General features: G+C 69.2%; 50 protein-coding genes (2 of these 50 cut by a window edge). 27 read left to right on the top strand and 23 right to left on the bottom strand.

Translation table 11 applies throughout. From position 1 onward, the window contains the following. The 4 genes from opgC to ASF25_RS12925 form a co-directional block, all read left to right on the top strand. Positions 1–956, top strand: partial view of an OpgC domain-containing protein gene (gene opgC, locus ASF25_RS12910; RefSeq protein WP_056175515.1) — the 3' portion only. 181 nt of this gene lie to the left of the window's left edge; the window shows 956 of its 1,137 coding nt (coding positions 182–1,137); the start codon falls outside the window, past its left edge; its stop codon occupies positions 954–956. A gap of 77 nt (positions 957–1,033) precedes the next feature. Beyond that, a complete protein-coding gene (locus ASF25_RS12915; protein WP_056305054.1) occupies positions 1,034–2,818 on the top strand; it encodes a PQQ-binding-like beta-propeller repeat protein in 1,785 nt (594 codons plus the stop codon). A 61-nt stretch (positions 2,819–2,879) separates the two neighbouring features. Further along, entirely contained in the window at positions 2,880–3,299 is a 420-nt protein-coding gene (locus ASF25_RS12920; protein ID WP_056175509.1) for an acyl-CoA thioesterase, read from the top strand. Further along, a complete protein-coding gene (locus ASF25_RS12925) occupies positions 3,299–4,426 on the top strand; it encodes an endo-1,4-beta-xylanase (RefSeq protein ID WP_056305056.1) in 1,128 nt (375 codons plus the stop codon). The genes ASF25_RS12920 and ASF25_RS12925 overlap by 1 nt, the downstream gene beginning before the upstream one ends. Before the next feature lie 16 nt (positions 4,427–4,442). Here ASF25_RS12925 and ASF25_RS12930 read toward each other — a convergent pair whose 3' ends face one another. Next, positions 4,443–5,351 (bottom strand): alpha/beta hydrolase, encoded by a 909-nt coding sequence (locus tag ASF25_RS12930; RefSeq protein ID WP_056305059.1) that lies wholly within the window; start codon positions 5,349–5,351, stop codon positions 4,443–4,445. 95 nt (positions 5,352–5,446) lie between these two features. Continuing rightward, the gene (locus ASF25_RS12935) at positions 5,447–6,343 is read right to left on the bottom strand and encodes a lytic transglycosylase domain-containing protein (RefSeq protein WP_056305061.1); all 897 of its coding nucleotides are present in this window, start codon (positions 6,341–6,343) and stop codon (positions 5,447–5,449) included. A gap of 200 nt (positions 6,344–6,543) precedes the next feature. Between ASF25_RS12935 and ASF25_RS12940 the strand changes: the two genes are divergently transcribed. The 10 genes from ASF25_RS12940 to ASF25_RS12980 all read left to right on the top strand — a co-directional run bounded on the left by ASF25_RS12940 (position 6,544) and on the right by ASF25_RS12980 (position 17,266). After that, complete coding sequence (locus ASF25_RS12940; protein ID WP_056305063.1) at positions 6,544–8,172, top strand: ABC transporter ATP-binding protein; 1,629 nt, start codon at positions 6,544–6,546, stop codon at positions 8,170–8,172. An 8-nt stretch (positions 8,173–8,180) separates the two neighbouring features. Further along, entirely contained in the window at positions 8,181–9,401 is a 1,221-nt protein-coding gene (locus tag ASF25_RS12945; protein ID WP_056305065.1) for a phosphopentomutase, read from the top strand. An 18-nt stretch (positions 9,402–9,419) separates the two neighbouring features. After that, entirely contained in the window at positions 9,420–9,611 is a 192-nt protein-coding gene (locus tag ASF25_RS12950) for a DUF1192 domain-containing protein (protein WP_056263102.1), read from the top strand. 174 nt (positions 9,612–9,785) lie between these two features. Continuing rightward, positions 9,786–10,424, top strand: coding sequence for a TetR/AcrR family transcriptional regulator (locus ASF25_RS12955; RefSeq protein WP_056175487.1), 639 nt, complete (start codon positions 9,786–9,788; stop codon positions 10,422–10,424). Positions 10,425–10,627: 203 nt separating this feature from the next. Further along, positions 10,628–11,104 carry a DUF2852 domain-containing protein gene (locus ASF25_RS12960; protein WP_056305067.1) on the top strand — a complete coding sequence of 159 codons (477 nt, stop codon included), beginning with the start codon at positions 10,628–10,630 and terminating at the stop codon, positions 11,102–11,104. Between the two features lie 152 nt (positions 11,105–11,256). After that, on the top strand, positions 11,257–11,892 hold the full coding sequence (gene upp / locus ASF25_RS12965; protein WP_056305069.1) for a uracil phosphoribosyltransferase: 636 nt from the start codon (positions 11,257–11,259) through the stop codon (positions 11,890–11,892). Between the two features lie 455 nt (positions 11,893–12,347). Then, positions 12,348–13,883: an AAA family ATPase gene (locus tag ASF25_RS21990; RefSeq protein WP_082502712.1), complete on the top strand. Its 1,536-nt coding sequence runs from the start codon at positions 12,348–12,350 to the stop codon at positions 13,881–13,883. 1,328 nt (positions 13,884–15,211) lie between these two features. Then, on the top strand, positions 15,212–16,222 hold the full coding sequence (locus tag ASF25_RS12970) for an NAD(P)H-quinone oxidoreductase (RefSeq protein WP_056305071.1): 1,011 nt from the start codon (positions 15,212–15,214) through the stop codon (positions 16,220–16,222). Between the two features lie 92 nt (positions 16,223–16,314). After that, complete coding sequence (locus ASF25_RS12975) at positions 16,315–16,599, top strand: hypothetical protein (protein ID WP_056305074.1); 285 nt, start codon at positions 16,315–16,317, stop codon at positions 16,597–16,599. Between the two features lie 85 nt (positions 16,600–16,684). Then, positions 16,685–17,266 (top strand): hypothetical protein, encoded by a 582-nt coding sequence (locus ASF25_RS12980; protein ID WP_056305076.1) that lies wholly within the window; start codon positions 16,685–16,687, stop codon positions 17,264–17,266. 19 nt (positions 17,267–17,285) lie between these two features. Here ASF25_RS12980 and ASF25_RS12985 read toward each other — a convergent pair whose 3' ends face one another. From ASF25_RS12985 to ASF25_RS13020, 8 genes are all read right to left on the bottom strand, one after another. Then, on the bottom strand, positions 17,286–17,678 hold the full coding sequence (locus ASF25_RS12985) for a hypothetical protein (RefSeq protein ID WP_082502677.1): 393 nt from the start codon (positions 17,676–17,678) through the stop codon (positions 17,286–17,288). Positions 17,679–17,691: 13 nt separating this feature from the next. Further along, positions 17,692–18,573, bottom strand: a complete 882-nt coding sequence (locus ASF25_RS12990; RefSeq protein WP_056175461.1) for a 3-hydroxybutyryl-CoA dehydrogenase — start codon at positions 18,571–18,573, stop codon at positions 17,692–17,694. A gap of 198 nt (positions 18,574–18,771) precedes the next feature. Next, the gene (locus ASF25_RS12995; RefSeq protein ID WP_056175458.1) at positions 18,772–19,725 is read right to left on the bottom strand and encodes an FAD-binding protein; all 954 of its coding nucleotides are present in this window, start codon (positions 19,723–19,725) and stop codon (positions 18,772–18,774) included. Positions 19,726–19,821: 96 nt separating this feature from the next. Further along, on the bottom strand, positions 19,822–20,571 hold the full coding sequence (locus ASF25_RS13000; RefSeq protein WP_056175455.1) for an electron transfer flavoprotein subunit beta/FixA family protein: 750 nt from the start codon (positions 20,569–20,571) through the stop codon (positions 19,822–19,824). 476 nt (positions 20,572–21,047) lie between these two features. Then, positions 21,048–21,620: a cob(I)yrinic acid a,c-diamide adenosyltransferase gene (locus tag ASF25_RS13005; protein ID WP_056175453.1), complete on the bottom strand. Its 573-nt coding sequence runs from the start codon at positions 21,618–21,620 to the stop codon at positions 21,048–21,050. A 128-nt stretch (positions 21,621–21,748) separates the two neighbouring features. Next, positions 21,749–22,363 (bottom strand): acyloxyacyl hydrolase, encoded by a 615-nt coding sequence (locus tag ASF25_RS13010; RefSeq protein ID WP_056305077.1) that lies wholly within the window; start codon positions 22,361–22,363, stop codon positions 21,749–21,751. A 151-nt stretch (positions 22,364–22,514) separates the two neighbouring features. After that, complete coding sequence (locus tag ASF25_RS13015; protein WP_056175447.1) at positions 22,515–22,700, bottom strand: twin transmembrane helix small protein; 186 nt, start codon at positions 22,698–22,700, stop codon at positions 22,515–22,517. 291 nt (positions 22,701–22,991) lie between these two features. Then, positions 22,992–25,733, bottom strand: a complete 2,742-nt coding sequence (locus ASF25_RS13020; RefSeq protein WP_056305079.1) for a TIGR02302 family protein — start codon at positions 25,731–25,733, stop codon at positions 22,992–22,994. Positions 25,734–25,911: 178 nt separating this feature from the next. On the opposite strand from ASF25_RS13020, the gene ASF25_RS13025 reads away from it, so the two are divergent. Beyond that, a complete protein-coding gene (locus tag ASF25_RS13025) occupies positions 25,912–26,532 on the top strand; it encodes a DUF533 domain-containing protein (protein ID WP_244473009.1) in 621 nt (206 codons plus the stop codon). A gap of 137 nt (positions 26,533–26,669) precedes the next feature. Here the strand turns inward: ASF25_RS13025 and lysA are convergent, their stop codons facing one another. The 6 genes from lysA to ASF25_RS13055 form a co-directional block, all read right to left on the bottom strand. Continuing rightward, entirely contained in the window at positions 26,670–27,947 is a 1,278-nt protein-coding gene (lysA, locus tag ASF25_RS13030; protein ID WP_056305081.1) for a diaminopimelate decarboxylase, read from the bottom strand. A 123-nt stretch (positions 27,948–28,070) separates the two neighbouring features. Next, positions 28,071–28,439: a lipoprotein gene (locus tag ASF25_RS13035; RefSeq protein WP_056261573.1), complete on the bottom strand. Its 369-nt coding sequence runs from the start codon at positions 28,437–28,439 to the stop codon at positions 28,071–28,073. 210 nt (positions 28,440–28,649) lie between these two features. Then, a complete protein-coding gene (locus ASF25_RS13040) occupies positions 28,650–28,922 on the bottom strand; it encodes a hypothetical protein (RefSeq protein ID WP_056175436.1) in 273 nt (90 codons plus the stop codon). A 172-nt stretch (positions 28,923–29,094) separates the two neighbouring features. Then, complete coding sequence (locus ASF25_RS13045; protein WP_056305083.1) at positions 29,095–29,829, bottom strand: hypothetical protein; 735 nt, start codon at positions 29,827–29,829, stop codon at positions 29,095–29,097. 194 nt (positions 29,830–30,023) lie between these two features. Beyond that, positions 30,024–30,662, bottom strand: a complete 639-nt coding sequence (locus ASF25_RS13050; protein WP_056175429.1) for a DUF1134 domain-containing protein — start codon at positions 30,660–30,662, stop codon at positions 30,024–30,026. A 189-nt stretch (positions 30,663–30,851) separates the two neighbouring features. After that, positions 30,852–31,712, bottom strand: a complete 861-nt coding sequence (locus tag ASF25_RS13055) for a 3'(2'),5'-bisphosphate nucleotidase CysQ (RefSeq protein WP_082479211.1) — start codon at positions 31,710–31,712, stop codon at positions 30,852–30,854. 225 nt (positions 31,713–31,937) lie between these two features. Between ASF25_RS13055 and ASF25_RS13060 the strand changes: the two genes are divergently transcribed. The 6 genes from ASF25_RS13060 to ASF25_RS13085 all read left to right on the top strand — a co-directional run bounded on the left by ASF25_RS13060 (position 31,938) and on the right by ASF25_RS13085 (position 38,808). Then, positions 31,938–32,663 carry a histidine phosphotransferase family protein gene (locus ASF25_RS13060; RefSeq protein WP_056261564.1) on the top strand — a complete coding sequence of 242 codons (726 nt, stop codon included), beginning with the start codon at positions 31,938–31,940 and terminating at the stop codon, positions 32,661–32,663. 237 nt (positions 32,664–32,900) lie between these two features. Next, complete coding sequence (locus ASF25_RS13065; RefSeq protein WP_056305084.1) at positions 32,901–35,663, top strand: hybrid sensor histidine kinase/response regulator; 2,763 nt, start codon at positions 32,901–32,903, stop codon at positions 35,661–35,663. A gap of 37 nt (positions 35,664–35,700) precedes the next feature. Beyond that, the gene (locus ASF25_RS13070; RefSeq protein ID WP_056175682.1) at positions 35,701–36,192 is read left to right on the top strand and encodes a chemotaxis protein CheW; all 492 of its coding nucleotides are present in this window, start codon (positions 35,701–35,703) and stop codon (positions 36,190–36,192) included. 48 nt (positions 36,193–36,240) lie between these two features. Further along, positions 36,241–36,642: a response regulator gene (locus ASF25_RS13075; RefSeq protein ID WP_056175413.1), complete on the top strand. Its 402-nt coding sequence runs from the start codon at positions 36,241–36,243 to the stop codon at positions 36,640–36,642. 175 nt (positions 36,643–36,817) lie between these two features. Continuing rightward, positions 36,818–37,912 carry a chemotaxis response regulator protein-glutamate methylesterase gene (locus ASF25_RS13080; RefSeq protein ID WP_056175680.1) on the top strand — a complete coding sequence of 365 codons (1,095 nt, stop codon included), beginning with the start codon at positions 36,818–36,820 and terminating at the stop codon, positions 37,910–37,912. Further along, positions 37,909–38,808 (top strand): protein-glutamate O-methyltransferase CheR, encoded by a 900-nt coding sequence (locus ASF25_RS13085; RefSeq protein WP_056175412.1) that lies wholly within the window; start codon positions 37,909–37,911, stop codon positions 38,806–38,808. The genes ASF25_RS13080 and ASF25_RS13085 overlap by 4 nt, the downstream gene beginning before the upstream one ends. A gap of 295 nt (positions 38,809–39,103) precedes the next feature. On the opposite strand, the gene ASF25_RS13090 is transcribed toward ASF25_RS13085, so the two are convergent. Further along, positions 39,104–39,805: a response regulator transcription factor CtrA gene (locus tag ASF25_RS13090; RefSeq protein ID WP_056175409.1), complete on the bottom strand. Its 702-nt coding sequence runs from the start codon at positions 39,803–39,805 to the stop codon at positions 39,104–39,106. A 425-nt stretch (positions 39,806–40,230) separates the two neighbouring features. Here ASF25_RS13090 and fliI point away from each other — a divergent pair, with 425 nt between their 5' ends. From fliI to ASF25_RS13105, 3 genes are all read left to right on the top strand, one after another. Then, a complete protein-coding gene (fliI, locus tag ASF25_RS13095) occupies positions 40,231–41,598 on the top strand; it encodes a flagellar protein export ATPase FliI (RefSeq protein ID WP_056175406.1) in 1,368 nt (455 codons plus the stop codon). An 87-nt stretch (positions 41,599–41,685) separates the two neighbouring features. After that, entirely contained in the window at positions 41,686–42,093 is a 408-nt protein-coding gene (gene fliJ, locus ASF25_RS13100) for a flagellar export protein FliJ (RefSeq protein ID WP_056175403.1), read from the top strand. A 154-nt stretch (positions 42,094–42,247) separates the two neighbouring features. Beyond that, on the top strand, positions 42,248–43,294 hold the full coding sequence (locus ASF25_RS13105) for a lysylphosphatidylglycerol synthase domain-containing protein (protein WP_056305262.1): 1,047 nt from the start codon (positions 42,248–42,250) through the stop codon (positions 43,292–43,294). A 332-nt stretch (positions 43,295–43,626) separates the two neighbouring features. Here the strand turns inward: ASF25_RS13105 and flhA are convergent, their stop codons facing one another. Beyond that, positions 43,627–45,744: a flagellar biosynthesis protein FlhA gene (gene flhA / locus ASF25_RS13110; protein ID WP_156368976.1), complete on the bottom strand. Its 2,118-nt coding sequence runs from the start codon at positions 45,742–45,744 to the stop codon at positions 43,627–43,629. 918 nt (positions 45,745–46,662) lie between these two features. Here flhA and ASF25_RS13115 point away from each other — a divergent pair. Together ASF25_RS13115 and ASF25_RS13120 are read left to right on the top strand one after the other, a co-directional pair. Next, entirely contained in the window at positions 46,663–47,196 is a 534-nt protein-coding gene (locus ASF25_RS13115; protein WP_056305089.1) for a MucR family transcriptional regulator, read from the top strand. A 277-nt stretch (positions 47,197–47,473) separates the two neighbouring features. After that, positions 47,474–48,658: an MFS transporter gene (locus tag ASF25_RS13120; protein ID WP_056305091.1), complete on the top strand. Its 1,185-nt coding sequence runs from the start codon at positions 47,474–47,476 to the stop codon at positions 48,656–48,658. A 172-nt stretch (positions 48,659–48,830) separates the two neighbouring features. On the opposite strand, the gene ASF25_RS13125 is transcribed toward ASF25_RS13120, so the two are convergent. The 5 genes from ASF25_RS13125 to ASF25_RS13145 all read right to left on the bottom strand — a co-directional run bounded on the left by ASF25_RS13125 (position 48,831) and on the right by ASF25_RS13145 (position 56,273). Next, positions 48,831–50,186, bottom strand: a complete 1,356-nt coding sequence (locus ASF25_RS13125; RefSeq protein WP_056261550.1) for an HlyD family type I secretion periplasmic adaptor subunit — start codon at positions 50,184–50,186, stop codon at positions 48,831–48,833. Between the two features lie 53 nt (positions 50,187–50,239). Then, positions 50,240–52,378 (bottom strand): type I secretion system permease/ATPase, encoded by a 2,139-nt coding sequence (locus ASF25_RS13130; RefSeq protein WP_082502678.1) that lies wholly within the window; start codon positions 52,376–52,378, stop codon positions 50,240–50,242. A gap of 120 nt (positions 52,379–52,498) precedes the next feature. Then, a complete protein-coding gene (locus tag ASF25_RS13135; protein WP_056305093.1) occupies positions 52,499–54,481 on the bottom strand; it encodes a hypothetical protein in 1,983 nt (660 codons plus the stop codon). 112 nt (positions 54,482–54,593) lie between these two features. Next, positions 54,594–55,451 (bottom strand): hypothetical protein, encoded by an 858-nt coding sequence (locus ASF25_RS13140; RefSeq protein WP_056305095.1) that lies wholly within the window; start codon positions 55,449–55,451, stop codon positions 54,594–54,596. Positions 55,452–55,790: 339 nt separating this feature from the next. Next, entirely contained in the window at positions 55,791–56,273 is a 483-nt protein-coding gene (locus tag ASF25_RS13145; protein ID WP_056305097.1) for a hypothetical protein, read from the bottom strand. A 272-nt stretch (positions 56,274–56,545) separates the two neighbouring features. On the opposite strand from ASF25_RS13145, the gene ASF25_RS13150 reads away from it, so the two are divergent. Beyond that, positions 56,546–57,029, top strand: partial view of a hypothetical protein gene (locus ASF25_RS13150; RefSeq protein WP_056305099.1) — the 5' portion only. It continues 119 nt past the right edge of the window; 484 of the gene's 603 nt are visible here — the first part of the coding sequence; it begins with the start codon at positions 56,546–56,548; its stop codon lies beyond the right edge, outside the window.

The following is a 57,029-nucleotide window of genomic DNA, read 5'->3' on the forward strand; positions in this document are numbered from 1 at the left end:
AGATCTTCGTTCTGCTGGCTGGCTACTCCGCGATGGTGGCCTATGGCGGCCTGTTCCGGCGCGCGGGCACCAGAGCCACGCTCACGCGCATCGGGTGGCGCTGCCTGAAGATCTACCTGTTCCAGGCGGGGCTGCTCCTGGCGACGCTGCTCATCGTGCGGGTCTGGATGGACCTCACCGGCCTCGTCCCGCGCTTCGGGGTGCGGGCGCTCCTCGACATGGGCCTGCTGCCGGGGGCCGTGCGCGGGCTGATGCTCAACGCTCTGCCGAACTACCTCGACATCCTGCCGCTCTACATCCTGCTGCTGGGGTTGTTTCCGCTGATCTATGCGGGCCTGCGACGCACTCTGTGGGGCACCCTCGGCCTCTCGGGCCTGATCTGGCTCGCCGCGAACGTCGACCACACGCTCAACCTCCCCAACGCGGCTGCCGTGGACGACGGATGGTACTTCAACCCGTTCGCGTGGCAGTTCCTGTTCGTGATCGGCGCCGCCCTCAGCGTCGCGGTCCAGGCGCGCGACGGACTCCTGCCTCGGCATTCGCTTCTCACCGCCGCGGCTTGGATCTACCTGCTGTGCGCCCTGCTGCAGGCGTTTCCCTGGGGGGATTGGGGCCTGCCCGACCTGCGGCCCCTCGCCATGAGCCCGCCGGACAAGAGCCGCGTCGCGCCCCTGCGCCTCCTCCACATCCTGGTCCTGACGAGCCTTGTCTTCGCCTCGCCGGCCGTCATGCGGCTCTCCGGGCTACGCTGGCTTCGACCGTTCGATGCCTGCGGCCGGAACTCCCTGGAAATCTTCGCGGCCGGCTGCATGGCGGCCCTCATCGGCCGGATCCTGTACCGGACCTTCGAACCGGTCTGGCCCCTTCAGATCGCAGTCAACCTCGGCGGTCTCGCGCTGATGCTCGGCCTCGGCCTTGCCCTCGACGCGAGGGCGCGCCGCCGTACATTGCGATAGGGATCGGACCGTTGCATCCGTGACGGGGCACGCGGGTGACGCAGTCGCCCTCAGGAATATGGGACGAGGAGAACGCCATGGTCCGCCGCACCACCCGCCGGCTGCTCGCCGTCCCGTTCGTCCTCGCGAGCCCCCTGATCGTCGCGGGCCTCGCCCCGTGTGTGGCCGAGGATTGGCCGATGTTCGGCGGCGACCACACCAACCGCCACTTCTCGGGCCTCACCGCCATCGACACCGGCAACGTCGGGCGCCTGCGCCCGGCCTGGATCTTCCAGACCGGCATCACCGGTTATTTCCAGGCCGAGCCCGTGATGGTGGACGGCACCCTCTATGTCTCGACGACGCAGAACCACGTCGCGGCCCTGGACGCGAAGACCGGCGCCGTGCGCTGGACCTACGTCCACAAGGCCCGCACGGAGAAAATTTTCGGGCCGCCCTCGAACCGTGGGGTCGCGGTCGCGGACGGCCTCGTGTTCGAGGCCACCATGGACGGGCGCGTGATCGCGCTGGATGCCAAGACCGGCAAAGTGGTGTGGGACCACGAGGCCGTGCGCCCGGAGGAGGGCGAGTCCGAGACCGCATCGGCCCTGGCGGGCACCCTGGGGGCCGGCACCGTCCAGGGATCGAGCCGGCTCGGCTTCAAGATGCCGCCCCTGGTGGCGAACGGCCTCGTCATCGTCGGCGTGGCCGGGGCCGGCTACGGCCTCCATGTCGAGGACGAGAAGGGCGGCCTCGACGGCGGCGCCGTCGTGGGCATCGAGGGCGGCTACGGCCGGCGCGGATGGCTCGCCGCCTACGACGCGAAGACCGGGGCGGAGCGCTGGCGCTGGTACGTCACCAAGGCCGACGGCTGGGAGGGCGGGTTCGTCGACAGGACCCCCGACGGGGTGCCGCTTCACCGCGACATCGCTGCCGAGAAGGCCGCCGCCCCGGCCCACCGGGATGCCTGGAAGGTCGGCGGCGGATCGCTGTGGATGACCCCGGCCTACGATGCCGACCTCGGCCTGATCTACGTCGGCACCGGCAACCCGGCGCCGCAGAATTTCGGCCTCTCGCGACCGGGCGACAACCTCTACACCATGAGCCTCGTCGCCCTCGACGCGGCCACCGGCCAGCTGCGCTGGTACTACCAGCAGGTGCCCCACGACGAGTGGGGCTACGATGTGGCGAGCCCGCCCTTCCTCCTCGACCACACCACCCCGACGGGCCCGGTGAAGGCCGTGGCGCAGGCGAGCAAGACCGGCTGGCTCTACGTCCACGACCGCGCGGACGGAAAGCTGCTGACCCGCTCAGCGCCCCTCGTCACCCAGAAGAACCTCTACGCCCCACCGACGCCCGCCGGTACGGTGGTGAGCCCGGGGCCGCTGGGCGCCATCTCCTGGCACCCCGTCGCCTACGACCCCTTGGCCGCCACCGCCTACGCCCAGGTCCGGCACGGGGCGACGACCTACGTGGTCCGGACGGTGCCGGCCTCGGGGAACCGCCCGGCCATCCGCTACACCGAGACCACGGAGGCCAAGGGCGAGCCCTCGTTCAGCACCCTCACGGCCGTGGATCTGGCCCGCGAAGGTGCGATCAAATGGTCGGTGAAAGCGGGGAGCCGCCTCTCCGGGGGGACCCTGGCAACCGCCGGCGGCTTGGTCTTCTCGGGCGAGGAAGACGGCCACCTCGACGCTCACGATGCGAAGACGGGGGCGATCCTGTGGCGCTTCCAGTGCGGCGCCGGCATCGGCGGCCCGCCGATTACCTACGCGTTGGACGGCCGGCAATACGTCGCCGTGGCGGCGGGGGGCGCGTCGTTCACCAAGGGGTCGGGTTTCGGCACCGGCGACGCCCTGGTGGTGTTCACCCTGCCGGAGTGATCGTACGGTCCGCGGCGCGCGGCTTGCGACGGGCTGCCTCCTTCGCCACCGGATCGACACCATGTCCCGCCGCGACCCCGCCCCCCATCCGACCCATCAGCCGACGGATCGGGGGCCACCGGTGATCCGAACCATCGCCATGCCGGCCGATACCAATCCGGCCGGCGACATCTTCGGCGGCTGGCTCATGGGCCAGATGGATCTCGCCGCCGGCAACGTCGCGGCCCGGCGCTCGCGGGGCCGTTGCGCCACCATCTCGGCCGAGGCGATGACCTTCCACAGCCCGGTCTTCGTCGGCGACGAAGTCAGCATCTACGCCTGGATTGTGAAGGTCGGGCGCACCTCCATGCGCATCCAGGCCGAGGTCTGGCGCCGCGAGCGCGAGGGCGAGGTGACCATGAAGGTCACCGAGGGGCTGTTCACCTTCGTGGCCATCGGACCAGACCGGCGCCCGCGCCCGATTCCACCGGAAGAGAACTGATGCCGAGCCGTCGCGATCTGCTGAGGGTCGGCGCCCTCGCTTTGGCGGCCGGGCCGGTCTCGGCGGCGGCCCGGGGGGCGTGGGCGGCCGATGGCCTCAACGCGGCGGCGGCACGCAAGGGCATCGCCTACGGTTCCGCCGTGAACATCACACCCCTGCGCCAGAATCCCGCCTACGGACGGGCGCTTGCCCGGGAATGCGGGGTCCTGGTGCCGGAGAACGCCATGAAGCTCGCCTATGCGTGGCGGGCGCCCGGCCCCATCGACTTCTCGTTCGCCGACGAGACCGTCGCGTTCGCACAGGGCAACGGTCAGTGCCTGCGCGGCCATACCCTCGTCTGGCACGAAGGCATCCCCGCCTGGGCGCAGGAGCGCATCGCCCGGGACGCGGAAGGCTTCCTGCGCGAATGGATCGGCGCCATGGCGGGGCGCTATCGCGGCCGGATCGAGGCCTGGGACGTGGTCAACGAGATCTGCGGGCCCGATTCCGGCCGCGCCGACGGGCTGCGGGCGAGCCCCTGGCTCGCAGCCCTCGGCTCGGGCTATGTCGACCGCGCCTTCACGATCCTGCACGAGGCCGACCCCGGTGCGGCCGGGGTCTGGAACGAGAACGACCTCGAACTCGACGCCGATTGGATCGCGCCGCGCCGCGCCATGGTGCTGAGGACCTTGGAAGTAATGGTTCGGCGCGGCGTGCCGATCCGGCGCCTCGGCCTGCAGGGCCACCTCTACGCCAGGCATCCCCTCGACCAGGACAAACTCCGCCGTTTCCTGCGCGACGTGGCCGGGCTCGGCCTCGCCATCGAGGTGACGGAGTTCGACGTCAACGACCGGGATTTCCCCGCCGATCTGCCGGCCCGGGACCGGGCCGTCTCGGACCTCGCCCGGCGCTTCCTCGACGTTGTGCTGGACGAGCCCGCGACCCTCAACGTACTGACCTGGGACATCACCAACGCCAACACTTGGCTCAACACCAACCCGCAGCGCCGCCGGGCCGACAGATTGACGCAGCGGGCCCTGCCCCTCGACGAGGCGTTCGCCCGTACGCCCCTGTGGTGGGCGATGCATCGGGCCTTCTCCGACGCGCCGGACCACAAGGCGGCGCGGGACAAACTGCGGCGGGGGTGATCCTCCGGCCGTGCCGTCAGCGGTTCACCGTCCGCGACGGGACGCGCTCGCCGCCGGCATGCTGGCGGAGGAAAGCGGCCATCTCGGCGAGCGCCGGGGCCTTGGAGCGGAACGTCACCGAGAGCGCCAGCAGGGTGTCGGAGTGATCGAGGCCGGCATAGACTCGCTCCTGCACGGGCACCCGGGCCTCGCGCAGACGGGCAGCTAGGTTGCGGGTGTTGCTCGGGCGCACGGTGGTGTCGCCGTCACCGGTGGCGAGGTAGGCCGGGGGCGAGTGCGGCCCGGCGAAGGTCACCGGCTGGGTCGCCGCCTTGTCGCGGGCCTCGCCGAAGACCTCGGTGGCGGTGCCGGCATCGAGGGGAAGGAAATCGTAGGGGCCGGACAGGCCGGCCACCGCCCGCACGATCTTCGGATCGACGCCGGCCCGACGCAGGTAGCGCGGATCGAGCCCCAGCATCACCGCGTTGTACGCGCCCGCCGAATGGCCGGCCAGCACGATCCGGCGCGGATCGCCGCCATACTGGGCGATGTTGTCGCGCACCCAAGCGATGGCGGCGGCCCCGTCGTCGAGGAAGTCGGGGAAGCGCACCTCTGGGTAGAGCCGATAGTCGGGCAGCACCGTCACGAAGCCCTGAGCCGCGAGCGCCTGACCGACGAAGGCGTAATCCTCCTTCGTGCCGTTCTTCCAGGAGCCGCCATAGAAGAACACCAGCACGGGAGCGCCGCCGGTGCCGGCCACGGGAGTGAACACATCGAGGCGCTGGCGCGGGTTGGGGCCGAAGGACGCGTTGCGGACGGTGAGGCGCCCGCCGTCGTCACGCGGGCCGATGGCGTCGAACAGCGCGAGGGGCGAACAGGCCGTCATCCCGAGGGAGAGCAGAGCGAGACCGATGAAGCCGGCAAGGACGGTGAATACCCGGGTCATGCATCTCTCTGAAGGCGGCGTTGCCTTCCTGTGACAGGGCGCACACGGCGGTTTCATGGCACCCATGCTGACAATCGGCATCGTGATCGCCGGAGTTACGTGCGCAGGACGAGGCAGGCGCCACCGACCCCACGAATCCGTCCGCATAATTTGTCTGCGGCCTCGCGGCTCTGGGCGGGAATTCGGATGCGGTAGAAGGCCCGGGTGCCGCGATTGCGCAGGCGTGTGCCGATGATCATCGGCCGAACCTCGCCGATCACACTTGTGTAGAGCTGGCGTGTCCGGGCGAAACTCTGGAGAGCCAAGGCCTTCGAGAAGTTGCCCGCGAGCTGGATGCCCCAGGGCGCCGCCGGCCCCTCGTTGCCGCCCAACGCGAAGCGATCGCCGCGCGACGGGACGCGCAGGGCCGCCGTCACCTGGAGGCAGCTCTTCTCGGCCTCGGGTTTCTTGGCCGCGTCGGCCTTCTCATCCTTGTTCTCGCTCGGCGGCATCTCGATGCCGGCGCCCGCGCGCCAATCCTCCGCCGGCGCCCCGGTGATCGCCAGAACGTAGTTGCGCGTCTCCGCAGGCAGGCCACCGGTGCCGGCGAGCCACGCCGAGACCCGGCCCGGGCCGCCGTTATAGGCCGCTGCCGCGAGGCCGAGATTGCCGAACTGCCGGTTGAGGTCGGCCAGCAGATGGGCCGCGTGCGGGATCGCCTGCTCGGGATCGAACGGATCGGCGAGGCCGCGCTCGCGCGCCGTGCCGGGCATGAACTGCGCGATGCCCTGCGCGCCGACGGGGCTGACGGCGCCCACGCGAAAAGCGCTCTCGCGCCAGATCAGGCGGGTCAGGAACGGGACGGGGAGGGCGCGCGTCTTCGCGGAGGATTCGATGAGGCGGCACAAGGCCTGCTCCACGGTCTCGCCTCCCTCCGATGGGGCCGCCGAGGCGGAGGCCGCGCCGGCGAGGAGGAGCACGAGGGCGGGGAGGGCGGAGCGCAGGGAGATCACCGGTGGTGTTGTAGCGTGCGCGGCGGTCCGATCAATCACGCATCGGCGTTCGCCCATCGCCATCGTGCGCGCTATAACCGCTTCGAGACCTCCCCAGCCCGGCTCGCTCCCATGACCTTTCCCCGGATCACCTCCCGCCGGATCACCTCCCCCCGGATCACCTCCCCCCGGATCACCTCCCCCCGGATCACCTGCGCCCGATGACCGACACGCTGCTCGAGGTTCAGGACCTGTCCGTGGCCTTCCGCTCCCGCGAGCGCGAGACCCGGGCGGTGGACGGCGTGAGCTTCGCCATCGCGCCCGGCGAGACCCTGGCGCTGGTGGGCGAATCCGGCTCCGGCAAGTCGGTCACCGCCCTGTCGATCCTGCGCCTCCTCGACGGCAGCGCCCACCACCCGGGCGGACGCATCCTGTTCCGGGGGCGGGACCTCCTGACGTTGCCCGAGCGTGAGTTGCGCAAGGTGCGCGGCGCGGACATCACCATGGTGTTCCAAGAGCCGATGACTTCCCTCAACCCGCTCCACAGCATCGAGCGGCAGATCGGCGAGGTGCTGGAGGTGCATCGCGGGCTCTCGGGCCGGAAAGCGCGGGCGCGAATCCTCGAACTCCTCGACCTGGTCGGCCTACGTGACGCCGAAAGGCGCCTCGCCGCCTATCCGCACGAGCTCTCCGGCGGCCAGCGCCAGCGGGTGATGATCGCCATGGCGCTCGCCTGCGAGCCCGACCTGCTGGTGGCCGACGAGCCGACGACGGCCCTCGACGTCACCGTGCAGGCACAGATCCTCACGCTGCTGGCCGACCTGCAGAAGCGCCTCGGCATGGCGATGCTGTTCATCACCCACGATCTCGGCATCGTGCAGCGCATCGCCACCTCCGTCTGCGTGATGCTGGAAGGGCGCATCGTCGAGGCGGGGGAAACGGCCGAGATTTTCGCCCGGCCGCAGCACCCCTACACGCAGCGGCTGCTGGCCGCCGAGCCGACGGGCCGCGCCAACCCGGTCGCGGAGGGCGCATCCGAGCTCCTCGCCGCCGGGCCCTTGAAGGTGTGGTTCCCCATCCGCCAGGGGCTTCTCCGGCGCACCACGAGCCACGTGAAGGCCGTGGATGGCGTGTCCCTCCGGGTCCGGGCCGGCGAGACCGTGGGGGTGGTCGGCGAATCGGGTTCCGGCAAGACCACCCTGGGCCTCGCGCTCCTCAGGCTGACGGGCTGCGAGGGGCCCATCGTCTTCCTCGGCCAGTCCATCGCCGGCCTGTCCCCGGCGGCCATGCGGCCGTTCCGCCGCGACATGCAGGTGGTGTTCCAGGACCCCTACGGCTCCCTCTCCCCGCGCATGACCGTGGGCGACATCATCGCCGAGGGGCTGGTGGTGCAGGGTGCCGTGAAGAGCCGGGCCGAACGCCAGGCGGTGGTGGCCGGCGCCCTCACCGATGTGGGCCTCGATCCGGCGACCATGGACCGCTACCCGCATGAATTCTCCGGCGGCCAGCGCCAGCGCATCGCCATCGCGCGCGCCATCGTGCTCAAGCCGAAATTCGTCGTCCTCGACGAGCCGACCTCGGCCCTCGACCGTTCGGTCCAGGCGCAGATCGTCACCCTTCTGCGCGACCTCCAGCGCGAGCGCGGCCTCGCCTACCTGTTCATCAGCCACGATCTCAAGGTGGTCCGCGCCTTGGCGAACCACGTTCTCGTCATGCAGAACGGCCGCGTGGTCGAAGAGGGGGCCGCCGAGGCGATCTTCTCCCATCCGCGCCACCCCTACACCCAGGCCCTGTTCGCCGCCGCCTTCGATCTGCGCAGCGAAACGGTCGCCGATCCGGTCCCGGCCTGAGACGCCCCATGCCGCGCGCCCTCCTCGTCGTCCTCGATTCCGTCGGCATCGGCAGCGCGCCCGACGCGGCCTCCTATGGGGATGCCGGCTCGGACACCCTCGGCCACATCGCGGAGGCCTGCGCCGCCGGGCACGGCGACCGGACCGGCCTGCGCGCCGGCCCCTTGCGCCTGCCGAACCTCACGGCGCTGGGCCTCGGCCTCGCGGCGGAAGGCGCCACAGGGCGCATCCCACCGAACCTCGCCCCCACCGACCCGGTCACGGGCGCCTACGGCCACGCCGCCGAGACGGCCGCCGGCAAGGACACGCCCTCGGGCCATTGGGAGATCGCGGGCGTGCCCGTCCTCGATCCGTGGGGCCACTTCCCCGACACGATTCCGGCCTTCCCCCGGGCCCTCGTAGAGGCCCTCGTCGCGCAGGCGAATCTGCCCGGCATCCTCGGCGATTGCCACGCCGCCGGCACGGCGATCCTCGAGCGCTACGGCGCCGAGCACATCCGGACCGGCAAGCCGATCTGCTACACCTCGGCCGACAGCGTGTTCCAGATCGCCGCCCACGAGACCCATTTCGGCCTGGAGCGCCTCGACGCCACCTGCGGCATCGCCCGCGACCTGTGCGACACGTACCGGGTCGCGCGCGTCATCGCCCGGCCCTTCGTGGGGTCGCCGGAGGCAGGGTTCCGCCGGACGGCCAACCGCAAGGATTACGCCGTCGAGCCACCGGGCGAGACCCTCCTCGACCGTCTGTCCGCGGCGGGTCGCAGCGTCGTCAGCGTCGGCAAGATCGGCGATATCTTCGCCCACCGCGCGACGGGCCGCGAGATCAAGCCCGCCGGCAACGCCGCCTGCCTGGATGCCGCCCTCCGGACTTTTCGCGATCTGCCGGACGGCGGCCTCGTGTTCCTCAACCTCGTGGATTTCGATACGGAGCACGGCCACCGCCGCGACGTGCCGGGCTACGCCGCCGAGCTTGAGGCCTTCGACGCGCGGGTGCCGGAGATCCACGCGGTCCTGGGCGCCGGGGATCTCTGCATCGTCACCGCCGACCACGGCAACGACCCGACCTGGGCGGGCACCGAGCACACCCGCGAGCAGGTGCCGATCCTGGCTTTCGGCCCCGGGATCGCGCCCGGCCCCCTCGGGGAACGCGCGACCTTCGCCGATATCGGCGCCACGGTGGCGCGCCACCTCGGTCTCGCGCCCCTCGGGGCGGGGCAGCCGTGGCGATGAAACGGAGAAGGACAGACCATGCGCGATGACGACGAGACCCGTCCGGAATCGAGCCCGGCCCACCGGGTGGGCGAGCCCCTCGACACCCTGTCGGTCGCCGATCTCGCCGAGCGCATCGCCCTCCTGCAGCGCGAGATCGCGCGCCTCGAAGCCGCCCGCGACGCCAAGAATGCGGCGCGCGACGCGGCGGGGTCCATCTTCCGGATCTAGAATCGCGCCCTGTTGCGCCCCTGCGTCGATAGCGTACGGTCTGTCTACTAATCGACAGAGATGGCTTAAAAATTCACGGTCGCGTGCTAGGGGAGGGCTCCGGTCTGCAACCCCACTTGCAACCACGAGGGCTCTCGCCCGTCATGATGGGGCGGACCCGATGAGGACAACAGCGTGCGACCCTGGCGCGAAGGCCCCGACGACCGGCGCAGCTACCACCACGGGAACCTCAAGGAGGCCCTGATCGAGGCGGCGCGCCGGTTCATCGCCGAGCGCGGCGTCGGCGGGTTCACCCTGGTCGACGCGGCCCGCCTGGTGGGCGTGACGCCGGCCGCCCTCTACCGCCATTTCCGCGGGCGCGAGGCCCTGCTGGAGGAGGTGGCGGGGCGCGGCTTCACCGACCTCGCCGAGCGCCTGGCGCGGTCCCTGGCGGCGAAGGGGACGCCGCTCGAGCGGTTCACCCGGATGGGCGAGGCGTACCTCGCCTTCGCCGAGGAGGAGCCGGGCTACTACGCGGCGATCTTCGAGACCCGGGGCCTGCCCGCGGGGGCGCCGAACCCGGAGGCCGGGCCCCGGCCGAGCCCGTTCGACCTGCTGGTGGACGCCCTGCAATCGACCTTCCCCGAGGGCTTCGGCGGGGTGGCGCCGCGCTTCGTCGCCCTCGAAGTCTGGGCCCTGTCCCACGGTCTGGCGACGCTGGCCGCCTCCGGGCACCTGCCGAAGGGGCCGGGCGTGCCGGACAAGTACGAGCTCCTGCGCGCCGGCGTCCTCGCCCTCGTGCACGGCGCCGGGCCCGCGCGCGCGCGCGACTGACGCACGACCGGCGCGCAACCGAACCACAACCTTCGCGCGCGCCCCAAGATGGAACGGCGCAGCCGGCCCACGGAACGGGGTTCGCCCGGATGAGGCGAGCATCGGGCGCGAACCGCGCACGAATCCGCGCCACGCCCCCCTTGAAAGCGCGCCGCCGCATCCGCAAGTAAATGTCGTTCACATTAACATCGGAGACGTGAGCCGTGAGTCAATCCTCGACCTCCCCCTGGGCCTCCGGCAAAGCCTGCCGCAGCGGCCCGTTTCCCAAAAAGTCCTTCGAGATCGGCGCCATCGTGGTGGGCTTCCTCTACTGGTGGCCGCTCGCCGCCGCCTACGTCGCCTGGAAGGTCGCGGGCTATCCAGCCTTGAGCGAGTTGCGGGGGCTCGCCAGCCGCGGCAGCGCCTGGGGCTCGGCCTGGCAGGCGGGCGGCACGCCGGGGCGCTCGCGCTTCGCCGCCGCCTACGAGGCGGCCAACGGCGTCGGCACCACGGGCAACCGCGCCTTCGACGATTACCGCAAGGCCGAGCTCGACCGGCTCGACGCCCAGCGCAAGGCGCTGGCCGAGGAGAGCCGCGCCTTTTCGGAGTACGTCGAGGGCCTGAAGCGGGCGAAAGATCGCGAAGAATTCGACGCCTACATGGCCCAGAAGCGCGCCGCCGATTCGACCCGCTCGGTCTGAACGACCCAAAGCGTCCCATCCACAGGGGGCTTCCGGCACCACGCCGGGAGCCCTTTTTGTTGCGGGCCCCGATGCGGGCGCGGCCCCGATCCGCTAAGGCTCGTCGCCTGGGGTCCGCGTTGCGCCGACCCGACCGGGGACGAGGGCGGGCGATGCCAAACGCGGCGGTTCGGGTGGTCGACCACCCCCTCGTTCAGCACAAGCTGACGCTCCTGCGCGACAAGGCGCGCTCCACCAAGGGGTTCCGCCAGATCCTCAACGAGATCGGCATGCTGCTGGCCTACGAGGTCACCCGCGACCTCCCGCTCGAATCCGTCACCATCGCGACGCCGATCCAGACCATGCAGGCGCCGCAGATCGCCGGCAAGAAGCTCGTCCTCGCGCCGATCCTGCGGGCCGGCACCGGCTTCCTCGACGGCATGCTGTCGCTGATGCCCTCGGCTCGGGTCGCCCATGTGGGGCTCTACCGCGATCCCGAGAGCCTGGAGGCGGTGGAATACTACTTCAAGGCCCCGTCGGATCTCGCCGACCGCACGGTCCTGGTCCTCGATCCGATGCTCGCCACGGGCAATTCGGCGGTGGCGGCCATCACCCTCCTGAAGGCGCGCGGCGCCCACGACCTCCGCTTCGTCTGCCTGCTCGCCGCCCCGGAGGGGATCGCCCACCTCCAGGCGGGCCACCCCGACGTGCCGATCTGGACCGCCGCCATCGACAGCCACCTCAACGACCACGGCTACATCGTTCCTGGGCTGGGGGATGCGGGGGATCGGATGTACGGCACGCGGTAGGTGTGGGGGTTTAGACTCGGTAGTTATCCCTAATGTTCGTAACGGGTGAACTTGAGGCGGTCCCTTTCCCGAAGGTAAGTTGTGGGAGCGGCCCTTCAGTGCAGAGACAACCATAGGCAGTTTCGCGCTATCAGCGGACATTCGGGCGAAACCGCTCGAATGTCTGCTTGGAGCCCGCCAGCTCCCGTTGAGATGGAATGGTCGGTCCGGCGGCCACGACATGCCTGCACCCTGACCTACGGACGTACTTTTTAAAGTGTCGCTTGGTCCACCTCCGACGCCGTTGGACTGGCAACATCGCGATCTCCGACGTGGACCGTCAGCGGACCAGCACAGTCGTCACGCTGCTCCGGAACGACGCGAAGCGCGCACTCCGTTAGGAGCGCAGGAAAGCAGAAGATTTCCTCTGGATCTAAGATATAGTCTGACCATAAGGACGCGAGAGGGAAACGCAGGTGAAATTCATCGTCATTCCACGATTTCAGCATTTTCCGTCCTCAGGAAACAATGAAGTATATTTGAAGATAGACCACTGGAATGACTATTCATTTTTTACGATGTTTGATGCATTGATCTTTGACGAGGGGGGTGCAGAGGTCGATCTTGGCGCAGTAAAGATTGGATTTGTTGGTCAAAAAACTATCGAGAAAACCTACGAGAATATAGAAAACGTATTTGAAGAGCTACCCGAAGGTTTTTTCTCGGTCGGTCAAGATGTAGATTATTATCATAAACTCTACTCAAGTGTATCCGAAAAATTCAGGAAAACTTTTCTAGCTAACATCAAAGACGTGGTTTACGATGAATTAAATCATCAAAACGCGTCCGGAGAAGAGGTTTTTCAAGTCTCCTTACTTCGTTCGATTGGTGTTTCGACTATCACAGGCCAATATCGGCGCATCTTGGAAGGTGGGGCCTCACTAAGTAACTTTGATTTCGGATTTCGTCGTGAGGAAACCACGGATATAGCAGGCATAGAGCTAATCTTTAAGGTCGACGCAGGCTCGTTGCCAAGCACAAATATACACATCCTTATCGGACGTAATGGGGTTGGAAAAACATCCCTCCTCAATGAAATGATTACAGCCCTCATAAATCCATGTTCTACCAGTTCACATTTCTACCAAAATGACTTATTTAATCAGCAGAAAATTGATCCAACTTACTTTAGCAGTCTGGTATCTGTTGCTTTCAGTGCCTTTGATCCATTTGATCCGCCACCAGAACGTACTAATCCTGAAGAGGGGCCACGTTACTATTATGTTGGACTAAAGCATGTTACGGGTAAGGATGGTGCAAAATTAAAATCTACAGGTGCCTTGCGAGATGAATGTGTTGCAAGTCTGTCTGAATGTTTTTCAGACAAGACAAAGATGGGCCGTTGGCGATCCGCGATAACGACGTTGGAGTCGGACGAAAATTTCGCTGGGATGCAATTAGGCGGTCTAGCAGATCTGTCAGAACCGCAACTCAAGCCTACAGCGACACATCTTGTCGGGAAGATGAGCTCAGGCCATGCGATCGTTTTTTTAACTATTTCACGGCTGGTTGCCAAAATTGAAGAAAAAACACTGGTCTTACTTGATGAGCCAGAAAGCCATCTCCATCCGCCGCTTTTATCGGCTTTTACGCGCGCCTTGAGTGAACTATTGCGTCATCGAAACGGCGTTGCGATTGTTGCTACACATTCTCCTGTTGTTTTGCAGGAAGTGCCAAAATCTTGTGTTTCGATCATAACAAGGTCTCGCTTAGCGATGCACACTGAGCCTCCTCGAATAGAAACTTTTGGTGAGAACGTAGGCATCCTAACGCGAGAAGTTTTTGGACTAGAAGTTGCTAAATCTGGTTTTCATTCGTTGCTTGAAGCGGAGGTTTTAGAGGGAAAACCTTACGACCTGATCGTTTTCAAGTACAAAGAGCAAATCGGATTGGAAGCCCGCGGCATTCTTCGCGCTATGATTGCAGAGCGTGATGCTAAGATCGTGCAGTAATGAGAAAAATATCACTCCCAACTAACGATCCAATCCAAGTCTATGAGACTTGCGTATTGTCCGTGAAAGATCCTAGTCTTAGAAAAAATTATTCGGACAATCAGGTACATATAGTAGCCGCTGTGACTGCTTTCGCCGCTGCTACCGCAACGGCATCTTGGGCAACCCTTCCCCGCATTCCTAATGGAAATCCGGGACTTATCGTAACGGGTACTTTAAGCAAAAAAAACCTTATGGAGCTTTACTCCTCTTATATGGTAGATTGTAAGGGACCTTCAAGAGATATTTACGATGACATACTTGTAGGATCAGGAGGGAAGTGTCCATTCTGTGGAGGCATAGGCCAAGTTCAAACCTTAGATCATTATTTACCAAAGGCGAATTTTCCACTTTACTCTATCCTTCCGTCAAATCTGATCCCCTGTTGCCGCGATTGCAACACAGGGAAAAGTAATTCGTTTGGGGCCCTCATACAGCAGCAGACACTTCATCCGTACTTAGACGATGACAAATTTTACAATCAACGCTGGGTAACTGCACGGGTTCGTAGAAGCAATCCTATTACGATTGAATATGTATGTGCCCCACCAGACCACTGGACTGATATCGAAAAACTTAGAGTTCATCGTCACTTTGAAGACTACAATTTATCTTATAGATGGAGTGTACAAGCTGCCGCCGAGCTCGCGCGCATAATTGACAGTAGAGTTGGTGCGCTTAATATACTACAACCAAATTTATTTAGGCTTCACTTATTAGATAGCGCAAATAGCTCTGGTTACGATCTTAATGGCTGGAACCGCACAATGTACGCGGGTCTCGCGAGCACCACCTGGTTCTGTGAAGTGGACTTCACAAGTCAAGATTGGCATTTAGAATAGTATCAGGGACTAAATCGAAGCAAGCGTGAGCTGCGCCCGAGCATTTCCTCTTCTTAGCAGCCGGTGAGTTGGACTCAAGATCGACGCTGCTGTGCTCGCCCTGACTGGCTCCGCGGCGTCGATCTCTACGGCAGTGATCATCAGCGCGGCCGGCAGATGGGTCCTTTTTGGATGCTTATCCCGGGTTCCGATTGGACTCTGATTGACACTCGGTACGATGACCTCATCGTAGACATCCGGCAGATGCCTAAATAGGCTTCGACATGCCGATGTCCTAGCCGTCGCTTTCAGGGCCGCTTCGCCTTCCAAGCGGACATTCGAATAGGCAGAGCCAAAGGTCCGCGACGGGTCAGACCCAGCCGAAACCGATCTCCTCCAAAAACCCCCATCCCTTGCCAAAACCCCACCCCACCGCACATGACGGGTCTCGCCAAAGGGAGCCCCGCCATGACCGCCAGCCTGCCCAAATCCATGCGCCAGATCCGGTTCACCGCCGCCGGCGGGCCGGAGGTGGTGGCCGTCGAGACGGTGGGGCTGCCCCAGGCCGGGCCGGGGCAGGTGCTCATCGAGGTGGTGGCCGCGGGGGTGAACCGGCCGGACATCCAGCAGCGCGAGGGCAAGTATCCGCCGCCGAAGGGCGCGACGGAGATTCCCGGCCTCGAAGTCGCCGGCCGGATCGTGGCCCTGGGGGAGGGCGTCACGGGGCTCGGCCTCGGGGACGAGGTCTGCGCGCTCACCCTCAGCGGCGGCTACGCCGAGTTCGCCGTGGCGGAGGCCGGGCAGTGCCTGCCGCGCCCCGCGCCCCTGTCCCTGGTCGAGGCCGCGGGCATCCCCGAGACCTATTTCACCGTCTATTCCACCGTGATCGAGCGCGGCCGGCTCCAGCCCGGCGAGGCCTTCCTGGTCCATGGCGGATCGAGCGGCATCGGCTCCACGGCGATCCAGATCGCCAAACACCACGGCGCCCGGGTGTTCGCCACGGCGGGCTCGGCGGAGAAATGCGCCTTCTGCGTCGATCTCGGCGCCGAGGCGGCCATCAACTACCGCGAGGAGGACTTCGTCGAGCGGGTGAAGGCCCTGACCGAGGGCCACGGCGTCGACGTGATCCTCGACATGGTGGGCGCGCCGTATCTGGCCAAGAACCTGTCGGCGCTCGCCATCGAGGGGCGCCTCGTCCAGATCGCCTTCATGCAGGGCTACAAGGTCGAGTCCTTCAGCATGACGCCGATCATGATGAAGCGCCTCACCGTCACGGGCGCCACCCTGCGGGCCCGGCCGAAATCCGAGAAGGCCGCCATCGCGCGGGGGCTCGCCCGGGATGTCTGGCCCCTCCTCGACGCCGGGACGATCCGTCCGGTCATCCACGCGACCTTCCCCCTCGAAGACGCGGCCCGCGCCCACGAACTCATGGAATCCAGCGCGCATCTCGGCAAGATCCTGCTGGTGACGGGGCGCTGAGCGCAGGAACTCCCGATCCGACCCGGCGTTTGACCTCCGAACACAGTCACGCGTCCGGGCGATTCGCCCTGGGCGCCATCCACGAGGGTCACATGGCAGAGCAGCTTCACGGACAGGATTCCCGCCAGGGCAAGAAGGGTAAGCCGGTCCTCGCCGTCCTGCTGGGGAGCCTCGCGCTCCTGGCGGTTGCCATCGTCGGCCTGATGACCTGGCAGGGCTCGCAGTCCCCGCCGGACTACGCGTCGCAGACCAAGGCCGGCGCCCAGAACCCGGCCGCCCCCGCCCAGGCGAATAACGGCCTGAAGTCGGACATGCCCGCCAGCACCGGCAGCACCGTCCCGGCCAACACCCAGCCGTCCACGAACTCCGCGCGCTGATCGCTCGGACCGAACCAAAGGCCGGCCCCGCACCCGCGGGCCGGCCTTTTTCGTTGGGATCGACGGCAGGCGGGATGCGCCCGGCATGACCAACCACGTCACGACGCGCTGCACGGTCCGCGGCCCCGCGGAAGCGGTGGCGGCGTTCCGGGCGCTGATGGTGGTGGCGGTGGATCCACCCCGGCGTTCCGCCCCGGCCTCGTCCGTCCCGGGTCTGCTGGCGCGCCTGCGCGGCCTCGTCCGGGGGCGTGAACCGGGCGCGGCGCCGCCCGTCGAGCCGCCGCTCCTGGCGATGGACTTCAACCGCATCCTGCCGATGCCGGCCTCCCTCACCGCCTATCCCGAACAGACCGCTTGGCTCCTGGAGCACTGGGGCACCCAGCGCAACGCGGAGTCCTACACGGAGACGGCGTGGCACCAGGACGGCACCGCCGTGCTGGAGTTCTGCATCGCCACGGCCTGGAGCTTTCCCGCACCGGTGTTCGCGGCGCTGCACGGCCGCTTCCCGACCCTGTCGTTCGACATCGTCGGGTTCGAGGAGGCCTGGCAGTTCGCCGTTGCAGGCACCTACGGCCCGGGGGAAACCGGCGCCGTCGAGATCGAGCCGACCGCCGACCTCTACGCGCGGGTGTACGGCGTGCCGCCCGAGCCGGGCGCGGAGGCCTGACGCCGAAGGCCCACCCGCGTCAGCCCTGCCGGCGCTCGAACCGGATCGGCCGGTGCCCGTCCGCCCCGACCCGCATGTCGACGGTCCAGAGGCCGCCCTCATCGCCCGCGAGGGTGAAGTGGAGGGCGTAGACGAGCGGGTCCGACGCCGGATGGTCGCGGAACTCGACTTCGTCCAGCCACCACGGGGCCGGGTCGTCGCCGCAGGCCCTGCGCCGATCCACGAACAGGTCGAGGTAGGCCGCCGCCGTCGCGCGCAGGGCGGGCAGCGTCGCCGGCATGGCGTCCGCCACGGCGGCGTGGGCGGGGTGCACCACCCCGTTCCGGTCGTCGAGGTGAAGGCAGACCGGGCCGATCGCCGCGACCCAGCCCGACCCCGCGCGGGTGTAGCTCAGCGTCAGCGCATCCCCCACGCGATGGGCCGCCTCAGCGGGTCGGGACCGGCGTCTCGCCGCGATAATCGTAGAAGCCGCGCTTCACCTTGCGGCCGAGCCAGCCGGCCTCGACGTACTTCACCAGGAGCGGGCAGGGGCGGTACTTCGAATCGGCCAGCCCCTCGTAGAGCACCTGCATCACCGACAGGCAGGTGTCGAGGCCGATGAAGTCGGCGAGCTGGAGCGGGCCCATGGGGTGGTTGGCGCCGAGCTTCATCGCCGTGTCGATGGATTCCACCGAGCCGACGCCCTCGTAGAGGGTGTAGATCGCCTCGTTGATCATCGGCAGCAGGATGCGGTTGACGATGAAGGCCGGGAAATCCTCCGACATGGTCGAGGTCTTACCGAGCTTGGCGATGAAGGCCTTCGCCGACTCGTAGGTCGGGTCTTCGGTGGCGATGCCGCGGATGAGCTCGACCAGCTGCATCACCGGCACGGGGTTCATGAAGTGGATGCCGATGAAGCGCTCGGGCCGGTCCGTGGACGCGGCGAGCCGCGTGATCGAGATCGACGAGGTGTTGGTGGCGACCAGGGCCTCGGGGCGCAGGGAGGCGCAGAGCGTGCTGAAGATCTGGCGCTTGGTGGTCTCGTCCTCCGTCGCCGCCTCGATGACGAGGTCGCACGGCGCCAGGTCGTCGAAGCTTTCCGCCCCGACGATGCGGCCGACGGCGCTGCGGCGCTGCTCCTCGGGGATCGTGCCCTTGGCGACCTGACGGGCGAGGTTGCCGTCGATGGTGGCCAGCCCGCTACGGATGCGGGCGGGGTCGCGGTCGTTCAACCGGACGTCGAGACCCGCCATGGCGCAGACATGGGCGATGCCGCTGCCCATCTGCCCGGCGCCGACGATCCCGACGGTCCTGATATCGATGCCCATTGCGGTGAATCCAAACCCCCGAGGCGCTTCACGCCCACCGCCGGAGCGACCCGGCGGCAGGTAGGTCTGCGGCTATGAAAACGCGCGTCGCACCAGAATCTTAGACCATTTCCAACCCGAGGGCAGCCCGGCGGAGACCGTTATTCTCGCGCCGGACCTTTGCCGGACCCTTGGGCGCGGCCGTCCTCGTCGGCGGTCCTACTGCCCCTTGGCCTTGACCAGCTCGGCCTGGAAGTCGGGCACCACCTGGAACAGGTCGCCGACGAGGCCGTAATCCGCCACCTGGAAGATCGGCGCGTCCTCGTCCTTGTTGATGGCGACGATGACCTTCGAGTCCTTCATGCCGGCGAGGTGCTGGATCGCGCCCGAGATGCCCACCGCCACGTAGAGGTCGGGGGCCACCACCTTGCCGGTCTGACCGACCTGCCAGTCGTTGGGGGCGTAGCCCGCATCGACCGCCGCGCGCGAGGCGCCGACCGCCGCGCCCAGGGCGTCGGCCAGGGGCTCGATGAGCTCCTTGAACTTGTCGGCCGAGCCCAGCGACCGGCCGCCCGAGACGATGATGCGCGCGGCGGCGAGTTCCGGACGGTCGGATTTCGCGATCTCCTCGCCCTTGAAGGTCGATCCGCCGGCGGCCGGCGCGGCCCCCGAGACGGCCTCGACGGCGGCGGCGGCCCCACCCTCGACGGCGGCCTTGAACGCGGCCGTGCGGACGGTGATGACCTTCTTGGGCTCCTTCGCCTGCACGGTCTGGATGGCGTTGCCGGCGTAGATCGGCCGCTCGAACGTGTCTGGCGAGACCACCGTGATGATGTCGGAGATCTGGGCCACGTCGAGGAGGGCGGCGACCCGCGGCAGCACGTTCTTGCCCGTGGTCGAGGCGGCGGCGATGACCACGTCGTAGGCGCCCGCGAGGGCGGCGATCCCGGCGGCGGTGGGCTCGGCCAGCGCGTGGTCGTAGACGGCGTCCTCGGAGAGCAGCACCTTTTCGACGCCCTCCAGCTTGGCGGCGGCCTCGGCGGCGGTGCGGCCGCCGGAGCCCAGCACCAGGACGTGGACGGGCGCGCCGAGTTGGGCGGCGGCGGTAAGGGCCTTCAGGCTCGCATCGCGAACCGCACCGTTGTCGTGCTCGATGTAGAGGAGGGTGGCCATTCGGGGGACCTCGGGAAGTGTCGGGGCCGGGGGCCCGTCGCCGTCGCGGCGCCGGGCCTCACACGGGGGAGGGCGAGGAGAGGTTAGGAGGCGGGGTCAGATGACCCCGGCTTCGACCTTGAGCTTTTCGACCAGGGCCTTGGCCGACTCGACCTTGACGCCCGCCTTGCGACCAGCGGGCTCGACGGTCTTCAGCACCGTGATCCGGGGGGTGACGTCGATGCCCAGCGCATCGGGAGTCAGCTCCTCCAGGGGCTTCTTCTTCGCCTTCATGATGTTGGGCAAGCTCGCGTAGCGCGGCTCGTTGAGGCGCAGGTCCGTGGTGACGATGGCCGGCAGCTTGAGGCTCACGGTCTGCAGGCCGCCGTCGACCTCGCGGGTCACGTCGATGGCGCCGTCGCCGAACTCGACCCGGAAGGCGAAGGTACCCTGCGGCCAGTCGAGGAGGGCGGCCAGCATCTGGCCGGTCTGGTTGGAATCGTCGTCGATGGCCTGCTTGCCGAGGATGACGAGCTCCGGGCCCTCCTTGTCCACCAGGGCCTTGAGGATCTTGGCCACGGCGAGGGGCTCCACGAGCCCGTCGGTCTTCACCAGGATGGCACGGTCGGCGCCCATGGCGAGGGCCGTGCGCAGGGTCTCCTGCGCCTGCTGCGGGCCGATCGACACCGCCACGATCTCCGTGACCTTGCCCTTCTCCTTCAGCCGGATGGCCTCCTCGACGGCGATCTCGTCGAAGGGGTTCATGGACATCTTGACGTTGGCCAGATCCACGCCCGAGCCGTCCGCCTTGACCCGGATCTTCACGTTGTAATCGACGACCCGCTTGACGGGCACCAGAACCTTCATGGCGGTCACTATCCTCCGCGCGGATGTTTTTGGGGAGGGCCGGCGCGGCGCGCGGAGGACCCCCGGCACGTCCGGCGATCCAGAACCCTCTCATTTGAGGCGGCGGACCGTAACGACGAGGTTTCGGCCTTGTCAACGCACGTGCGGGGACGCACCCCGCGCCGGGGGACCCGATGGATTCACCGAGCGGCGCTTCCGGGGGCGGACCGCGTCGCCGTCCAGGCATCGCGAGACGGCCCTCCACCCGTGGCGACGGCCTTCGCACCTCCCGCGGGACGCGCCGGTCTCACCTCCCGAAAGGCGATGGCCTTCACGCATCGCGCGGGATGCGCGGGCCCCCTCTCCTGAAAGGAGAGCGGGCCTGTCGTGCTCCACGCCGGCTCAGTGCGGATTTCGAAAAGAGGCAGTCAGCGGATTGGGAATCCGGCACGGACCGGGACGGCGTGCCGCCCGCGATCGGATCAGCGATGCTCCGATCAGCGGTTCTTGCCCGGCACCCACAGCACGTCGTCGGCGCCGTTCGCGTTGGCCGTGCGGCTCGCTACGAACAGGAAGTCCGACAGGCGGTTGAGGTATTGCAGGGCCGGCGCCGAGACGACCTCGCCCTCCGTCGCCGCGAGGGCCACGGCCAGCCGCTCGGCCCGGCGGCAGACGGTGCGGGCGAGGTGCAGGGCGGCGGAGGCCGCCGAGCCGCCGGGCAGCACAAAGGATTTCAGGGGCGACAGGTGCGCGTTCAGGGTGTCGATGTCGGCTTCCAGGCGCTTCACCTGGGCGTCGACCATGCGCAGGGGCTCGTAGGGCAGCGGCGTGCCGGTCTCGGGCGTGGCGAGGTCGGCGCCGAGGTCGAACAGGTCGTTCTGGATCAGGCCCAGCATCGTATCCAAAGCCGGTTCGGCATGGAGCCGGACGAGGCCGATGCAGGCATTGGTCTCGTCCACCGTGCCGTAGGTCTCGATGCGCAGATCCGCCTTCGAGCGGCGCTCGCCGCTGGCCAGGGCCGTCGAGCCCTTGTCGCCCGTGCGGGTGTAGATGCGGTTGAGCGTGACCACGGGCTGTCCGATCGTCGGAGGGGCAGGCATGCCCCGGGGAACAGAGATATCCCGGGAAACGCCCGAGCCCGGCCGGTCGATCCTTCGGGCACCGGAATCCGGCGGACGTGTCCCTGGATCCGCTCAGGTCAGAACGTGTAACCGATCTTGCCGCCGTAATTGGTCAGGCCGCGGTTGTTGCTGCACAGGCCTGCGTTCGACATGTGCTCGACGGTGGCCATGATGCTCCAACGCTCGCTGAGGCGGAAGCCGAGGGCGGCGGCCTCGCGGAACAGGGGACTGCAGCCGAGGGAATTGAAGCCGGGCGGCGTGGTGGCCTTCAGGCCGGTGTGGCCGTTATGGGCGGCGGCGCCGAAGAAGCCTTCGAGGAAGACGATGTTGTTGAAGGTCTGCGGGAACAGGTCCACGGTCCAGGTCGCGCCGAGATAGGCGTAGCTGGTGCGGCCGCCGAAATTGTAGCTGCCGCCCGCGGTGGGACGCGGCACGAAGGCCTGCCAGAACGGATCGAGGCTCACCAGCGGCTTGGCGAACAGAATCTCGCCGTTGATGTTGTTGGTGTCGCGCTCGGCGCTGCCGGGGTCCTGCACGGCGCCGCCGATGCGGACCTCCGAGACGAAGCTCATGGGCTTGACCGGGGCCGCGTAGGCGGCCGGCATCGATCCGCCGCGCAGATCGGCGGCCTGGACCGGGACGGCGGCCAGGGCGAGGGCGCTGGCGAGCAGACGGGACGAGTTGGAAAGCATCGGGACCGATCCGGTTGTAGCGGGCCTGTCTAGCACGGGGCCACGGAGCCGCGTCAGGCCACGGACCGCTTAATCCGCCCCATCCTCCCCGATAGACCGGCGGTGAGACCTCCCCGCCACACCCCGGGGGATCCCGCCGGGACCGGAGCGATCAGGTCGAGCGCCACCACACCACGCCCATGATCAGGACGATGGCCACGAATTGCAGCAGGACGCGCAGGCGCATGAGCCTCTGCGAGACGTTGGCGCTGCCGCCCCGCATCATGTTGACGAGGCCGAGCAGCAGCACGACGGCCACCGCCGCGCAGGCGAGGAGAACGAGGGTGTTGGAGGACATCACGGGGTCAGGATCTCGCGGCTGGGGCGTCGGCGCGCCGATCGGAACAGGGGGCCGAGCGCCGACACGACGGCACGCTCCCCATATGGACTTCGGCTCCGTCGCCGCCCAGGGGCCGGGATTTCGGCATCGGTCGCGAGGGCGAAATTGCGCGGATCAATGTCCGACAACGCGTCGCGGTCGGCGTGGAGCGCGACGGGCCCCCTCTGCGAAACGGCGATCATTTCCTGACGAGGCGGCGTTGTCCGCGCCTCACCACACCGCGCTGGCCCGGAAAGAGCGGGGGACCGCTCAGTTCCGGCGCAGCAGGCGCTCGAAATAGTCGAGCTCCTCGCGCGGGCGGCTCGGGTCGCCGAGCTTGCGCCGCAGCTCCTCGAGGATCCGGCGGGTGCGCTGGACGGCGGATTCGTCGGCGGTGGGCACCCGGGCGTTGCCGCTCGTCATGTTGCGCCCCTTGTTGGGACGCCCAAGGGGGTCGTTCTCGCTGTTGCCCGCCTGGCCCTGTTGACTCGGGTTCTGCCCCCCCTCCTGCTGGCCGTCCCCCTCGCCTTCGCCCTCCGCCATCTCCTGCATCTGCTTCTGCATGCCCTCGGCGCCGCGCTTGAGCCCGTCGAGGGCACGCCCCTGTGCATCGACGGCCTCGCCCTCGCGGCCCTGGCCCAGCGCCCCTTCGGCCTCGCGCATGGCCTCTTCGGCTTCGGACAGGCCGTCCTCGCCCTCCATGCCGAGGTCCTTCATCTTGCGCTGCAGATCCTGGAGGCGCTCCCGCAGTGCCTGCTGGCGCTCGCCCTGTCCTTGACCCTTCTGGCCCTTCTGACCCTGGCCCTGCTGGCCTTCGCCGTTCTGGCCCTGTCCCGGCTGGCCCTGTCCCGGCTGGCCCTTCTGGCCGGGCTGCTGCTGACCGCGCGGCGGGCGCTGACCGGGCCGGGGCTGGCCGGACCCGCCTTCCTTGTCCTGGCCCTCCTTGAAGGTCTGGTCGCGCAGCTCCTGCTGCTCGCGGGAGAGCTTGTCGAGTTCGTCGGCCTGCTTCGCCATCTCGCGCGAACTCGGATCGGCCTTGCCGCCGGGCTCGGCGGTCTGGAGGTTCTCGAGGATCTCGCGCAGCTGCTCGAGGAGCCTCTGGGCCTCCGCCGTGTCGCCGCGCTTCATCGCGTCGGCCATGTCCTTCAGCATCTTGTTGAGGTCGTCGGGGGTCACGGTCTTGCCCCCTTGGGCCGGCGGCTGGCCGTCGGCCTTGGGCTTCTGGCCCTTCTCCTTCTGGCGCTCGGCCATGTTCTTCATGAACGTGTCGAGGGCCTTCTTCAGATCCTCCGTGAGCTTCTGGATCTCCTCGTCGGGGGCGTTGCGCTCGATGGCCTGCTTGAGGTTGTCCTGGGCCGCGCGCAGGCTCTTCTCGGCGTCCGAGAGGTCGCCGTCCTCGATCTTGAGGGCCATCTCCCACAGGAAGTCGGCGACCTCCATCAGGGCCGCGTCGTTGCGGGCGGCGCGCAGGCGGCGCGATGCGGTCTTGAGACCGAGGAACACGCTCGGCTGCGGGGTGAAGCGGTCGGGCGCGATGAGGAGGGCATCGAGGGCGGTGAGGACCCGGCCCCGGCTCTCGTCGGGGGCGGTGATGAGGCGGCGGCGCTCCTCCGCCAGGGACCGCGCCAGGGGTTGGGTGAACACGCGGGCCGGCAGGGTGATCTCGGCCGTCTCCGTGCGGCCCTCCTGGCCGGCCTCGTCCTTCGCCACCAGGGTGAGGCGCACCCGGGCGCCCGACCACGGATTGTCGGTGAGATCGACCAGGGTCTTGGTGTCGGCCTCGCCGGCGGCGTCGGCCGGTAGCGCGAGCGCGATGCGCGGCGGCGGCACAAGGGCGCGGGTGCCGGCCAGGGGCTCGACGATCCCCTCGGCCGACGCGATGCCGTAATCGTCCTTGGCCCGGTAGGTCAGGTTGAAGGTGCCGCGGGTGTTGACCTCGAGGGCGCCGATGCGGCGGATCCCGGGCGGCAGGTCGGGAATTGTCTCGACGAGGAGGTGCTGGAGCGGCGCCCCGCCGGCCGCGATGGTGAGTTCGGCGGTGCCGCCCGTGAGCCGGAACCGGTCCTCGCGCAGGTCCGCGTGCGGCGGCTTGTTCGCCTGCGGGGCTTTGTCCCCCTGCGGGGCTTGGTTCGCCTGCAGGGCTTTGTCCCCCTGCGGGGCTTTGTCCCCCTGCGGGGCTTGGGCCGGCAACGCCGTCAGGCCGGATTTCGCGTCGAGGGTCGCCGCGCCGTGGCCGGCGATGCGGATGATCAGGGTGGAATTCACCGGCGCGCGCAGGCGCTGCTCGGTGCCGTTCATGGTCACCACCAGGGGCGGCAGGCGGGTGTAGAGGGGCGGGTCGATCCAGCCGTCGACCCGGAAGCTCGGGGCGGGCGGGGGCGGCAGGGTCCAGTCGAAGGCGCCCGCGAGGCGCTGGCGCCACTCGGCCCCGGCGACGAACAGGCTGGCGACGGCCGCCGCCAGGAGGGCGGCGCGCAGCGCGAAGGGATCGCGGCGGGGCATGTCGGGCCGGGGCGGGGCGGCCTTCAGGCGGGCCACCGCCTCGGCCGACCGGCGCTGGTGCAGGGCCCACAGGGCCCGGGTCGCGGGGTCCGCGGTGCCGAGCGCCAGGGTATCCTCGATGGCCGAGGCCGGACCGTGGACGAGGGCACCGTCGCGGCCGGCGGCCTCGCGGTCGATGCGGGCCAGGGCAGCGCGCCGGCTCGGGCGCCGCAGGGTCGCCAGCGGCAGGAGGGCGGCCACGAGGGCGAGGCCGAAGGCGGCGAGCCCCACCATGCGCCACGTCGGCGAGAGGTCGAGCCACAGGCCGAGCCAGGACAGGGTGAGGAAGGCGAGGGCGAGTCCGAGCCCGCGCCACAGGATCGGCCAGGCGCCTTCCCACAGCGCGGCCGTCTGCGACCAGGAGACGAGGCGGTCGAGGCGCCCGCGAAGGGCGGCGCCGCCGGCGGTGGTGGCACCACCCGGGCTGGAAGCGCGTGTCGCGCCGGACGTCGCCGGGTCGGCCTCGGCCATCGTGTCGGGTTCCTCTGGCGCCGTGGTCCTCTGACGCCGGACGCGCAAGCTAGCATGGTGGCCGCCGGGGGCGATCGGGTCAAATCAGCCCATGGCGCGCCGGGGCGGAGCGTCGATCTGAACCGAGGCGCCCCGGCCGGGGTTGTGGATCGATTGCACATGACGAAGGGGGCATCCGATGTCCGAGGTACAGCAGGCCGGGCCGGGCGATTCGGCCGCACGCAGCATGGTCGATGCGCTGGTGCGCACCCGCCGCACGGGACTCGCGGCGACGGCGGCCCTCGGCGGCCTCGCCCTGGTGGCGGCCCTCGCCACGAAGGCCCTGCGGGGCGCGCCCGCCATGCAGTCCGGCGATCCCAAGGCCTCCGATCCAAAGGCCTCCGATCCAAAGAGCACCGACACGAAAGCGCCCGCACCCCCCGGCGCCACACCGTTCGACCACATCACCGTCGGCGAGGACGAGGCCCGGACCATGCTGCGCGCCATGGTGGCGGCGACCCTGGCGGACGGTCTGGTCGATGCGGGCGAGCGCAAGCGCCTCGACGACGCCCTGTCGGCGGCGGGCATCGAGGCCGACGGTCGGCGCTGGCTCGAGGCGGAACTCGCCGACCCGGCGGACGTGGACGCCATCGCCGAGCGGGCGACCAACCCCGAGCAGGCGGCCCGCATCTACGCGGCGGCGCGCCTCGCCATCGACCCCGACACCCTGCAGGAACGCAAGTTCCTCCAGGACCTGGCCGAGGCGCTGGATCTCCCCGTCGAGGCGACCGAGCGGCTGGAGGCGGAACTGGCGGCGTGAGTCCGGGATCGTTTCCCCGGCCGGGATCGACCGAACCACTCGAAGCGCATCCCCTCGCCCCGCTTGCGGGGAGAGGCGATGCACTCCGGGGTTCAGTAAACTTTTGACGATCTGCGCCGGGGGGTTACCCCAAACTCTCAAGCCGTCTCCGCCAGCCACTCCGGCACGCGGTCGAGGCCGATGAGTTCCTCGTAGGTCTGGCGCGGGCGCACCACGGCCCAGTCGGCGCCGCGCACCAGCACCTCGGGCACGAGGCGGCGGGTGTTGTAGGTGCCGGCCTGGACGGCGCCGTAGGCGCCGGCACTCATCACCGCCATGAGGTCGCCGGGGGCCACCTCGGGGATGTCGCGGGCGAGCGCGATGTAATCGCCGCTCTCGCAGACGGGGCCGACCACGTCGGCGACGAGCCGGGGCGTCTCGGGACCGGCCTCGAGGACCGGACGCAGGCCGTGATAGGCGTCGTAGAGGGTCGGGCGGATGAGGTCGTTCATGGCCGCGTCGACGATGACGAAGGTCCGGCCTTCCGCGCGCTTCACGTAGAGCACGCGGGTGACGAGGATGCCGGCGTTCCCGGCGATCATCCGGCCGATCTCGAACACCGGGCGCAGGCCCAGACTCGTGAAGTGCGGGCGCAGGATCGCCGCCAGGGCCGAGGGGTCCGGCGGCGGCGCGTTGTCGTCGCGGTAGGGAATGCCGAGGCCGCCGCCGAAATCGATGTGGTGCAGGGCGTGGCCGTCGGCGAGAAGATCACGGGCGAGGCCGGCGAGGAGCCGAGCAGCATGGTCGAAAGGCGCCAGATCGGTGATCTGGCTGCCGATGTGCATGTCGACGCCGGAGACCGCGAGGCCCGGCAGGGTGGCCGCGTGGGCGTAGACCGCGCGTGCGCACGCGATCGGAATACCGAACTTGTTCTCGGATTTGCCCGTGGAGATCTTCGCGTGGGTTCCGGCGTCGACGTCGGGGTTCACCCGGATCGAGACGGGGGCCGTGAGGCCGAGGCCGGCGGCGACCCCCGACAGCACGGCGAGTTCGGGCTCGCTCTCGACGTTGAAGCAGTAGATGCCGGCCTTGAGGGCGGCGGCCATCTCGTCGGGGGTCTTGCCGACGCCGGAGAACACGATCCGCTGCGGATCGACTCCGGCGGCCAGAGCCCGGCGGAGTTCGCCTTCCGACACGATGTCCATGCCCGCCCCCTGGCGGGCGAGGGTCGTGAGCACCGCCTGGTTGGAATTCGCCTTCATGGCGTAGCACACCAGGGCGTCGTCGCCCGCGAACGCCTCGGCGAACACCCGGTAATGCCGCTCCAGGGTGGCGGTGGCGTAGCAGTAGAACGGCGTCCCGACCGCGTCGGCGAGGCCCGTCAGATCGACGTACTCGGCCGCGAGGCGACCGTCGCGGTAATGGAAGTGATGCATCGCGTGGCCTTGGACGCAGGGCTTTTCGGAAGGGCTTTTGGACGACGGGCTTCCGGACGACGGGTCTTGGGCACCCGAGAGGACGAAGATCCCGGAGGGCGAAAACCCCGGAGGAGGCCGGCCCTAGAGGAGCGGGTCGAGGAAGAACGGCTGTTTCGGAACGACGTAGCCGCGCTTGGCGCCGCGCCCGGTCAGGATCGGCGCCTCGCTGCCCGACCCCGGCACCACGGCGGCGTCGAGCTCGTCGCCGGCCCGCACCGCATCGGGATCCGGCGTGGCGGCACCGCCGCCGAGGCCGACGCTTTGGGGGAGGGCGCGGGGGCTCGCGGGCGCCGTGCCGGAGAGGCGCGCGGTGGGCGGATTCGGCGCGGCGGAGCCCGGCGGCGGTTCGAGGCCGCCGCGCCGGCCGCAGCCGGCGGTCGCCAAGGCGACGAGGCCGAAGGCCGCGAGGATCGTGAGGGGGCGCGACGGGGCGCCGTGGGATCTGGGCATCGGGGCTTTGGGGGTCCGGCACGCGAATGGCCCGCACCATAGCGGCTGCCGGCCCGCGACGCGAGGGAAACGGCCGCGCTTATCCCATGGCGCGCATGGGTCCACCGGAAAACCGGTCCACTGGAAAACCGGTCCACCCGAAAAACGGTTCTGCGGAAAACCGGGCCGCACCCTGCGGTGCGGCCCGGCCGAGACCACGGGGCGGTCCGGCTACTTCTTATTGGCGGGGTTCTTCTCGTAGGCGTCGATGGCCCGGCGGCAATTCTCCGACAGCTTGGTCCAGTTGGTCTGGAAGCACTTGTCCATGGCCGGATCGTCGGGGGAGATGTTGCCGCAATAAGTCAGGTAGTCGCCGGTGCAGTACTTCTTCAGGGTCTCATTGCCGCGCTTGGTCTGCGGCGCCGGCTGCGCCAGGGCCGGAGCCGCGGCGAGGGACGCCGTGGCGGCCAGGGCGAGGACGATCGAAGCTAGTTTCTTGGCCATAGGGGGCGCAGTCCGTCTCGAAGTCAGGAGGGAATGGGCGACCGGATGCTGTGCTCGCGTGGTCGAAACAAGGCACATGCATGGTCGACGCATGGAAAGTTTGCTTATCTACGCCGCAGCCTGAACGAGACGCAACGGCGCGTCGGGAGCCCCGTTCAGCGGGGGAACCCGTTCAGGAGCGCGCCATCGGATAGGCATCGACGGCGGGCAGGCGGTCGCGGCGCATGAGACTGTCGGCCACGTCCGTGATCCGGGCCCGCAGGGCGGCGGTGTCGGCGTCCTGGGGCGCCGTGCGCGCCACGGAGCGCGCCAGGGCCTCCTCGGCGGCGGCGAGGCTCGCCCGCAGGGTCTCGCGTTCCGCCGTCAGGGTCGCGCACCGGGCGGCGAGGTCGATCCGCGCCGGGTCGCCGTCCGCGGCGGGCGCGGCATGATGGCGCCGCACGAGATCGTCGAGCAGATCGCGATGCGCGTCCTCGAGGACCCGCAGGGTGGCGAGCCCGACCGCGCCGTCGGCCCGCGCGACGGTGAGGTCGCGTTCCACGCCGTCGAGGGTGGCCCGGGTCTCGGCGATTTCCGCCTGCCGCTCGCGCAGGGCCGCCTCCCGCGCCTCGACGGCCCGGGAGAGGGCGGCGGCCTCGAGGGTGCGGGCGCCGATGGCGGCCATGTCGGCGTGGCGGGCGGCCTGCACGGTCTCGACCCGGCGCTCCAGGCGGCGGCGCGCCACGGCGAACTCGGCCCGCAGGTGATCCTTCTCGGCTGCGACCTCGGCCACGGACAGGGGCAGCCGGGCCTCGATCCGGCGGCGGGACAGGCGGATGGCGCGCGCGTTCACCGCCGGCAGCAGCAACAGGGCGCACAGGGCAGCGGCGAGGAAGCCGAGCGCGAAGATCATCACGGTTTCGATCACGCGGGCACCCTCATCCCTCACACCGGAACAAGCCGATCGCGGCCGTCGTCACGGCCGCGTCAGGTGCTTTAACCCGAGTCGATGAGGCAGGGCGAGGGTGGGCGTGCCACACCCCGCCCCGGAGTGGTGTGCGGAACGCCCCGGGCGCGGCCCATGCCCGCACCGGGCGGGGAAGGGCTTCGGACAAGCGTTCCTCAGAACGGGTTCCAGGTCGGCTTGTCGGTGAACTTGAGGTAGCCGATGTTGATGCCGAGACGCGCGCCGACGCCCGTGCGGATCGGCACCACCACGACATCGTCGGCGGTCACCGCCGTCATGCCGAAGCCGCCGATGAAGTAGGCCGAGCCGTCGACGCCGACGAAGCGGCGGTAGAGCCCCTGCACCGACGGCAGGTTGTAGACGAGCATCATCGTCCGGTCGCCGTCGCCGCCGACGTCGAACCCGATGGACGGGCCCTGCCAGTAGATGCGGCGCTTGCCGGCGTTGCGGGTGTAGAACGTGCCCTCGCCGTAGCGCACGCCGCCCACGATGGCGCCGGACGCTTCCTGGCCGAGGATGTAGCCGTTGGGCTCGCCCCAGCGTCGGGTCGCCTCCTCGACGGTGAGGGCGAGGCCGCGCGACATCGAGCCGAAGAAGCGGTGGCCGTTGTCGACGATCTCGGCGGGCCGGAAGGTGCCGGACCCGGCTTCGTCCGGGGCGGCCGGCGCCGTGCGGGCCGGACCGGCCAGGACGGGTGTGCCGTGGACGAACGCCGGGGCGAGCAGCGCGGCGGCCAGGGCGAGGCGGGCGCCGAACCGGGCCGGGGCGGGGCGGGGGGAGGGACAGTTCAGCATCGTGCCTCGTCGCGTGCGGTGCCGGATGGCGTCCCGGCGAAAGATCCCGAGCGAGAGGTCCCCAGCGGGAGACCCCCAGCAACAGACTCCGGGCCACGCTCCCGCGCCCGGATCACCCCGATCATGACGCGAGACAAGGTCAACACCGGGTTAACGCGAACGCATGCGGTCAACGCGAACGGATGGCGCTCAGACGTGATGCCCGGCGGTGGCGCCGACCGACCGGCGCGGCGCCGGGCTGGACGCCGGCAGGGCGAGGCGGGTGGCATAGGTCCGGTCGCCCAGGGCCGCGAAGGGGCCGTTGCGGTAGTGGCGCCCGTAATGCCCGTAGGTGATGGCCTCGCCCGACGGCACCACGACGCAACCGCCCGCGCTGGTGAGCACGTGGTCGCCGGCCGCCGTGTCCCATTCCATGGTGGGTCCGCAGCGCACGTAGATGTCGGCCTCGCCCGAGGCGATGAGGCAGAACTTGAGGGCGGAGGCCGCGCCCCGCCGCCCGCCCACGGGCAGGTGGGAGAGACAGGCCTCCGTCTCGGCGTCGCCGTGCCGGCTGCTCACGAGGGCGACGAGGCCGTCGGCCGGCACCGGGCGCACGCCGATGGCCCGGTGCGGCCCCGGCCGGCCGGCGACGATGGTCGCCTCGAAGGCCGTGGCGCCAGCGCCCCAGACCCGGCCGAGACCGGGGGCGGCGAGCGCCGCCGCCACGGGGCGGTCACCCTGAACTAGGCCGATGTTGACGCTGTATTCCGTGTTGCCGGCGAGGAAGTCCTTCGTTCCGTCGAGGGGATCGACGAGGAAGAACAGGTCGGCCGGCGGACGGTCGTAAGAGGATTCTTCGGCCACCACCGGGATGTCCGGCCAGTGCCGCCCGAGGGCTTCGAGGATCAGAGCCTCGGAGGCCGTGTCGGCGAGGCTCGCGGGGGAGCCGTCGCCCTTCAGCACGTGCGGACAGTCGCCGCCGTGGTAGCCCCGGAGGATCTCGCCCGCCTCGCAGGCGATCTCCGTCAATGTTGCGGCGATCCGGTCGCGCGTCGGGGCGTCGAGATGCATGATCCCTAACCTCATGCCCCGGCGCGGACGGGTTGTCGAGCCGGCACATGGCCGCGCGGGACGCTTTTCCGGTCCGGCATCGGCGCTTTTCCGGTCTGCCGTCGGCGCTTTCCAAAGTATCCGGCGCCGTCTATTCGGTGCCCTTGGCGATCGGCCGCGACGGTGCGCAGGACAGTCCGGCGATATCGCCGGCGGCCCCTTACAGTGCCTCGCGCGGAGCGCAAGATGACCCTCGTCCAACTCGATGCCCTCGACCTCTCTGCACTGCTGTGCTCCCGGGTCTGCCACGACGTGATCAGCCCGGTGGGCGCCATCGTGAACGGCCTCGAGGTGCTGGAGGACGAGTCCGACGCCTCTATGCGCGAATTCGCCCTCGAACTCATCGCCAAGAGCGCCCGCCAGGCCTCTGCCCGGCTCCAGTTCGCCCGCATCGCCTTCGGGGCGGCGGGCTCGGCCGGGGCCTCCATCGACCTCGCCGACGCCGAGAAGGTCTCGCGCGGCATGTTCACCGACGACAAGACCCAGCTCGCCTGGAGCGCGCCCCAGGCCCTGTACCCGAAGAACAAGGTCAAGCTGATCCTCAACCTCGTGGTGATCGCCCAGAGCGCGATCCCGCGCGGCGGCCTCATCGACGTGACCGTGAAGGGCGACGGCGAGGCGCCGACCATCGTCATCACCGCCAAGGGCTCGCACGCGCGCATTCCGCCCCATGTCGAGGCGCTCATGGCCGGCACCCCCGAGGGCGGCACCGTGGACGCCCACGCAATCCTGCCGTTCTATGCCGGCCTCGTGGCGCGCGCCGCGCAGATGGACGTGAGCTTCGCGATCACCGGCGACAGGGTGACCATCGGGGCGGTGCCGACGCCGGAGCCCGACGCGAGCCCGGCGCCCGAAGCGACCGCGGCGCCGCACCCGTCCGACGACGAGCCGCCGGAAACCGCCCTCGCCTGATCCGGCGGACCCGAGGATCGGGCGGGGTGCGGGGCCGGCCGGCATCGCGTCACCCGGGGACCGGGCTCGCGGACGCGCGGCGAACTCCATTAACCATAGTCCGACACGAAGCGGCGCAATAACAAATATTGCTCCGTTCCGTTCCATCGTCTCGTCAAAGGAAACCGTTCACTAACCCATGCCGGCACAATGTCCGTCTGCACAGACCGTAGTGCGTATCTGGACCGAGTGCCTCTCATGGACGACTTGTTGCGTGAGTTCCTGACCGAGAGCGCCGAGCATCTCGACACCGTCGATGCCGAGCTCGTGCGTTTCGAGCAGGACCCGAACAACCAGACGATCCTCCGGAACATCTTCCGCCTCGTCCACACCATCAAGGGCACCTGCGGGTTCCTCGGCCTGCCGCGCCTGGAAGCCCTGGCGCACGCCGCCGAGACCCTGATGGGCCAGTTCCGCGACGGGATGCCGGTGACCGGCCCCGCCGTGAGCCTGATCCTCGTCACCCTCGACCGCCTCAAGTCGATCCTGGGCGACCTCGAGAAGACCGGCACCGAGCCGACGGGCAGCGACGACGACCTCATCGACGCCCTCGACGTGATGTCGGCCGGGCCGATGGAAGCCGCAGCCCCGGTGGCCGCGCCGGTCCCGGCGCCGGAGATCAGGCTCCCCGAGCCGGTCTCGCGCGAACTGAAGCCCGGCGAGGTCACCCTCGACGATCTCGAGCGCGCCTTCCTCGAGGCGGAAGGCCCGGATCCGTTCGACGCCCCCCTGCCCGTGATCGCCGCGGCGCCCGCGCCGGTGGCCGCCCCCTCGGCAGCCCCCTCGGCCGCCAAGGCACCCGCCCCGGTCTCCGCGCCCGCCCCCGTGGCCTTGGCGCCCGCCCACGACGAGCCGGCCGCCAAGGCCCCGGCCAAGGACGGCCCCTCCGAGGGCGGCACCGAAGGCGGCATCGCCAAGGTCCAGACCATCCGGGTGAACGTCGACACCCTCGAACACCTCATGACGATGGTGTCCGAGCTGGTGCTGACCCGCAACCAGCTCCTCGAGATCGCCCGCCGCCACGACGATTCCACCTACAAGGTGCCCCTGCAGCGCCTCAGCCACGTGACGGCCGAGCTGCAGGAAGGCGTCATGAAGACGCGCATGCAGCCCATCGGCAACGCCTGGCAGAAGCTGCCCCGCGTGGTCCGCGACCTGTCGTCGGAACTCGGCAAGCACATCGAGCTCGTGATGAGCGGCGCCGAGACCGAACTCGACCGCCAGGTCCTGGAGGTGATCAAGGATCCCCTCACCCACATGGTGCGCAACTCCGCCGACCACGGCATCGAGTCGGCCGCCGACCGCAAGGCCGCCGGCAAGCCGGCGCGGGGCACCATCCGCCTGTCCGCCTATCACGAGGGCGGCACCATCACGATCGAGATCGCCGACGACGGCAAGGGCCTCGACCTCGCCGCCATCCGCCGCAAGGCCGTGGAACGCAAGGTCGCGTCCCAGGCCGAAGTCGAGCGCATGACCGACGCCCAGGTGGCTAAGTTCATCTTCCACCCCGGCTTCTCGACGGCCGCCGCCATCACCTCGGTCTCGGGCCGCGGCGTCGGCATGGACGTGGTCAAGACGAACATCGAGCTCATCGGCGGCGTCATCGACATCAACACCCAGCTCGGGCGCGGCACCACCTTCACCATCAAGATCCCCCTGACCCTGGCGATCATCGCCGCCCTCATCGTCAAGGCCGGCGCCCAGCGCTTCGCGGTGCCGCAGGTGGCGGTGCTGGAACTCGTGCGCGTCGACAAGTCGACGGCCCAGCAGGTCGAGCGCATCAACGGCTCGCCGGTGCTGCGCCTGCGCGAGCGGCTCCTGCCCATCGTCACCCTGACGGGCGTGCTCGGCCAGGCGGCCTCCGCGGCGCCCATCGATTCCGGCTTCGTGGTGGTGGCCCAGGTCGGGCGCCAGCGCTTCGGCATCCTCGTGGACGAGGTCTTCCACACGGAGGAGATCGTCGTGAAGCCGATGTCCTCGAAGCTGCGCCACCTGCCGCTGTTCGCCGGCAACACCATCCTGGGCGACGGCGCCGTGGTGCTCATCGTCGATCCCAACGGCATCGCCCAGCAGGTCAGCCAGAGCGCCCAGTCCGGCGCGATCCCCGTCGAGGCCGAGGCCGAGGAGACAGAGGCCGCCGACGCCAAGGCGACCCTCCTGGTCTTCAAGGGCGGGGCCGGCAGCTACAAGGCCGTCCCCCTCTCCCTCGTCACCCGCCTCGAGGAGATCGACGCGGCGAAGGTCGAGTGGGTCGGCGGGCGTCCGCTCATCCAGTATCGCGGCCGCCTGATGCCCCTGGTGCCGGCCGATTCCTCCATCACCATCCGGGATTCCGGCACCCAGGCCCTGGTGGTGTTCTCCGACGGCGAGCGGGCCATGGGCCTCGTGGTCGACGAGATCGTCGACATCGTCGAGGAGCGCCTCGACGTCGAGATCTCGGCCGACCGCTCCGACCTCATCGGCTCGGCGGTCCTGCGCGGCCGCGCCACGGAGATCATTAACATCGCCCACTTCCTGCCGCTCGCCTACGACGACTGGGCGCGCGGCCCGAAGAAGGCGGCCAAGCGCTCCTCGACCCTGCTGCTCGTCGACGACTCGGCCTTCTTCCGGGACATGCTGTCCCCGGTCCTCAAGGCGGCCGGCTACAACGTGATCACGGCGGCCAGCGCCGACGAAGCGGTGGCGACCCTGCTTTCCAACGGCCGCGTCGACGTGGTGGTCTGCGACCTCGAAATGCCGGGCCGCAACGGCTTCGACCTCGTCGGCGCCATGCGCAAGGTCGAGGGCCGCGTCGCCGGCCTGCCGGTGATCGGCCTCTCGGGCACCATCGGTCCCGACGCCATCGCGCGCGCCCGGACCCTCTCCATCCTCGACCTCGTCGCCAAGTTCGACCGCAGCGGTCTCATCGCGGCCCTCGCCGAGATCGATGTCGCCCCCGCCGCCCAAGCCAACGCCGCCTGATGCCGGCCCTCGTGCACGTTCGGAGCTCCAGTCCATGATGCAGGCCGCAAACAGCAACGCCGCGCGGGCGGATGCCGCCACCACCAACGACTTCGTCACGGTGTTCGTCGGCGAGACCATGTTCGGTCTCGCCATCGACCGGGTCCACGACGTCTTCATCCCCGCCGGCGTGACGCCGGTGCCGCTGTCGCCGCCGGAGATCGTCGGCCTGCTCAACCTGCGCGGCCGGGTGGTCACCGCCCTGTGCCTGCGGCGCCGGCTCAGCCTGCCCGACCGGGACGGCGAGGCCAACCGCATGGCCATCGGCCTGGAGCAGGGCGGCGAGACCTTCGCCCTCATCGTCGACGGCGTCGGCGAGGTCCTGAAGCTCGGGCCCGACACCCACGAGCCGGTGCCGATCAACCTCGACGCACGCTGGCGCGACCTGTCGCTCGGCGTCCACCGCCTCCAGGGCCACCTCCTCGTGATCCTCGACGTCGATGCGCTCCTGGCCTTCGGCACCCCCCGCCTCGCCGCCGGCGCGGCCTGATCCCATGCGCCGCCTACCGATCCCGCCGCTTTCCACGGGGACACACCGATGAAGACCTGCCTCGTCGTCGACGATTCCGCCGTGATCCGGAAGGTGGCCCGCCGGATCTTCGAGACCATGAACTTTCAGGTCGGGGAGGCCGAGGACGGCCAGATGGCGCTCGCCGCTTGCGGCGAGGCCATGCCGGACGCGATCCTGCTCGACTGGAACATGCCGACCATGGACGGCTACGACTTCCTCAAGGCCCTGCGCCAGACGCCGGGCGGCGAGAAGCCGAAGGTGCTGTTCTGCACCACCGAGAACGATGTCGGCGCCATCGCCCGCGCCCTGCACGCGGGCGCCGACGAGTACATCATGAAGCCGTTCGATCGCGAGATCGTGACCGCCAAGCTCGCTCAGGTCGGTTTCGTCAACGAGACAGCCTTCGCCAGCGAGGCCGGCGCCCTCTGAGACCACCCGCCGGGCGTCCCGCCCGGCTGGACGCGACCCGCCCCCGTCCGCTCAGCCGAAGCGTCAAGGACCCATGCTGGCACTCAACCCACTCTCCGCCGCTCCCTACACGGGACCGGCCGCCTCGGGACTAGGCACGACGGGACCGGCCACGACGGGACCGCGCATCCGCGTCATGATCGCCGACGATTCGGCCGTGGTGCGTGGCCTCGTCGCCCGCTGGATCGCCGAGGCCGGCTACGACGTGGTCGCCACGGCCGCCAACGGTCGCATCGCCGTGGAGGCCATGGCCCGCCACGACCCCGACGTGATCCTCCTCGACATCGACATGCCGGAGCTCGACGGCACCCAGGCCCTGCCCCTGCTGCTCGCCAAGAGCCCGGGCGTGCAGATCGTGATGATGTCGACCCTGACGACGCGCAACGCCGACATCTCTCTGCGCTGCCTGGCGCTCGGGGCCGTGGACTACCTCGCCAAGCCCGAGAGCAACCGCGGCGTCACCACCTCGGACGCCTTCCGCACGGACCTCATCGAGCGGGTGCGCCTGTTCGGCTCGTCGCGGGCTCGCAAGCGCGGACCGGGCCTCAGCCTCGCCGGTTCGGCGACCCCGGCGCCCGTGCCGCCGCCGAAGCCCACCGCCCCCATCGTCCTGCGGCCCAAGGCCCGCTCGGGCGTCAGTCCGCGCGTCCTTCTCATCGGCGCCTCGACGGGCGGACCGAGGGCCGTCGGCGAGGTGCTGGAGAAGATCGGCAGCGCGACCCTGCGCCAGTTTCCCGTCCTCATCGTGCAGCACATGCCGCCGGTGTTCACGGCGGTGTTCGCCGAGCACCTCGGCGCCCGCACCGGCCTGCCGGCCGCCGAGGGCAAGGCCGACGAGCGGCTCCAGCCCGGCCGGATCTACGTCGCCCCGGGCGGGCGCCACATGGGCCTGACGGGGGCGGCCGGACGCTCGGACGTGTCGATCCGCCTCCATGACGGTCCCGTGGTCAATTTCTGCCGCCCGGCCGTCGACGTCCTGTTCCAGGACGCGGCCGCGATCTTCGGGGCCTCGGCGCTCGCCGTGGTTCTCACCGGCATGGGCTCGGACGGCACCGGCGGGGCGCGCGCGCTCACGGAAGCGGGGGCCGCGGTGCTGGCCCAGGACGAGGCCTCCAGCACGGTCTGGGGCATGCCCGGCAGCATCGCCAAGGCCGGTCTCGCCCAGGCGATCCTGCCGCTGTCCGAAATCGGCGGCGCGCTACGCAACCTCCTCACGGGGCAGGGCTCATGACCGACGTCGAGTTCGATTTCCTGCGCAGCTACCTCAAGACGCGCTCGGGCTTGGCGCTCAGCGGCGAGAAGCGCTACCTCGTCGAGAGCCGCCTCGGGCCGGTCTGCCGGCGTTTCAACCTCGCCACCCTCCACGACCTCGTGAATGCCCTCAAGGGCGGGCGCGAGGCCGCCATGGAGAAGGCGGTGGTGGAGGCGATGACCACCAACGAGACGTTCTTCTTCCGCGACCGGGCGCCCTTCGACCTGTTCCGCGACGTGCTGCTGCCCGAAGCCATGGCCCGGCGGGCCGCCCAGCGCCGCCTGCGGATCTGGTGCGCCGCCGCCTCCACCGGCCAGGAGCCGTACTCCCTGGCGATGATGCTCCAGGAGGCCGCGCCGCGGCTCGCCGGATGGACCGTCGACCTCGTCGCCACCGACCTGTCGACGGAGGTCCTGGAGAAAGCGCGCGCCGGACTCTACAGCCATTTCGAGGTGCAGCGCGGCCTGCCGGTGCAGCTGCTCATCAAGCACTTCGAGCAGGTCGGCGAGCAATGGCGCATCGCCGCCCCCTTACGTCAGATGGTCGATTTCCGGCCTCTCAACCTGCTCCACGCCTTCGACGGCCTCGGCACCTTCGACATCGTGTATTGCCGCAACGTGCTGATCTACTTCGACGCCGCCACGAAGGGCGACGTGCTCGCCCGGATCAGCGCCTGCCTGTCCCCGGACGGCGCGGTCCTGCTCGGCGCCGCCGAGACGGTGATCGGTCTCACCGACCGCCTCGCCCCCAACCCCCGGCATCGCGGCCTGTACAATCCGGCCCCGGCCCAAGCCCGGGCGCCGGCCGGCCTGCCCCCGGCCGCCATGGCCTCCACCCTGACCCCGCCGCCCCTGCGTCGGGCGGTCGGCCTCTAAGCGGGTTTCGCAAAAGCGGTCACCGGTTTTGCGTCGAAAACCCGCGGCGGATCAAGAAGCTAAGCAGGCTCCGTCGCGAGACGGCCGGGCGTCTCACCGCGTCCGTCGTTCCGGGTCGCGCGCTGAGCGAACCCGGAATCCAGAAACACAGGACTGGCCAAGTCCAGCACGCGTCGTGGATCTGGATTCCGGGTTCCGCGACGCGGCCCCGGAACGACGACGAGGTGTCTTTCGCGACGGCAACGAAAAAAGCCCCGCGCGAGCGGGGCCTTTTTCGTTGCGCGGTGCGGATCGCCTAGACGGCGATGCGCTCCTCGACCTCGTTCGGCTCGCGCAGGACGTAGCCGCGGCCCCACACCGTCTCGATGTAGTTCTTGCCCGAGGAGGCGTTGGCGAGCTTCTTGCGCAGCTTGCAGATGAACACGTCGATGATCTTCAGCTCGGGCTCGTCCATGCCGCCGTAGAGATGGTTGAGGAACATCTCCTTCGTGAGCGTCGTGCCCTTCCGGAGCGAGAGGAGTTCCAGCATCTGGTACTCCTTGCCGGTGAGGTGGACGCGGGAGCCCGAGACCTCGACGGTCTTCTGGTCGAGGTTCACGATGAGGTCGCCGGTGGTGATCACCGACTGGGCGTGGCCCTTCGAGCGGCGCACGATGGCGTGGATGCGGGCGACGAGCTCGTCCTTGTGGAAGGGCTTCGTCAGATAGTCGTCGGCGCCGAAGCCGAGGCCCTTCACCTTGTCCTCGATGCCGGCCATGCCGGAGAGGATGAGGATCGGGGTCTTCACCTTGGCGACGCGGAGGTTCCGCAGCACCTCGTAGCCCGACATGTCGGGCAGGTTCAGGTCGAGGAGAATGATGTCGTAGTCGTAGAGCTTGCCGAGATCGATCCCTTCCTCACCGAGATCGGTGGTGTAGGTGTTGAAGCTCTCGGACTTGAGCATCAATTCGATGCTCTGCGCGGTTGCGCTGTCGTCCTCGATCAGAAGTACCCGCATCGTCGGTCCCCAGCCCAGCCGGCCGTGTGCAAGCGTACGGGCACACCCCCGCCTTCGTCCGCCACCGGCCCGCGGCGGACGCTCCCTCGTCATTGACGTGAAACGCTATTGGTTAATCGTTAACAAAACCTGATTCACGGGCGCAAGCGGCGATTTGGGCAACGTGTCCGGTGACGCTTGCAACCGTTGGCGGTCTGTTCTCCACAGAACCGTCTTCCGCTTCATGCATCACCTGAAGAACCATCCCCAAGCACCGTACCGACCGTACCGGGCCGCAGCCTGTCTCCCGGGGGACACGTCTTCGCGAGGAAGCCGAGGCCATCCGGGAAAAACGGCGCCCCGGCTCCGAAGCCGGGGGCCTTGCTACCTGCCCGATGACCGCAGTGTTAAGGAGGGAGGTAAACGAATGGTTGAGAGAATCGCCGATGACCGAGCCGCACCCTAGCGCCGGGCGCTTGCGCCTGGCTGGCGCGCGCGCCGCCCTCGAGGGCATCGAGGCCCTGGAGGTCTACGGCCGGGTCGTGGCGATTCGCGGGCTCCTCGTCGAGGTGGCCGGTCCCGTCTCGGCCATGCGGCTCGGCGGGCGCCTCGACATCGCCGTGGAGAACGGGCCGAATACCCCACCGGGCGCGGTGCCGTGCGAGATCATCGGCTTCCAGGGCGACCGGGCGCTGGCCATGCCGTTCGGCTCCCTGGAAGGGGTGCGCCGGGGCTGCCCGGCCTATGTCCGCGACGCGGCCGCGGGCGCCATCCGCCCGTCGCCCGCCTGGCTCGGCCGCACCATCGACGCCCTCGGGCGGCCCATCGACGGCCTCGGCCCCCTCGAATCCGGACCGGTGATCTACCCCCTGCGGGCCGATCCGCCGCCGGCGCACGCGCGCCGCCGCGTCGGACCGCCGCTGGATCTCGGCATCCGCTGCATCAACACCTTCCTGACCATGTGCGCCGGCCAGCGCATGGGCATCTTCGCCGGCTCCGGCGTCGGCAAGTCGGTGCTGCTGTCGATGCTCGCCCGCTACACCGCCGCCGACGTCGCGGTGATCGGCCTCGTCGGCGAGCGCGGGCGCGAGGTTCAGGAATTCCTGCAGGACGACCTCGGCCCGGCCGGGCTCGCCCGGTCCGTGGTGGTGGTGGCGACCTCCGACGAGCCGGCCCTCATGCGCCGCAACGCCGCCTACGTGACCCTGGCGGTGGCGGAGTACTTTCGCGATCAGGGCGCGCAGGTGCTGTGCATGATCGATTCGATCACCCGCTTCGCCATGGCCCAGCGCGACATCGGCCTCGCCGCCGGCGAGCCGCCCACCGCCAAGGGCTACACCCCCACGGTGTTCTCCGAATTGCCGCGCCTGCTGGAGCGCGCCGGGCCCGGCACGGGGCAGGGGGCGATCTCGGGGCTATTCACCGTGCTGGTGGAGGGCGACGACCACAACGAACCCGTGGCGGATGCCGTGCGAGGCATCCTCGACGGCCACATCGTCATGGAGCGCGGCATCGCCGAGCGCGGGCGCTACCCGGCCATCAACGTCCTGCGCTCGGTCTCGCGCACCATGCCCAAGGCCTGCGACCCGGCGCACCTGCCGACCGTCCGGCGGGCCCGGCGCCTGCTCTCGACCTACGCCGACATGGAGGAACTCATCCGCCTCGGCGCCTACCGGGCCGGTGCCTCGCCGGAAGTGGACGAAGCGGTGGCTTTGATGCCCGATCTGGAGGCTTTTCTGGGTCAGGGTAAGGAAGAAGCAACTTCGATCGGCGAGGGTTACTCACGCCTCGCCGGGATCGTCGGCGGCCCCTGATCCGCAGCACGGCCCACGGGCCGACGCCGCGGGCGACCGCCGGCGGCGGCGAAGCGATGCGTGCGTTGCGTGGAGTGGACCCATCAGATGAAATCGCGTGACACGCTGATCCGGCTGCGACGTTTCCAGGTCGACGAGAAGCGTCGGCGCGTGACGCAGATCGAGATGATGATGGCCGACTTCACCCGCATGGCCCTCGAGCTCGACCGCGAGGTCGCCCACGAGGAGGGCCGCGCCGGCATCACCGACACGGCGCACTTCGCCTATCCGACCTATGCCCGCGCGGCCGCCGCCCGCCGGGACAACATGCGCCAGTCCGCCGCCGCCCTCGAGGGCCAGCTCGCCGAGGCCAAGGCCGAGCTCGGCGAAGCCTTCGAGGACCTGAAGAAGATCGAGATCCTCGACGACCGCGAGCGCACCGCCGAGCGTGCGGCCGAAGCCGCCCGCGACCAGGCCGCCATGGACGGCATCGGCCTGTCGCGCGTCCGCGCCTGAGGCCTCCCCGCGGGGCACCGGCACGAAACCGTCATGATCGGGTGCCATCAGCCCAGCGTGCCGGCTTCCTCCCGGGCTAGCGCACGACCTTGCTTGCGATGCCGGGCATGGTCGTGCAGGGAGAGCCCGCGTGAGGGGGCTCGACCTGTCGATCATGAAGAAGATCAGCGATTTCATCTGGCCGATCGTCGGCCTCGCCGCCGTCATCGTCTCCGGCTACCTGCTCTATCGCGAGCTCGCCGGCATCTCGGTGGCGGAGATCAAGAGCAGCTTCTCGGAGATCCCGGTCCACCGCTTCCTGCTCGCGGGCCTCGCCACCCTCGTGGCCTACGCGGCGCTGGCCTGGTACGACCGCATCGCCCTGCTGCATCTCGGGGTGCGCCACATCTCGTGGTTCTTCGTCTCGGTCTGCTCGTTCACCACCTACGCCCTGTCGCACAACATCGGCGCCTCGGTGTTCTCCGGCGCCGTGGTGCGCTACCGGGCCTACACCGCCAAGGGCCTGTCGGCGGCCCAGGTCGCCGTGCTCGTCGCCCTGTGCTCCTTCACCTTCGGTCTGGGCACGATCCTGCTCGGCGGCTTCGTCCTCGTGGCCCTGCCCGACACCCTGACCCGCCTCAACGGCTACCTGCCGTCGGTGCTCACCGATCCGGCCACCGCCCGCATCCTCGGCGCCGGCCTCCTCGGCTTCGTCGCCCTCTACGTCGTCGGCTCGCTCATGCGGCTGAAGCCCCTGACGATCCGCGCGTTCAAGCTCGAATACCCGCGCCCGCAGATCATGGTCCGGCAGATCGTCGCCGCGCCCCTGGAGCTGCTGGGGGCCGCCGGGATCATCTACTTCGCCCTGCCGGAGGCCGGGAACCCGGGCTTCCTCGTGGTGCTCGCCGTGTTCCTCGCCTCGTTCTCGGCGGCCCTGGTGTCGAACGCGCCGGGAGGGCTCGGCGTGTTCGAGCTCGTCTTCGTGGTGGCGATGCCGGATGTCGCCCGCCCGTCGATCATCGCCGCCCTGCTGGTGTTCCGGCTGTTCTACTTCTGGCTGCCGTTCCTCATCTCCGTGGTCGTGGTGCTCCTCTACGAGCGCAACCGCCTGGCCAGCGCCATCAAGGGCGACCCCGCCGAGGCCGCGCCCGGCGCGCCACTCACGGCGCCGGGCCTCGACCCGAAGGCCATCGACGCGCGGGTGCGCAAGCATCCGGTGTGATCGGAAAAGCGGGAGGTTCCTCCACCAGGGCCAGTTGGTTCGCCGACTCCTTCGAACGGCGGATGCGGTCGGCGTGGGACGCGACAGGCTCCCTCTCCTGAAAGGAGAGGGGACCCGCGCGCTCCGCGAGATGTGTGAATGGCGCGACCCACCAGGGGTGGGATGATGGCAGTCGACGGTCAGGGCACAAAAGTCCCCGGCCGCGTGTCATCCCGCGGCTGGGTCGCGGAACCCTGGATCTGAGAAAACAGGTCTCGCCAAATCACCGGTCTCGCCAAGTCGTCGACCGTCAGCGGTTCAGGGTTCGCCCGCCGCAACCGGGAACGACAGATCTAAACCGACCCCACCGTCCGCAGGCGGGCGCGGGGGTGGATCTCCGCCTGGCTCATCACCGGGGTCTCGCGGCGGAAGCGCTCGATGATCGAGCGCACGAAGGGCCGGGCCTGGACCGAGGTGACGAGGACCGGCATCTCGCCCATGCGGGCGGCGGTCTCGAAGCGGTCGCGCACGGTGCTGACGAATTCCGACAGCTTGGAGGGCTGCATGGCGAGGTAGCGCTCGTCGCGCTCGCCCGCGATGGATTCGAGGAAGGCCTGCTCCCAGGCCGGCGACAGGGTGATGATCGGCAGCATGCCGTCCGGCCCCTGGTACTGGGCGCAGATCTGGCGGCCGAGGCGGGCGCGCACGTGCTCGACGATGTCGCGCGGGTTCTTCACGTGGCCAGCCACCTCCGCCACCCCCTCGATGATGGCGCCGAGATCGCGGATCGAGACGCGCTCGGCGAGGAGAAACTGCAGCACGCGCTGGATGCCCGTGGAGGCGATCTGGCTCGGCATCACCTCCTTGAGGAGGTCGGAATGGTCTTTGGAGGCCTCGCGCAGGAGTTTCTGCACCTCGACGTGGCTGAGAAGCTCCGAGACGTGGGCCTTGATGATCTCGGTCAGATGGGTCGAGACCACGGTCGCGGCGTCCACCACCGTGTAGCCCTTGAGCTGGGCCTGATCGCGCAGGGACGCGTCGATCCAGGTGGCGGGCAGGCCGAAGGTCGGCTCCAGCATGTGCTGGCCCGGCAGCTGCACCTGTCCGCCCATGGGGTCCATGGCCATGAACTGGCCCGGGAAGATCTGGCCGGTGCCGGCCTCGATCTCCTTGACCCGCACCACGTAGGCGTTGGCGTCGAGCTGGACGTTGTCGAGGATGCGCACGGACGGCATCACGAAGCCGAGTTCGGCGGCGAGCTGGCGGCGCAGGGCCTTGATCTGGTCGGTGAGCCGGTCCTGCCCGTCGGGGCCGTTGACGAGGGCGAGGAGCGCGTAGCCCATCTCGAGCTTGAGGTCGTCGAGCTTGAGGAGATCCGTGACCGTCTCCTCCTTGGCGGCCTGGGCGGCGGCGACCGCGGTCGCGTCCATGGGTGCGCCGTCGGAATCCAGCGGCGGCGCCTCGCGGGCGACCTTGGCGAAGTGCCAGGCGGCGTAGCCGGAGGCGCCGGCCAGCGCAAGGAACGGCAGCATCGGCATGCCGGGCAGGAGCGAGATCAGCACCATGACGCCCGACGACATGCCGAGCGCCTTGGGGTAGTTGGCGAGCTGCTTGCCGAGCGCCTTGTCGGCCGAGCCCTTCACGCCCGCCTTCGAGACGAGGATGCCGGCCGCCGCCGAGACGATGAGGGCGGGCACCTGGGACGCGAGACCGTCGCCGATGGTCAGCAGCGTGTAGGTCTTGGCCGCCGCGCCGAAGGGCATGCCCTGCTGGGCGACGCCGATGATGATGCCGCCGATGACGTTGATGAAGGTGATGAGCAGCGCCGCGATGGCATCGCCGCGCACGAACTTCGAGGCGCCGTCCATGGCGCCGAAGAACGAGGATTCCTCCTCCAGGGCGGCGCGGCGGGCTTTCGCCACCTTCTCGTCGATGAGGCCGGCCGAGAGGTCGGCGTCGATGGCCATCTGCTTGCCCGGCATGGCATCGAGGGTGAAGCGCGCCGCGACTTCGGCGATACGGCCCGAACCTTTCGTGATCACCACGAAGTTCACGATGATCAGAATCGCGAAGACGATGATCCCGATGACGAAGTTGCCGCCCATGACGAAGTTGCCGAACGCCTCGATGACGTGACCGGCCGCCGCCGTGCCCTCGTGGCCGTGGCCGAGGATGAGGCGGGTGGAGGCGAGGTTGAGGGCGAGCCTGAGCAGGGTCGCCACGAGGAGCAGCGTCGGGAAGACCGTGAATTCGAGCGGGTTGTCGATGAACAGACCCGTCATCATGATCAGCACCGAGATGATGATCGAGACGGCCAGAAGCAGGTCGAGGAGGAACGCCGGCAGCGGGAAGATGAGCACCGTGAGGATGCCCATCACGGCGGTGGCGAAGAACAGGTCCGTGCGCTTCGACAGGGCGTGGAGATTGGCCCGGTTGGGAATCGCATAGCTCGCGAACTGGCCGACACTCATGCCGGTCCCTTGTCCGGCCCCGTTTCCCCGTACCGGCGCGGCGGCCGTCTCGCTCATGGTCTTCCTCGCCGCCCCGGAGAGGGGACCCGGCAAGATTTGCCGCCCGCATGGTTAGCGGACCGTTAACGATTCGCCCGTGGCGGCGCCGGAGCGGGGTCCGGCCGACCCCACAACCCCACACCTCCGCCCGTGTCCGGTGTCGCGGCGTCGTCCTGGGCTTCGAGGACGCATGCTTGGTGTCGCGGACGCATGCTTGGTGTCGCGGACGCATGCTTGGTGTCGCGGACGCATGCTTGGCTTCGAGGAATGATGGATCGACCGCGATGGCCCGCGCAGGCAACGCGTGTGACGTCACAGCACAGACGCCGCGGCGATCTTCGGCTTCTCTGGGAACCGCATGGGTTCCGTCACGCGCACACGACGATCAACGAAAATTTCCCGTCGATAATCTTCGACCCTGCGCTGCGTTTGCACCGGAACGGCATTGCCAATGCGTTTTCATCGTGGCAATGCCAGTATTGAAACTTTCACGAGGCACGATCGTTCAAGGGTGGTGCTCGCAGCGAAGGGTTCGCGAACGATCACGGATCGAGACTGGGACGAGACAGTATCGCGTCCGTCCAGATCAGCACCCGTACCCGGCTCCATCATCGAATCCGTCGCGCGCGACGGTGATCGACAGGACCGCCCCCGTGGCAATACCCACCACGCCAGAGCAGGGCAGATGCACATTGTCCGGTCGAGCAACCCCTACGGGATAAGGCCGCGAACTTCCTGCACCGCACGAGGAAATGATCGGTCAATCCACAACTAGACGTGAAAAACCCTCGGATCACCGCGACGGAACATTGCTTGCGGAAAGAACTGAGCTTACGCTCGAAACGACTTATGACTTAAATCAAGAATGGTGCCGACAACATGAATGAAACAGAATCCGATGCAGCCCGCCTGATCACGCTGGCCGCCGATATCGTCTCCGCCTATGTCAGCAACAACCATGTCCAGAGCGCCGAGCTGCCGAAACTGCTCAGTGATGTCCACGAGGCGATCCGTGGCGTGACGGCGAACGGCGCACCGGCCGTCGAGACCGGCCCGCCCAAGGCGACGCCGCAGGAGATCCGCCGCTCCATCACGGCGGATTACTTGATCAGCTTCGAGGACGGCAAGCAGTACAAGACCCTGCGCCGGCACCTCACCCTGCGCGGCCTGACCCCCGAGCAGTACCGCGCCAAGTGGGGCCTGGCGCCCGATTACCCGATGACCTCGGCCAGCTATTCCGAGCAGCGGTCCGAACTCGCCCGCGCCCTCGGCCTCGGCCAGCAGCGCCGCAAGGGTCTGGCCAAGGCCGCCCCGGAGGAGACCGTCAGCGCCGAGCCGGAGCCGCAGGAGGAGGAGACCCCCGCCGCCCCCGAGAAGAAGCGCCGCGGTCCCCGCAAGAAGGTCGACGCCTGATCCGACCGGGTTCGCCCGCGCGGACCGCGAATCGATCACGATCCCGGTAGGGCCGACGCCCTCACGAGCCATCCCCGCGCCGCGGGGATGGCTTTTTGCTTGGACGGGCGATGGGCTGCCCCCGGTCGCCCGCGGTTCCATGTGCCACGCGCAGGCGACCCGCGAAGCCGGGGGCATCGGTGGCGGTGGCGACGCATGGTAGCGCACGGCCGATGCTGCAACGCAGCGCGATCGCCTTGCGCCGGATGGGCCTGGGCCCCCGAGCGTGAGCGACTCCATGCTGTCCCGTCCGATCCTGGCCCTGGCCGCCGCCTCCTTCGGCATCGGCACCACCGAATTCGTCATCATGGGCCTGCTGCCCGAGGTGGCCGAGAGCCTCCGGGTCAGCGTGCCCCGGGCGGGACTGCTGGTCTCGGGCTACGCCCTCGGCGTCGCCGTCGGTGCGCCCCTGGTGGCCATCGCCACGGCCCGGCTGCCGCGCAAGACGGCGCTCCTCGTGCTGATGGGGGTGTTCCTTCTCGGCAACCTCGGCTGCGCCCTCGCGCCGACCTACGGGTTCCTGATGCTGGCCCGCATCCTGACGGCCTTCGCCCATGGGGCGTTCTTCGGCATCGGCGCCGTGGTGGCGAGCGGCCTCGTCCCCCGCGCGCAGCGGGCGCAGGCGGTGGCGCTGATGTTCACCGGCCTCACCCTCGCCAACGTTCTCGGGGTTCCGTTCGGCACGGCGCTCGGCCAGGTCGCGGGCTGGCGCGCGACGTTCTGGGCGGTGCTCGGCCTCGGACTGGTCGCCGCCGCCGCCATCGCGGCCTTCGTGCCGAGCGGCCTGCCGGGCTCGCGCGGCAGGCTCGCCGGGGAGTTCCGCTCCCTGCGGCGCTGGGCGGTGCTGCTGCCGATGCTGGTGAGCACCCTGTCCTCCGTCAGCCTGTTCACGGTGTTCACCTACATCGCGCCGCTCCTGACGGAGGTGAGCGGCCTGACTCCGCACGCGGTGACGGGCGCCCTGCTGCTGTTCGGCATCGGCCTCACCCTCGGCAACCTCGCGGGCGGGCGGCTGGCCGACCGGCGCCTGATGGCGACGGTGATCGGGAGTTTTTCCGCCCTCGTCGCCGTGCTGGTGCTGTTCGCCTTCACCAGCCGGTCGGCGATCCCCGCCGTGCTGACCCTGCCTGTCTGGGGCGCCCTCGTCTTCGCCCTGGTCTCGCCGCTCCAGGTCTGGGTGGTGGAGGCGGCGAGCGACGCGCCCAACCTCGCCTCTACCCTCAACCAGGGCGCGTTCAACCTCGGCAACGCCACGGGCGCGGCGCTGGGCGGCGGCGTGCTCACCCTGGGGATGGGCTACGGCAGCCTGCCCTGGTTCGGCGCCGGCATGGCCGCCCTGGCCCTGGGGCTCGTGCTGACCGCCCGCCGGACGGACGGGGCGCCGGCACCGATGCCGGCCCAGGCCGCGCCACGACTCGGATAGAGTCGCGCCGCGACTTGGATAGAGTCGCGCCACGACTCGGATAGAGTCGCGCCACGACTCGGATAGAGTCGCGCCACGACTCGGATAGTGTCGCGCCACGACTCGGATAGTGTCGCGCCACGACTGGGATGAAGACGCGACCCGCCTCGGCTGAGCGCGGACGGACGCGGCGTCAGATCTCCCGGAACGCCCGCACCATGCTGTCCTTCAGGGGCTTGAAGACGTACTCGAAGAACGTCCGGTCCGTGGTCCGCATGTAGACCTCGGCCGGCATGCCGGGGGTCGGCGCGAAGTTGTGGACCTCCGCCAGACTCTTCGGATCGAGGCGGATGCGGGCGACGTAGAGGTCGCCGCCGCCGGCTTGGTTGCGGCGGTCGTCCGGCAGGGCGTCGGCCGAGAGGTAGATCACTTCGCCCGACACCATGGGCACGATGCGCTGGCTGAGCGCCGTGAGGCGGATCGCGGCCGACTGGCCCCGCCGCACGTGGTCGATGTCCTGCGGCTTGATCCGCGCCTCGATGACGAGTTCGTCGTGGAGCGGCACCAGTTCCATGATGCTTTTCCCCGGTTCCACCACGCCCCCGTCCGTGTGGTAGCGCAGCTTCACCACGATGCCGCGCACGGGGGCGGCGATGACGATGCGGTCGAGCAGACTGCGCGCCGCCCGCATGCGCTCGCGGACGTCGTTCTGGTCGGCCAGGGTCTCGTGCAGCTGCTCCACCGCCGTCTTGATCGCGGTGTTGCGCGCGCCCGTGATCTGCTCGCGGATGCGGGCGATGCGCTCGCGGGCGTCGCCGATATCGCCGTCAAGGCGGCCGATCTCACCCTGCGCGCTCGCCTGGGAGCGCTGCAGGGCGAGGATCTCGGAGATGCGGATCATGCCGCCCTTCAGCAGCACGGATTTCGACGCGATCTCCTGCTCGAACAGCTCGAGCTGGCGCCGCACCGCCTTGAGCTGGATCTGGCTGCCGCGGATCTTCTCCTCCAGGGCGTCGATCCCGTTGGTGAGGACGGACAGGTCGCTGGCCAGACTCGTCATCCGCGCCTTGAACGCCAGGAGCTGGTTGCCCACGATGGCGTCGATGTCGGGGTCGCCCGCCTTGGCGAGGAGGGGCGCCGGGAAGGTGACGGCGGGCGCCTGGCGCGCCTCGGCCTGGAGCCGCGCCTCGATGGCGGTGAGTCGGTCGTGCCGGAGCGCGAGGCGGCGAAGTTCCGCCTTGGGGCCGGTCTCGTCGAGCTGGAGCAGGGGCTGGCCGGGCTCGACGATGTCGCCTTCCTTGACCAGGATGGTGCGGATCACCCCGCCTTCGAGATGCTGGATCGTCTTGTTCTGCCCCGTCGCCACGAACGCGCCCGTGGCCACGATGGCGCCCGCGATGAGGGCGGTGTTGGCCCAGATTCCGAAGCCCGCGATGATCCCGACGAGGAAGGCGAAGCCGAAGCCCGTGTGGTAGCGGGTGTCCTGCGGGATGTCGTCGTACCATTCGCGCCGAGGCGGGGTGGGCTTGATCGTGACGATCCGGGTCATGGCGCGGGGCTCCTGAAGGGGCTCGTTCGGGGCGGGGGCTCGTCAGGGGCGGATCAGGCGGTACCGGTCCCGCCCCGGCCCGTGAGGGGACGATCGTCGTTGGCGCTGCGGCCGACGATCATCGGGATCACCTCGTCGCGGGGCCCGAACACTTGGATGGCGCCGTCCTTGAGGATCATGATCTTGTCGACGCTCTTCAGCAGCGTCGGGCGCTGGGTGATGGCCACCACGGTGGTGCCGCGCGCCTTGGCCCGCAGGAGGGCGCGGGCCAGGGCGATCTCGCCGGGGGTGTCGAGGTTCGAGTTCGGCTCGTCCAGCACCACGAGGCGCGGGTCGCCGAAGAAGGCCCGGGCGAGGCCGATGCGCTGGCGCTGGCCGCCCGAGAGGGGGCTGCCGTCCATGCCCACCACGGTCTCGTAGCCTTGGGCGAACTGCGAGATGAGCTCGTGGACGTCGGCGATCTCGGCGGCGTCGAACACGTCGGCGTCGGAGGCGTCGTCCTGCATGCGGGCGATGTTGGCCTTGATGCTGGCGGGGAAGAGCTGGACCTCCTGGGGCAGGTAGCCGACGCTCTGGCCGAACTGGCGCGGGTCCCAGTTGCGCAGGTCCATCATGTCGAGGCGCACGGCCCCGGCGGTGGGCGAGATCGAGCCGACGAGCATGCGCGCGAGGGTGGATTTGCCCGTCCCCGAGGCGCCCACGATGGCGAGCGATTCGCCCGGTTCGAGCTGGAAGGTGAGGCCGTTGAGGATCACCTTCTTGTTCGGCGGCGGCACGTACAGAACCCGTTCCACCGTGAGGCGCCCGATCGGGCGGGGCAGGCGCAGGCGGTCGAAGTTCAGGGGCGAGTTCAGCAACAGGGACTTGACCCGCGCGTAGGCGATGCGGGCGCCGACGAAGCTGCGCCAGCCGTCGATGACGCCCTCGATGGGGGCGAGCGCCCGGCCGCCGACGATGGAGGCGGCGATCATGGTGCCGCCCGTGAGCTTGCCGTCCAGCGCCAGGATCGCGCCCCAGCCGAGCATGCCGATCTGCGTCGAGAGCCGGATGCACTTCGACAGGCCGGCGATGACGATGTTGCGGTCCTGGGCGATCACCTGGGCTTTGAGGGATTCGGCGGTCTCGCGGCCCCAGATGGTGACGCATTCGGGCGTCATGCCCATGGCGTTGATCACCTGACTGTTGCGCGCCATGGCGTCGGCCTGGAGGTTGGCACGGGTCGAGTAGGCGCTGGCCTGGGCGAACGGCACCGCCGTCAGCTTCTGGTTGATGAGGGCGAGGCCGAGGAGCAGCACGCCCGTCGCCATGACGATCCAGCCGAGATCCGGATGGATGAGGAACACGGCCAGCAGGTAGATCGGCGCCACGGGGGCGTCGAACATGACGAGCAGCACCGGACCGGTGATGAAGTTGCGCAGTTGCTGCAGGTCGGCGAGCGTCTGGAACTCGCGGCTCGAGCCCGCCTGCGAGGCTTTCGCCGCCGCGGCCAGGACCGGCGCGCCGAGGCGCACCTCCACCTCCACGGCGATCCGCATGAGGATGAACCGCCGCACCACGTCGAGGACCACGTGGGCCACGATGGCGCCGACGATGACGAGGGTCAGCATGATCAGGGTGTCGAGGCTGCGGCTCGTCAGCACCCGGTCGGAGATGTTGAACAGGTAGATCGGGATGCCGAGGACGAGGAGGTTCACCCAGAACGAGAAGATGGCGACGACGACGAGCTTGCGCCGACAGCCGGCGAGCCCCTTGGTCAGCACCTCGCGAAAGTCGCGGTCGCCGGAGCGACGCTGCAGCGGGGCGCCGGCGTCACCGCCGGCCCCGCCACCGCCGCCGCCGGAACCACTGCCCTTGCCCGAACCGCCCCCCTCGCCCGTCGCGCGCGGTGGCGCGGCCGAGGGGGTGGCCGCCACCGCCGCCGGAGCCGCTGCGACCGCCTCCGCCCGACTCTCGACCGGGGCCGCCTCGACCGGGGCCGTCCTGGCCGGCGATACGACTGGCGGAGCCCCCTGCGCCGGCACCGCGCCGGCCTCCTCCGTCGGGCCCGGCGCCGCGGTCGGGCCGATGTAGTGGCCGCCGGCCGCCTCGCGGAATCGCGCCTCCAGGGCGGCGAGGCCGGGCCCGAGATCGGGTCCGGCCTCGCCGGCGGCATCGCGGCCCGCGGCCGTACCGCGGCGGCTGAGATCGTCCATGTCGCGTCCCCCTTGTCGGTCGGTATCCCGACCGAATCCGTCGGCCGGTATCCCGACCGAGTGCGTCGGTCGGTATCCCGACCGGGTGCGTCGGCCGGTGATCCCGGCCGTTTGTCCGGTTCAGGCCATCATTCCGTGGAGCAGGTCGTGGGTCAGGCTGGAGCCACCGCCGTGGAAGGCGGGTCCGAGCAGGTCCTGCGTGCCCGTTTCGGGAAGGGCGATGTCGTGCAGGCCGGTGAAGGCCGCGACCTCCGAGGCAAGGCTCTGGGTGTCGCCGATGGTGACGCGGGCGCTGTGGCTGACGTAGTTGGCCTGGACGAGGATCGCGTCGTCGTAATGCTCGCCGCCGACGAACTGCGCCGCCGTGGTCGTCCCCACGGTGGAGATGGCCGCGACGTTGGCGAGGTGATTGGCGCCCGTCGTCACCGTCTGAGTCGATTGGGTCGCGGCGCCCGTCGGCCCCGTCGCGGTGCCGGGATCGGGCAGGTGCTGGATCGCCGTGTCGACGTTCGCGACGATGTTGGTCTGGGTGATGGCGTTGATGTTGAAGAAGTCGCCCGCGACGTAGAGCACGTGCAGGGTCGATGATTCGGCCTGGGGCAGGAGCGCGGCCAGGGCCGGGTCGAGGTGATTCGCCTCCAGGCCGGAGAGCGCGGCGTGCTGGTCCGCCGACAGGGTCTTGAACGCGGTGCTGCCGTACTGATCGACGGAGGCGACGTTCTCGAGGACGTTGTCGCCGGTGACGATGGTCTGGCCGATCGTGTCCGCCCGCCCCGTATAGGCCTTCACGATGCTGTCGTTGAGCAGCACGTTGGTCTGATGGACCATGTTGACGGTGTGATAGTCGCCCCGCACCACGATGAGGTCGTAGCGTGAGCCGAGTTCCTCCAGGGAGAACAGGTTGACCTGCGTGTTGGCCCCGGCGACCGCGGTGTAGAAGGTGCTGAAGGTGCCCTGCACCACGACGTCGTTGTCGAAGAGCCGGTTGATCTGGGTGATGCTCTTCACGTCGTAGAAGTCGCCCGCGATCACGTCGACCTCGGTGCGCGCCCCGGCGGAGAGATGGGTGACCACCCCCGGATCGGTGTCGGCTTGCGTGAACCGCGCCGCGTTGCGGGTCAGGTCGCCGCCGGTGACGAGGTCCAGGATTCCGCTGCGGCCGCCCACGGTGATGTCGACATCGCTCGCGAGGACGTTGACCTGGACGATGGCCTGGGTGGTGAAGGCGTCGCCGCCGACGAAGAGGGCGTGGTGCTGGGTGTGGTTGTCGAGGATGCCGGCGACGTTGAAGCTCTGGTTGGCCCCCGTCGTCGCCGCGAGGCCCGGGTCGAGGAGGCCGTTGCGCGGAGCGGCCTCGGGCGTGGGGGCGGGGGAGGACACCGTCGGCAGCGCCGTGCCGGCGGGCTGGCGCACCCCGTCGACGGTGAGGCCCTGAAGGTCCGCCGAACCGTCGTCGACCCCGTCCCGCGGCATCCCGCCCGCGGCCAGTTGGGCATCGCGCCCTTGCACGAAGGCGATCCAGTCGCCGGTGCCGGTGCCGTGGGCGACGAGGTCGGCCGGCACGCCGCCGCGCGCCTCGGCCAGCATCCGGTCGAGGGCGACGATGGGATCGACGAAGCCCGGGTCGAGGCGGTGCAGGTGCTCGACGCCCGTGCCCTCCACCATCAGCAGGAGGTCGTTGTCGTGCAGTTCGTTGATCTGGAGGACCTGGATCAGCTCCTGGTCGGGCGTGACGTCGCGGTCGGCCTCGGCCCGGCCGGCGCTCCCGCCGCCGCCGCCGCCGGCCGGGGCGGCGGTGCGCGGGACGCCGACGGGCACGGACCCAGGTGCGAGCTTGGCCGGCATCACCGGGCCGGCCGGCATGAGGACATCGTGGCCGAACCGGAGCGCGTCGGGGGGCGGAAGGGTCGCCGGGTAGGGCCGGCTCGGCATCTCGTCGAGGTCGAAATTCGGTGCCGCCTCGCGGTGCGGCGTCCCGGGCGCGGGGGCGGGCAGCCGCCCCGGCTCGCCGTCGTAGACCTCGCGGTGGAGCACCACCGTGTCGAGCAGGCGCATGTGCCCGGCGAAGTGGGCGATGATCTCGGTCGGGCCGCCAGCGATCATGACCGTCCCCATCAGGATGACCCGCGCGCGACGGCCGGAAGCGGCCGGCGCGCGGGGATCGGTGGGTGTGGAACGGCCCGCGCCGGGTGACGGCGCGGGCCGGGATCATGGTTCAGACGTTGTGGCTGCTATCGGCCGTGCCGCTGATCTCGCTGAAGGAATCGCCGCCGACGACGGAGACCGGCATGGAGTTGTACTGGATGTTGGCACCCTGCGTGATGTGCTGGGTGAAGGCTTCGCCCGAGACCGTGTTCGCCGACGAGACGTTGCCGTTGCTGGCGAAATCGCTCACGCCGCCGTCGCTGCTGGCATTGCCGCCATTGCCCGAGACGTTCTGGGTGAAGTTGAAGTTCGGCAGCGTCCCTTCGGGACCGCAGTAGGAATCCAGACCGCCGATCCCGAGGCTGACGCTCGGGCTGGACAGGTAGTCGTTGTCGACCAGGCTGCTGATCTGATCGAGGTTGAAGATGTTCCCGTCCCCGTTGAGGGTCTGGGTCGAGAAGTCCGGCATCACGAACATGCCGCCTTCGAGACCCTCGATGGTCAGGCCTTCGAGGTTGATGAGGCTGGATTCCGATGGAGGCGCCATGACGCCGGTCATGTCGACATTGACGTCGACCGTGGTGGATACGGTGGTGGTGGTGGTGGTGATATTGTCGTTGATGTTGCCGTTCAGGTTCCCGTTGGCGCTGAGGTTCCCGTTCAGGTTGCCGTTGCCGTTACCGTTGAGGTTGCCGTTCCCGTTGAGCGACTCGCTGCTGGAGTACTGGCTCTGACCCTGATCCTGCCCTTGACCCTGGTCCTGGCCCTGGCCCTGGTCTTGCGCCTCGGCCTGGAGCTGTCCCTGGGCCTCGCCCTGCAGCTGACCCTGGGCTTCGCCCTGTAGCTGACCCTGGGCCTCGCCCTGGAACTGATCCTGGGCCTGGGTGCCGAACAGGGCTGCGAGCGCGTTCTGGTTGTTGGTCGACATGATCGTTCTCCCTTCGGTGGATGGGGCACGGGACCGGCAGCTCGCTGATCTTCTGCGTCGGCGAGACGGCGTGATCCATGTCGTGCGGGACAGTGTTCCCGGAGCTTGCGCCGTCTCCGGCGGGGCCGGTTCGGTGCGGTCCACTTGGGAACGGGCCGAACTTTGCAGAATGGCCGCGGTTCGTAAGTGTTAAAAAAACGTAAACTTTTCGTCAGGAAAACCGGAACGCGCGGAGAGTTGGATTCCCGCCCGGGGAATACTTGGACGATCCCTTCGCACTGCAATAGAACCGCTCGGCTCCTCGCGTTTGCACTGCGGGTGCCGACGCGTATCCAGGGCTTACGGAGCGGTCGCGCGGAGTGGCCCGGCCTCGATCTGGACGCCGATGAGGCTGTCCCACAGATCGAGGACCGTCTGCGCGCCGGTCTGCTCGGAGAGCCCGTCCGGCGTCCAGCCCTGATGGCTGCCCCGATGGGCTGAATGGAACAGGAGGGCGTCGCCCATCCCGAGGGTGAAGTCCGGGTCCTGTGCCAGGCTGAGGGTGAGGACGCGCTCGCCGACGGGCCCCGCCGACAGGCCGGTCAGCGCCGCCCACGCCTCGGCCTGGACGAGCCCCAGCACTTCGCCGGGCGCACCGCCCACGACCGGGCGGGCCACGAGGGTGACGAGGCAGGTGAGGAAGCCCAGGGCGTAGGGCTCCATCCACGCCTCGCCCGGATCGGAGCCGCGCCGCCAGCGCGTGCGCTCCACGTAGGGGCGGACGATCCGCAGGGCGGCCCGGCGCCCGCGCCGGGCGAGCCACAGGTCGGTGAGATGCGCCATGTCGGGACTCTTCGAAGGCGGCGTCCGCCGACCGATCGAGGCCGGTCGCGCGCGATGGTCCGCCCGGCCACGCCGGAATTCAAGCCACCTCCTTCGTGCCGGACCATCGATGCCGGACGACGTGATTCGACGCATCATCCACCGATGAATTCTTGCGGATGACGGGCCGGGGCCCGCGCGAGCCTTGCGGGTTCGGCGTATCGTTGCGGCCGAAGACCGGTCCCGAAAAAGACTGGCCTCGAAGAAGACTGGCCCCGAACAGGAGCGGCCCCATGCGAACGGACCTCCCGGCCGCCCCGGACTTCGAGGCGCTCCAGGCTCCGAAGGGCGACGCCGCCCTGCGGCAGACGCAGATCCTCAGCCTCATCGGTAATCTCGGCCTGAGCTGGTCCAACACCGAGAGCGTGTTCGTCTACGTCCTGATGCTGCTCCTGCGCACGGACGAGATCACGGCGGCCATCGTCTTCACCACCCTCAATACCAGCCGGGCGCGCCTCGACCTGATCCGCCGGCTCGCCTCGGTGAAGCTCGCCGATCCGGCCACGGCGCAGACGCTGGAACGCCTGATCCGGCGCTTCAACGCCGCCACCAAGGTGCGCAACGACCTCACCCACGCCATGTCCGTGGTCAACGCGCACGGCGAGATCACCCACACCAACACCATGCGGATCGTCGAGCATGGCGGCCGCCTCAGCTTCGGCGCCCAGCGGGCCATGGACGACGCGCGGGTGCGCGAACTCACGGACGTCAACCGCC

Origin of the sequence: Methylobacterium sp. Leaf100 (assembly GCF_001422845.1) — a bacterium.
In the GTDB taxonomy this organism is placed as follows: domain Bacteria; phylum Pseudomonadota; class Alphaproteobacteria; order Rhizobiales; family Beijerinckiaceae; genus Methylobacterium.

Coding starts and splice junctions, on each gene's coding strand:
- ASF25_RS13010 (WP_056305077.1), bottom strand. CDS start 22,363: ATGCTTTCCAACTCGTCCCGTCTGCTCGCCAGCGCCCTCGCCCTGGCC.
- ASF25_RS13020 (WP_056305079.1), bottom strand. CDS start 25,733: ATGGCCGAGGCCGACCCGGCGACGTCCGGCGCGACACGCGCTTCCAGC.
- ASF25_RS12980 (WP_056305076.1), top strand. CDS start 16,685: ATGACCAACCACGTCACGACGCGCTGCACGGTCCGCGGCCCCGCGGAA.
- upp (WP_056305069.1), top strand. CDS start 11,257: ATGCCAAACGCGGCGGTTCGGGTGGTCGACCACCCCCTCGTTCAGCAC.
- ASF25_RS13060 (WP_056261564.1), top strand. CDS start 31,938: ATGACCCTCGTCCAACTCGATGCCCTCGACCTCTCTGCACTGCTGTGC.
- ASF25_RS13055 (WP_082479211.1), bottom strand. CDS start 31,712: ATGCATCTCGACGCCCCGACGCGCGACCGGATCGCCGCAACATTGACG.
- ASF25_RS12970 (WP_056305071.1), top strand. CDS start 15,212: ATGACCGCCAGCCTGCCCAAATCCATGCGCCAGATCCGGTTCACCGCC.
- ASF25_RS13080 (WP_056175680.1), top strand. CDS start 36,818: ATGATCGCCGACGATTCGGCCGTGGTGCGTGGCCTCGTCGCCCGCTGG.
- ASF25_RS13125 (WP_056261550.1), bottom strand. CDS start 50,186: ATGACCCGGATCGTCACGATCAAGCCCACCCCGCCTCGGCGCGAATGG.
- ASF25_RS13085 (WP_056175412.1), top strand. CDS start 37,909: ATGACCGACGTCGAGTTCGATTTCCTGCGCAGCTACCTCAAGACGCGC.
- fliI (WP_056175406.1), top strand. CDS start 40,231: ATGACCGAGCCGCACCCTAGCGCCGGGCGCTTGCGCCTGGCTGGCGCG.
- ASF25_RS12975 (WP_056305074.1), top strand. CDS start 16,315: ATGGCAGAGCAGCTTCACGGACAGGATTCCCGCCAGGGCAAGAAGGGT.
- ASF25_RS12940 (WP_056305063.1), top strand. CDS start 6,544: ATGACCGACACGCTGCTCGAGGTTCAGGACCTGTCCGTGGCCTTCCGC.
- ASF25_RS13000 (WP_056175455.1), bottom strand. CDS start 20,571: ATGAAGGTTCTGGTGCCCGTCAAGCGGGTCGTCGATTACAACGTGAAG.
- ASF25_RS13105 (WP_056305262.1), top strand. CDS start 42,248: ATGAAGAAGATCAGCGATTTCATCTGGCCGATCGTCGGCCTCGCCGCC.
- ASF25_RS13025 (WP_244473009.1), top strand. CDS start 25,912: ATGTCCGAGGTACAGCAGGCCGGGCCGGGCGATTCGGCCGCACGCAGC.
- ASF25_RS13115 (WP_056305089.1), top strand. CDS start 46,663: ATGAATGAAACAGAATCCGATGCAGCCCGCCTGATCACGCTGGCCGCC.
- ASF25_RS12945 (WP_056305065.1), top strand. CDS start 8,181: ATGCCGCGCGCCCTCCTCGTCGTCCTCGATTCCGTCGGCATCGGCAGC.
- ASF25_RS12925 (WP_056305056.1), top strand. CDS start 3,299: ATGCCGAGCCGTCGCGATCTGCTGAGGGTCGGCGCCCTCGCTTTGGCG.
- ASF25_RS12915 (WP_056305054.1), top strand. CDS start 1,034: ATGGTCCGCCGCACCACCCGCCGGCTGCTCGCCGTCCCGTTCGTCCTC.
- ASF25_RS13075 (WP_056175413.1), top strand. CDS start 36,241: ATGAAGACCTGCCTCGTCGTCGACGATTCCGCCGTGATCCGGAAGGTG.
- ASF25_RS12920 (WP_056175509.1), top strand. CDS start 2,880: ATGTCCCGCCGCGACCCCGCCCCCCATCCGACCCATCAGCCGACGGAT.
- ASF25_RS13015 (WP_056175447.1), bottom strand. CDS start 22,700: ATGTCCTCCAACACCCTCGTTCTCCTCGCCTGCGCGGCGGTGGCCGTC.
- lysA (WP_056305081.1), bottom strand. CDS start 27,947: ATGCATCACTTCCATTACCGCGACGGTCGCCTCGCGGCCGAGTACGTC.
- ASF25_RS13140 (WP_056305095.1), bottom strand. CDS start 55,451: ATGTCGACCAACAACCAGAACGCGCTCGCAGCCCTGTTCGGCACCCAG.
- ASF25_RS13090 (WP_056175409.1), bottom strand. CDS start 39,805: ATGCGGGTACTTCTGATCGAGGACGACAGCGCAACCGCGCAGAGCATC.
- ASF25_RS12990 (WP_056175461.1), bottom strand. CDS start 18,573: ATGGGCATCGATATCAGGACCGTCGGGATCGTCGGCGCCGGGCAGATG.
- ASF25_RS13040 (WP_056175436.1), bottom strand. CDS start 28,922: ATGGCCAAGAAACTAGCTTCGATCGTCCTCGCCCTGGCCGCCACGGCG.
- ASF25_RS13130 (WP_082502678.1), bottom strand. CDS start 52,378: ATGGACGATCTCAGCCGCCGCGGTACGGCCGCGGGCCGCGATGCCGCC.
- flhA (WP_156368976.1), bottom strand. CDS start 45,744: ATGAGTGTCGGCCAGTTCGCGAGCTATGCGATTCCCAACCGGGCCAAT.
- ASF25_RS12950 (WP_056263102.1), top strand. CDS start 9,420: ATGCGCGATGACGACGAGACCCGTCCGGAATCGAGCCCGGCCCACCGG.
- ASF25_RS12930 (WP_056305059.1), bottom strand. CDS start 5,351: ATGACCCGGGTATTCACCGTCCTTGCCGGCTTCATCGGTCTCGCTCTG.
- ASF25_RS13145 (WP_056305097.1), bottom strand. CDS start 56,273: ATGGCGCATCTCACCGACCTGTGGCTCGCCCGGCGCGGGCGCCGGGCC.
- ASF25_RS13065 (WP_056305084.1), top strand. CDS start 32,901: ATGGACGACTTGTTGCGTGAGTTCCTGACCGAGAGCGCCGAGCATCTC.
- ASF25_RS13070 (WP_056175682.1), top strand. CDS start 35,701: ATGCAGGCCGCAAACAGCAACGCCGCGCGGGCGGATGCCGCCACCACC.
- ASF25_RS13050 (WP_056175429.1), bottom strand. CDS start 30,662: ATGCTGAACTGTCCCTCCCCCCGCCCCGCCCCGGCCCGGTTCGGCGCC.
- ASF25_RS13135 (WP_056305093.1), bottom strand. CDS start 54,481: ATGATCGCTGGCGGCCCGACCGAGATCATCGCCCACTTCGCCGGGCAC.
- ASF25_RS13035 (WP_056261573.1), bottom strand. CDS start 28,439: ATGCCCAGATCCCACGGCGCCCCGTCGCGCCCCCTCACGATCCTCGCG.
- ASF25_RS12995 (WP_056175458.1), bottom strand. CDS start 19,725: ATGGCCACCCTCCTCTACATCGAGCACGACAACGGTGCGGTTCGCGAT.
- ASF25_RS13120 (WP_056305091.1), top strand. CDS start 47,474: ATGCTGTCCCGTCCGATCCTGGCCCTGGCCGCCGCCTCCTTCGGCATC.
- fliJ (WP_056175403.1), top strand. CDS start 41,686: ATGAAATCGCGTGACACGCTGATCCGGCTGCGACGTTTCCAGGTCGAC.